This window comes from Actinoallomurus oryzae (assembly GCF_039541955.1).
Lineage (GTDB): Bacteria > Actinomycetota > Actinomycetes > Streptosporangiales > Streptosporangiaceae > Actinoallomurus > Actinoallomurus oryzae.
Map to the genome: position 1 here is coordinate 857,740 of NZ_BAABHF010000019.1, position 42,618 is coordinate 900,357.

Consider the following 42,618-nt stretch of genomic DNA (forward strand, 5'->3'; position numbering starts at 1 on the left):
CGGCGCGACCGACCGCGGCGAGACGGCCTTCAAGCGCCTGGGCCTGGCGGTGAGCAAGTACTGGGTGTCCAAGCGCTGGCCCGCGCACAGCGCCGAGGCCCTGGAGTGCCTGGGCGGCAACGGTTACGTCGAGGAGTCGGGCATGCCCCGGCTGTTCCGCGAGTCTCCGTTGAACTCCATCTGGGAGGGGTCGGGGAACGTCGCCGCCCTGGACGCCCTCAGGGCCATGATGCGTCAGCCGGAGACCGTGGAGGCGTTCTTCGCGGAGGTGGAGGCCGCGACGGGCGCCGACGCCCACCTGGACGCCGCGGTCGCGCAGGTGAAGGACTCACTCACCGACACCGCGACGATCGAGCTGCGCGCCCGCCGGATCGTGGAACGTCTCGCCCTGGTCCTGCAAGGATCTCTGCTGGTCAGGCACGGCCACCCGGCGATCGCCGACGCCTTCTGCGCCTCCCGCCTGGGCCGCGACTGGGGCACCGCGTTCGGCACCCTCCCCGAGGGCCTGGACCTCGACGCCATCATCGCCCGCGCCACCCCGAAGGTCGGATGACACGGCCGCCTGACACGTGCGGACAGCCGCGGTCACACCAGTGCCATCGCGCACCTCCTTCAAGATCATCCGCTAACGAACCGGCTAGTAACCCGGCCTCTCGGAGATCTCGTGGAGTTCGGTGCAGCCCAGGCAGGGCTGGCCCACCGTTGCGCAGTGTAACCGGCGATGGGCCGACGACGACCATCGTCAGCTCTACATGCGGACAACAAGAAAATGAGCGCTGCGGGATTGCATGACGTCCGCCGAAACAGCGAGCTCCTGATGATTGAGACCTCAGACACCGCTCTCTTTCGACCTATCAGCAGCGACCTCCGAATGCCTAGAACCAGCGGTGCCTCACTCGCCACCGTCCGCGCCACCCGCAGGGTTCTATCCTCGATGTGCCAGATGGCGATGGACGAGGGCTACCGCACCGACAACCCGATCCGCACCATCCGCCTTCCCGATCACCCCAAATGAAACGACCTCTTAATCCTTCGCCCCGGCGATGCGCTCACCGCGATCCGCGACCGGCGGCCTCGCGGGCCGGAGGGGCGACGTGTGGCCGGCGGCCTGGGGCGAGCGCCGCGTGCCGTTGTCCCGGGCCGAGACCGTGACGTGCGGCCAGTGTGTCCGCGACCAGGCCGGTTGTGAACGCGTAGACGCCTTTGTGGAAGAGATCGACGACGAGTTCGCGGCGCGGCCAGGTCCACGGCGGAGCGCCCACCCCGGTGGCGTTCTCCAGAATCTGGTCGTTGGTGAGCCGCACCATCCAGAACATTCCCGATGCCCACGGGCCACGCAGGCCCGCCGTGGCCATCACCCCGCGCACAGCACCCAGCAGCGCACCCTGCCCCAGGTGCATCGCCAGGTTGTCGAGGGTCGCACGCGAGCCCTGCCGCTCCGGGAGGCGGGTCAGACGTTCAAGGGTTCTGGCTGGAACGTAGGAGTCCGGACGGCGCGTCCATCGCTGCTCCAGCTTCTCGGCCGCCGTCATCACCATCGCGCCGGCCAGCCCGGCCACCGCCCCTTCGCACACTGCCCGTGACCACATGAGATGGCCCTACCCCGATCATCACGCTCCCATCAGCCGACCCGATGATCGACTGCTCGACCGGGCGGACCGGTCGCACACGCCGCCGTACGTCGGCGGTGGAGTCGGCGGAAGCCTGACAGCCAGGAGACGGTTCGTTCGACCACCCACCGGTGGCGGCCCAGACGCTGAGAAGTGTCGATGCCTCGGCGGGCGATGCGGGGGATGATCCCGCGCCGGCGCAAGAAAGCGCGCAGATGAGCATGGTCATAGGCCTTGTCGGCGTGGAGCTCGGCAGGTCTGCGGCGCCGGGGCCAGGGCTGATGCTGCGGTTCCTCGCCGAGACAGTCAAGACAGTACTGACGAGTTGCCCGACCGCTAGCCACCCAGGTGGAAAAGTAGCGATAACCAGGTCTCGGGCCGCCTGTTGGCGTGATGTTCTGTTCTGATGTGCTTCGGCAGAGTGTTCGCGCAGGTCAGAACACGCAGAAGATCTGACGTGCAACGGACGTGTCACCGGCCGCAAAACGACCTTCTGAGTTGGGGATCGTCGTGCGACATGTCGGGCGCTGGGCGACAGCAGGTCAGTCCTCAGGCCGGCCGGACTACGGAGAGATCACTTCGGTTCGTTGAATGACCGTTCGCCGTACACTTTGGTCGAGCTGGGCGGCGACGCGGTGTTGCCCCTCTTGGTACGGCCTGGCGGCGTCGGAGTCGGCCGGTTCGATGCCGCTTCTCGGGTAGACCAGGTCGTGGACGGTATCTTCGGTGCGTTCAGGCCCTCGTCGTGGACGGCGTTGAAGAGGTAATCGTCAAGCTGATCGTCCTGGGCGCCGGTGGCCTGCTCCGCATGCACCCATGCGGATGGTGACCTCGGCGGCCCGCCGCCAATCCGCCTGGTGATACCAGCAGCAGTCCCGGGGACGCTGGCGCGGGATGAGTCAGACGCCCGGGTCGGCCGCTTCTTCGGCTGTACGCCCCTGGGCCCCGTCGGCTGGACCCTCGCCCCGGTTCCGCAGCGGCGGCCGCCACGGGCTCGCTCCTCCTCGCGCCGGTCGCCCGCCGGGTCCTGACCACGGTGCAGGCATTAAGCGGCATGGCCGGGTGCGCGTGGCGCGGACGCGGCCGGTCGCCCGGCCCCCGCTCTCAGCCCTTGCCGAAGTGCGCCGCGGGGAAGGCGCCCGCCAGCCTGAGGGTTGTGGTGAGGCCGGCGGCAAGCTCGATGAGGCGCGCGGTGACGGCCGGGCCGAGGTGGCCGTACGGGGCGGCGTCGAGGCGGTCGGCGACCTCAGCGCGCAGGGCCGCGCCCGCCTCGGTGAGATCACCGCCTCCTCCAGCAGACCGCGCTCACGCAACCGGTCCCGGGCGGCGGCCCACTGCTGCGCGGACCGCTCGCGGGTCCGCATGAACAACGCCGACGTCGGCGCGGTGCCGGTGGCACGCGAGATACGGCTTGATCTCCCCGAGCTTGTCCGGCAACCGCTCCTGCTCCGTCCCGGAATCTACATAGCAGAAAGCTGCCGACCCATCTCGGACAAAGACGACTGAATCAGCGGAGAGTCCTTAGCGTGGCAGGCCGGCCCAGGCATAGGCGTCGTCGTACAGCGCGGTGAGTTCGGTGGGCCGGTCGACGCCGTAGCGATCGGCCGGGACGGTGTACCCGAGTTCGGTCATCCACAGGCTCAACATGCGATAGGACGGCCTGGTGCCCTGAAGGTCGTCCGGGGTCAGCGTCAGCGTAGCTGCGGGAATGGCCGGGGTCATCGTGTCGTGGTCGAAGATCGCGACAGACACGGCGAACCGCCAGCCGCCGTCCCTCTTCTCGGCGCGATGCAGCGTCCGCATGTGCGAGGCGACGTCGACCTCGACGCCGCGAAAAGTGCCGCGGAACTCGATGGTCATCGGCACCTCGACGATCGCGCGGGTGCCGTTGACGTCGATGACGGGTAGTCCGAGGCGGTGGCTGGACGGGGTCTGGTCGAACATCCGCTTGGACAACTCGATGTACTCAACCGCGGTGCCGTCGAACCAGCTTGCCTGGATGGTCGCCTCCGGCGTGTAGCACCGCGCGAGGCTGGACCACCAGCCCCGGTCGCGGGCCTGTCGCTCGTGGGTGACCAGCGTCAGCACGCTCACCAGGTCAGAGTCATTTTCGGACATGGGCCGCATCACACATTCCTTTGGTCGGACCGAAGTCTTGTCGTGTCGCCTTGACGCCACCGCGGTGGTATCTATGGGTTAATATATACGAATCCGTATATAGGAGCGTCATGACCCGATATGTCATCGAGGGTGCCCGGGTGTTCGACGGCGAGCAGCTGATCGGCGTGCGGACCGTGGAAGTGGAGGGGGCGCGGATCGTCGCGGTAGGCGCACCCGCGCCCGCGGCGGCCGAGCGAGTCGACGGCAGCGGTGCCACTCTGCTGCCGGGCCTGATCGACGCACACACCCACGCCGACCTGGAAACGCTCGGCCATGCCCTGCGGTTCGGCGTGACCACCGAACTCGACCTGCTCTCATTCCCACAAGCGATGGATGCGGTTCGTCGCGCTGCCGCCGAACGGACCGACATCGCGGATGTCCGTTCCGCCTCGATGGGCCTGACGGCACCCGGCGGGCACCCGACCCAGCTCCGAGGCGACCTGAACGACCCGGAGCTGCCGACGGTCGCCCGGCCCGAGGACGCCGCCCGCTTCGTCGACGAGCGGATCGCGGAAGGCGCCGACTACATCAAGGTGATCATCGAGAGCGGCAAGACACTTGGCAAGGACGTCCCCGTCGTCGAGGAAGGCATCCTCAAGGCGGTGGTGGCCGCCGCACACGACCGCGACCGCATGGTGATCGCCCACGCGCTGACCATCGAGGCGACCCGGCAGGCGCTGGCCGCCGGTGTCGACGGGTTCGCGCACCTGTTCATCGACGGTCCGTGCCCGCCTGATCTGGTCGAGGCGTTCACCGCGGGAGGGGTGTTCCTGACCCCGACGCTGAACCTGCTGGCCTCGCTCACCGGCCGGCACCTCGGCGCCGGCCTGGCACGCGACAGCCGGGTCACCGGTCGCCTGCCGCAGTCTTGGATGAACAATCTCAGCAGTGAGTTCAACACCTTCCCTGCCGGCGACTTCGATGCCGCCCTGGCCGCGGTGAAGGCGATGCACGCCGCCGGCGTGCCGATCCTGGCCGGCTCGGACGCTAACTACCACTTCGGTGCGCGCGGCATGGCACACGGTGTGAGCCTGCACGGCGAACTGCGGCTTCTCGTTCGGGCCGGCCTCACTCCGACCGAGGCGCTGCGGGCCGCCACCAGCGTGCCCGCGACAACGTTCGGCCTCGAGGACCGCGGAAGGATCACCCCGGGTGCGCGCGCCGATCTGCTGCTGGTCGACGGCGATCCCACCAGCAGGATCGCCGACACCCTGTCGATCAGGGACGTGTGGCGGAGCGGGTCCCGGACCGCCCGCTGAGACCATCGGAGGCCGCCCTCCCGGCGTCCGACCTGGTTGACGCCGGGAGGGCGGCCTCCGCGATCGACTGCAACGAGGTCCGCAGTGTCCGAAGGCTCTGATCCGTGAGGTCGGCGAGCAGACCGGTCATCACGTTCTCAACAATGGTGTTGCAGCGTCGCACGAGTTCGTCGCCGTCCGGCGTGATCCTGTGCAGAATCGCCTTACCCGCGCCGGGCCTGCGCTCGAGCAACCCTCGCTGTTCGAGGCGGGCGACCACCGCGCCCGCGGACTGATCGGACTGCCCGACGAACAGTGCCAGCGCGTGGGTCGAGGAATCAGGCTCCATCGCGACGGCGTACAGCATGCCCCACTGCGGCAACGTCAGTCCAACCTGAGCGAGCGCGGCTTCGCAGGCCAGCTGCTTGCGCAACTGCGCCCGCCGCAACAGCATCGCGATATCGACCCCGCTGGGCAGGTTTTGATCAGCTGTCATCTCCACAATATATACCAACAAGTATATACTAATCCGAAGGCGCTCATTCAATCAGTCTGGCGGTTCCTGCTGGACAGGCATCGAGTGAGGCTCGGCTGCAACCGCCATAGGATCTTCCTCCCGCCGCCGACCGGTGAGCACCAGAGGCCGGAGATACACCAAACACGCCAACGACGCCGTGAGGTGCGCCGGCGTGCCGATGATCACACCCAAACGGCCCACGGACCGCAGGCGGCGGGAAAGCACCTGGGTCCGCGACCCGGGCGGGCGAATCGGACGCCCGCCCAAGCCGGACCCCGCCGCAGCACCACATCCACCGGGCGCGGGAACGCCCTTGCGCCCGTTCGATCTTCCCCGCGATTACTCGCGCGAGTCCGCGATGACATCGAGTACGGCCTGGCAGTGCTGCTGGCCGGCCAGGTCAACGGGGAGCCCGTCTTGCACTCGGAGATGTTCCCCTTCCTGCGCAAACGGGTGCGGAGTCGGCCGCACCACCGACGTGCTCAAGCGCATGGGGCATGTTCCGCGACGACCGACGGCCCTCGTTCGAGGACTGGCTCACCGGCAAGCTCGACGGCCTGACCTCCGGGATCAGCCAAGACGTCGAGGCCTGGCTGAGGGCCACAGGTGGAGTTCCCTGCAAGGCGGAAACGTCCCGGCGCTTGTCGCGGACGGTGGCCCGGTGCCGCCCGTCGTGGTCTTGGCGGACGTCGCAGTGATGTTCAGCGGGGCGGGCCGTTGCTGGTGGACCTGGCGGCGATACCCGGGCGCGGTGTCCGGGTGCCGTGGGCCCGGCTCGGCGAGGTCTTGGCCGCCCTGGCTGAGATCGGCCGACCGCTGACCGTTGTCGACCTCTACGACGCTCCGGGGTAGCCCGCCGTCCTTCCCTGCCGAATGGCCGGAACGCTGGCGGCCAACCTGGAGATCGACAACATGGACTTCCACGAGTTCGTCGCTGTGGAGGGCACGGAGCCGTGGTGGGAGGGCTCCTGAAAAGGCATGCGGCCCGCTGCCGTGAGCATCGGAACGATCTCCGCATCCGGAAACTACGTAGCCTGTCTACGTAGATAGCCTTATCAGGTAAGCTACCTACTCGGGTGCACCGGCAGCCGCGAAAGCTGCCGGTCGTTCGAGAAAAGGTGTCGTGATGACGGGTGTATCGACGGGGCGGGCGTCGGATGCCGCGCAGGCGGCGGCCGAGGATCTGGCCACGATGGTCCGCCGCCTGATCCGCCGGTTGAGTGTCGCGCCGACCGGCGGCCTGACCCCGTCGCAGCGGTCGGTGCTGTTGCGACTGGAGAAGGACGGCGCGTCGTCCACGACCTTTCTGGCCATCGCCGAAGGCGTGCGGTCGCAGTCGATGACGGCGACGCTCAAGTCGCTGGACGAGGCCGGGCTGATCGAGCGCCAGCCCGATCCCGACGACGGCCGCCGGCGGATCATCACCCTGAGTGCCGAGGGCCGGGACCGGATCGCGCGTGATCGCCGGGAGCGGCGCTCGTGGCTCGCCGAGGAGATGGACCGACGGTTCAGCCCCGAGCAACTGGCGACCATCAATGAGGCGCTGTCGCTGCTCGGTGAGCTGGCGGAACAGTGACCCCGGGTCACCCGAGCGGCGAGACGTCGGAAGGTCCTCCCCGGCCAGGCCCATGCGATCACCACCGACACCTACGTCCGAACCCTCTGACCCCGTTTACGGCACGGCTGTCGCCGCTCCTTCGAGGATCGACGCCCCCTCGCCGGCCGCCCACGAAAGGCTCTCACCATGACGACAGCGCGGACCACCACGCTCAATCCCGGAAGCGACCTGTCCCAGGTCCTCGAACTCGCGCAGCAGCTGCGCGTGGATTCGGTACGCGCCAGCACCACGGCCGGCTCCGGGCACCCGACCTCAAGCCTGTCCGCGGCCGATCTCATGGCGGTCCTGATGACCCGCCACCTGCGCTACGACTGGGAGGCGCCGGACAACCCTGAGGGCGACCACCTCATCTTCTCCAAGGGGCATGCCTCTCCCCTTCTGTACGCGATGTTCAAAGCGGCCGGCGTCGTCAGCGACGACGAGTTGATGACGACCTACCGCCGCTTCGGCCACCGCCTGCAGGGGCACCCCACGCCCGTGCTGCCCTGGGTGGACGTGGCCACCGGTTCCCTGGGCCAGGGCATCGCCTACGGTGTCGGCATCGCGCTGGCCGGCCGGGATCTGGAAAGGCGGCCCTACCGGGTGTGGGTGCTGTGCGGAGACAGCGAGATGGCCGAAGGATCCGTATGGGAGGCCCTCGACAAGGCCGGCCACCACCGGCTGGCCAACTTCACCGCTCTCATCGACGTCAACCGCCTCGGCCAAAGGGGCCCCACCGAGCTGGAGTGGGACACCGGCGCCTACGCCCGCCGCGTCGAGGCGTTCGGCTGCCGCGCGATCGTGATCGACGGACACGACCTGCAAGCGATCGACCAGGCCCTGGCCACCGCTACCGACGGGCAGGCCCCGACCGTCATCGTCGCCAAGACCGTCAAGGGCCGCGGTGCGGCCGAGGTCGCGGACAAGGAGGGCTGGCACGGCAAGGCCCTGCCCGAGGACATGGCCGACCGTGCCGTCGCCGCACTGGGCGGCATCCGTCACCTGCGCGTACGTGGCCCCCAGCCGCCCGCACCCACGCCCACCCCCGCGCCGGACGTCCGCCCCGTCGAACTGCCTCGCTTCGACGTCGGCGACAAGGTCGCCACCCGCGCCGCCTTCGGAGCAGCGTTGGCCGCCCTCGGCGCCCGCCCGGACGTCGTCGCCCTGGACGCCGAGGTCGGCAACTCCACCTATGCCGAGAACTTCGCCAAGGCCCACCCCGAGCGGTACTTCCAGAACTACATCGCCGAACAGCAGATGATCGCCGAAGCCGTCGGCATGGCCGTCCGCGGCTACCGCCCCTACGCCACGACCTTCGCCGCCTTCCTCACCCGCGCCCACGACTTCATCCGCATGGCGGCCGTCTCCCAGATCACCATGGCGTTGTGCGGCACCCACAGCGGCGTTGAGATCGGGGCCGACGGCCCCTCCCAGATGGGCGTCGAAGACCTCGCCATGATGCGCGCCATCCGCGGCTCCACCGTCCTCTACCCCAGCGACGCCACCTCCGCGGCCGCCCTGACCGCCACCATGGCCGACCTCGACGGAATCTCCTACCTGCGCACCACCCGCGGCGCCTATCCCGTGCTCTACCCCAGCGACGAGACCTTCCCCGTAGGCGGCTCCAAGACCCTCCGCCACAGCGAGCACGACCAGGTCACTCTCATCGGCGCCGGCGTCACCCTCCACGAGTGCCTCACCGCCGCCGAACACCTCGCCGCCGACGGCATCCAGGCCCGCGTCGTCGACCTGTACTCCATCAAGCCGATCGACACCGCCACCCTCGCCCGCGCCGCTCGGGAAACCGGCGCTCTCGTCGTCGTCGAGGACCACCACCCCGAAGGCGGTATGGGAGAAGCCGTCCTGTCGGCACTCAGCGCCACCGGCGCTCAGCCCGCCTTCGCCCACCTCGCGGTCACCGACCTGCCAGGCTCCGGCACCACGAGCGAACTCATCGACGCCGCCGGCATCTCCCACGCCCACATCGCCCAGGCGGCCCGCGCCCTGCTCAGGCATTAGATCAGGGGTTAGGGGATACGGACCGGCAGGTAGACACGTCGTCCGGCTCGTCGTCACCCGATGGGGGCCTGCGTGGTGAAGAACGCCTTCCTTCGACGGTATCGCCGTCAGTGAGTTCTGCTGGGCATTGACCGGCCGGGCGATGTCGACGCCGCCTACGCGGGCCGCTGCCGCGTGGCTGGAGGCAAAGCATGTCCGCGAGTATGTCGCCTGACAGTTCTGCCGACCGATCAGGGACGGTGAGGCGCTGACGATGAGCTGGGCGCCTTGAACCTGATCACGGCCGAGGTCCGTGCGCCTGCGGTCGCTGAGGCGAGGACCGGCCGCACCGTGCCCCTCGCCCGCGCCGTCCGTGCGACTCCGTTGAACGCAGGACCCGCGCGGGCGATGCAACGCTCGCCCGCGGTGTACCAGGCGATGACGTTCACCTGCTTGCCCGCAGTCCCGATGGCCGAGTTGCTGATGATGACACCGCAGCGAACCGACCCACATCGACGCGATGACGCACACCGTGTCCGACGGGCAGGCGCATCCGGAAGTACCGTTGAGTGACGCGCCAACGCCACGGCACGTACCGCGGTTCGTCCGCGATCTCCGCGTCTGAGCGACATCTGCGATGCCCGGCCTGCCCACGACCCCGCGCTGCTCCACCGGATAGGCATCGGCCGGATGGACACGCCATTGGTCGACAGCGCGGCCCGCGACGAGCTGGTGGCGGTGCGCGGTGAGCTTGGGCGCGGCGCCTTCATGTTGGTCGTCACCCCGCAGCGGCTCGAGGGCGCGACCGGCCTCCCGGTCAACCCGCTCGCCATCTTCTGACCCCCGCGACATCACACCGCCACACAGGACGCACCCGATCTCCGGCCGTGGTGCTCCGCTTGGTGCGCGACGCTGATGCTCGGGCGCGCCCGAAGGTCGGTGCCGGTGATCGTAACGGTCGGCCTCGCACCGGCGGCCCATCTGCACCACTTCCTGTCCCGTGATAGGGCACCGCCGGGTGACCTGCCGAAGGCGGGACACCGCGCGGTGGCCCGGCTACGGCGACGACGTGCAAGCGGGGCGGGCCCTGACCGTGGCGCGCGACGACGACGGGTTCGCGATCGAGCTCGAGACCGGCCGCACGGCGTGGGCACGGCGACTGCCGGCCGCTGCGGGAGTAACCGACGAACTGCCCGACGTGCCGGGGCTCGCTCCGTGGTAGGGGCGCGGGGGCGATGCCGAACTCGGCCATACCGTCGCCGATCCATACCAGCGGCCGCTCTTCCGGTGGCCGAGTCGGTGGCCCTCGACCAAGCCCCGGCCTTGTTCCGCGGCAATCCCCTCCCCCGAGCGCTTCCCGGCCGACAGCCGCTCGCGCTCCGGAACGACCCGCCGGTCATAACGCCGCCAGGTAATACCTCTGGTCCGTTGGCTGATCTTCGCGCGGTTGATCGGGCTCATGCTCCCTCCTGGGCGAGAGCGCCCGGTATGGAAGAGCATGATGGCCGACGGCGCCGAGACCGCCGAGGTCATAGCCCGACGGTGTTATCGTTCCGGTTTCTCCGCGAGGTCGGTGGCGGGCTCGGTGGCGTAACGCCTCATCGTTTTGATGCTCGCCTGTGGGGACAACGCCTGGCCGCCGGCAACCATGTCCTGCAGGTCCCGGAAGTACTGCACATACAGATCTGGCGTGAAAGTGCTGAGCATCACGGCCGGCTGGTCGGTCACGTTGGCAAAGGTATGCGGGGCTCCGGGCGGGACCATCACAAGCGTGCCCGCGGTCGCGTCGTAGTCCTTGTCTCCGACGGTGAACCGCACCGTGCCGGAGATGATGTAGAAACCCTCATCGTGCTGGGCATGGCGGTGCTGCGGCGGTCCGGGCGTATGCGGCGCGAGGACGGACTCGGCGAGCCCGAGGCGGTGCCCGGTGTTGCTGCCGTCTTCCAGGACGCGCATTCGCGTGGTGCCCAGAACGATCGTCTCACCGTCGTCCGGACCGACCACTGATACGGCGGGGTCGGCTATCGGCTCAGTGCTTTTGGGTTCGTCAGTCATGCTTCGATTCCACTGCCCGGGCATTACCACTGTCCAAGACACATTCTAAGATCTCGATACCGTACGGGTATCGTTGCACCATGGAGTTGCGCACACTCCGCTATTTCGTGGCGGTCGCCGAGGAACTCCACTTCGGCCGGGCCGCCGCCCGGCTGCACATGAGTCAGCCGCCGCTGAGCCGTGCGATCAAGCAGCTGGAGACCGAGGTCGGCGCCGCGCTGTTCGACCGATCGTCCGCCGGTGTCACGCTGACTCCGGTGGGTGCGGTGCTGCTCGAGGAGGCGCGCGCCCTACTCGAGCAGTCCGACCGGGTACGCGCACGCGTGGCCGCAGCAGCCGGCACCGCAACCATCACCGTCGGCATCCTGGGCGACAGCACCAACCCGAGCGCAACCCGGCTAGCCGTCACCTACCACCAGCGGCACCCACGCGTCGAGGTTCGCATCCGCCAGACCGACCTGACCGATCCCACCTGCGGGCTGCACGCCGGACTGGTCGACGTCGCCCTGACCTGCAGGCCGTTCGACGAGACCGGCCTGACCGTGCACGAGTTGCGCGCAGACCCGGTGGGCGCGCTGCTGCGCGCCGACGATCCGCTCGCCCGCAGCGACAGCCTGAAGCTGGCAGACCTGGCCGACCGCCGCTGGTTCCGGTTCCCCGACGGCACCGACCCCATCTGGCAGTCGTACTGGAACGGCGGGGAACCTCGCGAAGGTCCGGTGGTGCGCACCGTCCAGGAATGCCAGCAAGCCGTTCTCTGGAACGGCACGGTCGGCATGACTCTCCTGGACCACAAGCCGGCAGGGGGGCTCACGGTGGTGCCGCTGATCGACATGCCGCCGATCCGCACGGCGGCGGCATGGAACCAGGACGACACCAATCCACTGATCCGCTCGTTCGTCCAGATCGCGACCGCCGCCTACCACAACTGAGCGCCTCACCAGCGGCACCAAGTATGCCCAGACTCATGGCAGTCCTTAACGGCGCGGGATCCATGCTCGACCTCCAAGATCCCGCCGCCTGCCAGACCCAGCCTGAGGCCACCCGCGAGGCCAGCGACACCATCCCCGCGAACTACCTCCAGCTGTACCGCAAAAACGGACAAGAATCCGGGATCGCCTGAACCTGCTCGCCGCCATCGGCAAGATCGAATCCGACCACGGCCGCGGTCCCCACACCGGCGTCGCCTCCGGCGCGAACTACGCCGGAGCCGTCGGCCCCATGCAGACCGGTATCCGCGGCGCCGCCGGTAACACCTGGGGCGGCGCACCACGCCACCCCACGAACGCCCACACCGGCGGATACGGCACCGACGCGGACGGCGACGGCTGGGACGACGTCTACGACCCCGCCGACGCCCACTACCTCCGAGCCCACGGCGCACCCGGAAACATCCGTGCTGCCCTCTTCGCCTGCAATCCCTCCAACGACTAGGTCGACACCGTGCTCGCCCTGGCCAGCCGATACGCACACCGCGGGGACCAAGCGGTCATCGCCGCCGACAATCCGACCTGCGATCAGGCCACACTCGGCTCACCGCCCGCCAGCGGCGTCGCCGCCCGGGTGACCTCGGGATCCTCGAAGACCGGTTCGCCGTTCGGCCGGCGAGCGTAAGCGACCCTGCCGTGGTCCACACAGTCCGTGCGGTCGAATGCCATCCACGTGAGGGCTTCTTGCTCACCTGACCGCAGAGGATCGGGAGACACCGGCTGTGTCGCCACGTGGCGTTCGTTGATCACCTATACCTGCGGCACCACTAGTACCCAGCGTTCCGCATCGATGCGGCGGGCGTGCGCTGCGGCTCGGTGCTCGAGAGCCGCTGCGCCTGGCGGTCGAGCCGTTGTTGCGGTGATGGGGGCATGCCAGGTCTCCGTAGTGATCGGAGCGAGGATAGCCAGTTACTCTCCGGCCTGGATGTGTTGCTCCGCCCGGACACGGCCGTGGCGCAGGTGAAGGACGCCCTGACGGACGCGGCCACGATCGAGCTGCGCGCCCGCCGGATCGTCGAACGCCTCGCGCTGGTCCTGCAAGGATCCCTGCTGGTCAGGCACGGCCACCCGGCGTACGCGGCCGAGTCCGCCGGTCGGCGTACGGGCGTGTCAGCTCCGGGTCCGAGGACGGCGTTCCCCCTCGGCATGGCCGCTCCCCGCGCTCGTCAGGACCGCGCTCGCGACGACCTCGAAGAGGCGATCGGCGCGTGGTTCGAGCGCGGGTTGATCGCCGAGCCAGGCGAGCATGGCTATCAGCGCGAAGAAATCGGCGCCATCGATATCGCTCCGCGCCAGGCCGGCGGCCTGGGCACGGGTGAGGAGCCGCGCACCGGCTTCGCGCAGGGTGACGCACGAAGCGTGGAGTGCGGACTCGGTGTCCTCGATGGCGGCCGCCATCAGCACGGTCACGCCGCGGTACTCGGTGGTCCACGCGACGCAGTCGCGCAGCCACGAAACGAGAGCGTCGTCGGGTGAGCCCGACGTCTCGAGCTCGCCCGCCTTCGCCGTCAGTTCGGCGAAGCTCGTGTGGAGCAGGGCCTCGAGCAGCGCCTCGCGCGTCGGGAAGTGCCGCAGCAGCGTCGCGAGCCCGACATCGGCTCTGCGCGCGATGTCGCGCAGCGACACGTCCACGCCTTGCTCGGTGATGGCGGTGCCCGCTACTGCGAGCAGGTGGTCGCGGTTCTTCCTGGCGTCGGCCCGCATCTGTCCCTTTGACTAACGGATCAGTGGTCCATATATTCGGATCAGTGGTTCACTTACGTGGATCGCTGATCCGAATAAGGGTATCCCGCAGCGGGGGCAGGAGAGAACGATGCCGACACACACGATGAGGGCGGTCCGGCTCCATGAGCACGGCGGCCCTGAAGTGCTGCGTTACGACGAGGTGCCGATCCCCGAGCCGGGGCCGGGCGAGGTGCTCGTTCGCGTTCACGCGGCCGGCGTCAATCCTCCGGACTGGTATCTGCGCGGCGGGCTGACCCGGATGCCCGGGGAGACGGAATCGACGGTCCGCCTGCCGGTGATTCCGGGGACGGACGTGTCGGGCGTCGTCGAGGCCGCCGCCGCGGACGTGGACGGCTTCGCCGTGGGCGATGAGGTCTTCGGTCTCCTGCGGTTTCCCAGCTTCGACGGCCGCGCCTACGCCGAATACGTGGCCGCGCCCGCGTCGGACCTCGCACGCAAGCCGGCCGGCATCGACCACGTGCACGCCGCCGGGGCGCCCATGGCCGGGCTCACCGCGTGGCAGTTCCTGATCGAACTCGGACACGATCACCCCTCGCCCTTCCAGGCGGCACGGCATCGCCCGACGGCACTCGACGCCGACACGACGGTGCTCATCAACGGCGCCGCGGGCGGTGTGGGGCACCTCGCGCTGCAACTGGCGAAGTGGAAGGGCGCACGTGTCATCGCGGTGGCATCGGGCGCGCATGAGTCGTTCCTGCGCGAACTCGGCGCCGACCAGTTCCTCGACTACACCAAGTGCAGTCCCGAGGAGCTGGTGCACGACGTCGACCTCGTTCTCGACACCGTCGGCGGTCCCGACAGCAGGCGCTTCCTGCGCACGCTCAGGCCCGGCGGCTCCCAGTTCCCCGTGTTTCCCGGAGACTTCGACGAAGAAGAGCTCACGAAGCTGGGCGTCACGGTCTCGATCACCCAGGTCCGCTCGAACGGCGCGCAGCTCGCTGAGCTGGGACGCCTGCTCGACGCGGGCACGGTCCGCGTCGCGATCGACGGCACGTTCACGCTCGCGGATGCCCGAGCAGCGCACGAACGCGCCGCCCGAGGACACCTCCAGGGCAAGATCGTGCTCACGGTCACCTAGGGCGTGTCCCAGCCACCTCCCCGCAGGTGCCGGGCCGGGAGCATACTGAACGTTCTATCGGTTAAACTCCCCCCGATGGCGCACAACGCTCGAGGTCAGGTTTCCGAAGCGCGATCGCGGCTGCTCGGAACCGCCACGCGGCTCTTCTACACCGAGGGGATCCACTCCGTCGGGATCGATCGGATCGTCGCGGAGGCGAAAGTGACCCGTGCGACGCTGTACCGGCACTTCCCCGGCAAGGAAGACCTCGTCGTCGCGTACCTTCAGGCGGTCGACCAGATGGAGCGCGATCAGGTCGGCAAGGCCCTGGGCAGCGGCCGACCGGCCGTCGACACCGTACGAGCCATCGCCGAGTCGATCGCCGACGGTATCCGGTCGGCCGGCTTCCGCGGGTGCGCCTTCCTCAACGCCGTCGCGGAGTATCCGGATCCCGAGCATCCCGTTCACAAGACCGTCCTCGCTCACCGCGAGTGGTTTCTGCGCACCATCACCGATCTGCTCGCGCAGGTCGGGGAGACGCCACCTGAGCTCGCCGCCCGGCACTTCGTCATGTTGCGGGACGGCGCGATGGCCGAGGGCTGCCTCGCCGACCCGGTCGAGGTCTGCGACACGTTCCTCCAGGGAGTCGACGGACTCCTGCAGCACCGCACCGGCTCCACGTCTCGCGGCTCCGGGGCGAAGACCGCCTGAGGGCCGAGGCTTCGACGATCACGCCCTCCTCGGTCAGGGCCTCCTGTCCGAACTCGCGGCCTCAGACATGCCCAGGTGCGTCAGCAGGCCTTCGACCCCGCGGAGGAACGTGCGGCAGATCGGCTCCGGGTCGGCGAGGCAGCCGGCCACCATCGCACCGTCCCGCAACATGACGAAGTGCCTCGCGGCCGGATCGGGGGCCGTGGCCCCGGCGTGTGTCAGCAGGTCGGTGATGGTGCGCAGGAACCACTCGCGGTGGCCGAGTACGGCACGGTGCACGGGGTGCGTGGGATCGGGGTACTCGGCCGCGGCGTTGAGAAAGGCGCATCCGCGGAACCCGGGGCCCCGGATATCGGCGGCGATCGACTCACCGACGGCTCGTACGACGCCGGCCGGGGACTCTCCCCGGGCGGCGGCCTCGGCCACCTGGGCGCGAACGGCCTTGTCCACCTCGCTCAGATACGCGACGACAAGCTGGTCCTTGCCCGGGAAGTGCCGGTAGAGAGTCGCGCGCGTCACCTGCGCCTCGGCCACGATGCGGTCGATGCCGACGGAGTGAAGCCCCTCGGCGTAGAACAGCCGGGTCGCCGTGCCGAGCAGCCGCGATCGCGCCGGGGGCCGGTCACCCACGGCCGTCGCCGCCGGTCGCGCCACAGTGCCGTGCCGGCCCGGCGGCACTGCCGTTGAACTTCGCGAGGAGCTCGGCGAAGGTGCGGACGTCGTGTTCCGGCCACGACGCGAGAAGCGCCTCCAGCCGCCTGCCGCGGACGTCTTGGACCTCGGCGACGCGGCGGCGGCCCTCATCGGTGAGGCCCACCAGATACGCCCGGGCGTCGTTCGGCACGGGAAACCGTTCTATGAGACCGAGCGTTTCCAGCAGCTGGAGCCGTCGCGAGACAACGGGAGACGCTATGCCCATGTGCTCGGCGATCTCGGTGGGCCGGTGTCGGCCGCGGTCGGCCAGGTGGGCCAGCAGGCCGTAGGCGGCGGCCGTGAGATCCGGATACGTCTCACGGCCGAGCCGTCCTGACGCGGCGTGCTCATGGCGCACGAAAACGGCGACCTCGCGTTCGAGGTCCGCGATCGTTTCGCCGGGGATCATCATGACCTCAGCGGCCGTAGGCTTCGAGCAGCCGGAGCCACACTTCGCTGACGGTGGGGAAGGCCGGAACCGCGTGCCAGAGCCGGTCCAGCGGAACCTCCCCGACGACCGCGATCGTCGCCGCGTGCAGCAGTTCCGCGACGTCGGGACCCGCGAGCGTGAAACCGACGATCACCTTCCGGTCCTCGTCGACGACCATGCGCGCGTGCCCCCGGTACCCGTCGGCGTGCAGGGCGGATCCGGCGACGGCGCCCAGGTCGTGGTCGACGACCCGGATCCGCAGTCCGGCGGCCGCGGCGGCGGCCGCGGTCAGCCCCACCGAGGCGATCTCCGGTTCGGTGAAGACCACCTGTGGCACCGCACGTTCGTCGGCCGTCGCCGCGTGCCGGCCCCATCGGCCGTCCTCGACCGCTTCGCCCTTAGCGCGCGCCACGATGACGTCGCCCGCGGCCCGGGCCTGGTACTTGCCCTGGTGCGTCAGCAGCACGCGCCGGTTGACGTCACCGGCGGCGTACAGCCATCCGTCACCGATCGGCGTCCCGTCGTCCCCGAGGACGCGCATCGTGTCGTCGACCGTGAGCCAGGCGCCCGGCGTCAGGCCGACACGGTCCAGGCCGATGTCCCCGGTGTTCGGCGTACGGCCGATCGCGACGAGGAGTTCGTCGGCTTCGACCTGCTCACCGTCGGTGAGAGTGACGGACACGGTTCCGCCGTCGTCGCGCTTGACGGATCCGGCCTCGGCGCCGAGGCGCACCGACACACCGGCGTCCCGCAACGACTCGACGACCCGCTCGCCGGCGAACGGCTCCGCGTGCGGCAGCACACCGTCGCGGGCCAGCATCGTCACCGAAGACCCGAGACCGGCGAACGCGGTCGCCATCTCCGACGCGACCACGCCACCGCCGATGATGGCGAGCCGCCCGGGGACCGCGCTCGCGGCCGCCGCCTCCCGGCTGGTCCACGGTGCCGCCTCGCGCAGACCGGCGATGCCCGGGACCAGCGCGCCGCTTCCCGTCGCGATCACGACCGCGTGCCGTGCGGTCAGCGCGGTGGTCGCGCCGTCCTCGCCGGTCACCTCGACGACCCGGGCGGAGCCGATCCTGCCCTGTCCGCGGTACAGCGAGATCCGCGCCTGGCCGAGCCAGGCCACCTGCCCGTCGTCTTTCCAGTTCGAGGCGAAGGAGTCGCGGCGACGGAGCACGGCCTCCGCGTCCAGCTCGCCCGTCACCGCCTCACGGGCGCCGGGCACCCGCCGGGCCGCCCGGAGCGCGGTCGCGCTCCGCAGCAGCGCCTTGGTCGGCATGCAGGCCCAGTAGGAGCATTCACCGCCGACCAGTTCCCGCTCGACGATCGCGGCGCTCAGACCGCCCTGCGCCACCCGGTCGGCGATGTTCTCCCCGACCGGACCCGCACCGATGACGACGACGTCGTACGTCGCGGTGTCCATGTCAGCGCTCCTTGGCGGCGCGGCCGAGGCGCAGCGCCGAGACGAGGAAGAAGATGCCACCCAGCACCGCGTAGCCGGCGATGTTGGCCAGCGAGGGGTTCGCCGCGGAGGCCGACGTGACGAACGAAGCGCCGGCGAGCACGGAGATGCCGCCGCTGAGGATCATCGGCCACTGTCCGCCCATCCCGCGGCGCACGGCGCCCACGACCAGTTGCACGAGCCCGGAGACGATCGCCCACAGGCCCCACACGCGCAGGACGTCCGGCACACCGGACCCGCAGGCGACGGCCATGCCGATGGCGGCGAGCAGGCTGATCGCGATGTTCACCTGCAGACCGCGCGCCGGCCCCGTGGCGCCGGAGGAACGCGTGTCCACGATCGCCGCGGTGGCGTCGAACAGCGGATACAGCACGAGCAGGGTGATACTGACCGGGCCGAGGGCCGACCTGGTGGCGAACAGCAGGAGGGCCCAGACGATGGCGAACCCGAACCGGACGAAGTACAACCGGCGCAGAGCCGGCGCGATTCTGGGGACGATGGATGAGGCAACGGTGGTCACGGCGGTCCTTTCGACCAATCAGCGGACGCTGCGGCCGGCCTCCTCGATCAGGTGCGCGAACCGCGGGAGCGCGACCTAAGAGACCGAACGTTCTATCGTTCTCAACACTGACATGGCTCCCCCAAGGCGTCAAGACCGAACGTTCTACCTCTTTATAACGCCGGGTTCAGATCGAGACCGGTCCCGTCAGCGGCCGGCGGCGAGTGATCGGAGTTCCGCGACCGCGTCCGCGCCGGCCGGGGCGTGTTCCGGGTCGAGCAGCCACTGCATCATCAGGCCGTCAGCAGGGCGTCCTTGGATCCGAAGTGGTAGCCGATGGCGGCATGGCTCCCCCGGCGGCCGAGGCGATGTCCCGGACGATCGTGCGCGCCCAGCCGCGTTCGACCAGGCACCGCTTGGCCCCGGCCGGCAGATCCTCTGTGTAGCTGGCTACGCGGTGGACTTCCGCGGCGAGGCGTTCGACGTGCTGGACGAGCTGGGCGTCCTCGCCGAGATGCGCGGGCACGACACGAAGATGCGCGGCACCACCTTGCTGGACGACAAGGGCGTGGAGACCGGACGGCTGCCCGCCGAGGCGTTCGCCGGCGAATTGGAAATGCCGAAGCAGGAGCTGACCCGGATCCTTCACCGCATCACCGCCGACGACGTGACCTACGTGTTCGACGATTCGATCAGCGCGCTCACCCAGCACGAGTCGGGCGTCGCGGTCGAGTTCTACTGCGCCGTCCCGACCAGCGGCATGGGCACCTCACAAGCCCTGGTCGGCGCCCGAGCACTCGCCCGGAACCTGGCCTCGGCGGCCGGAGACCACACGAGCGCCTTCACCGCCTACGAGGAAGAGCTACGGCCCTACGTCACCCGGAACCAGGACGCGGGCCGCCGGGCCGCGGCGATGTTCGCCGGCCAGGCCGACCTGACCGGCGCATAAGGGGGTCCGGTAACCGCGGGTCCCTGGTGCCACCGGCCCGTCGTCGTCCGCGCCGCTCCGACCCACCGACGATGTTCCGCAGGTCAGTGTGCGTGGTCCGCGTGGGGCGTACGGGCGCGTTCGTACGGGATCTTCTCGCCGGCCGTGATCGCGATCGGCAAGCGGTTCTCCGACGGCGGCAGCGGGCAGGTGGCGAAGTCGGTGTAGGCGCAGGGCAGGTTGACCGCGCGGTTGAAGTCGAGGGTCACCGCGCCGTCGGCGCCGGGGGCCGCGACGTTGAGTTCCCGGCACGCGGCGTACGTGGTGACGCCGGACGTCGCGTCGGTGAACAGGACGAGCAGGCCGCCGGGCGGGCTGCCGGGGAACGCGGTGAGGCTCAGCTCGCGGCCCTCCAGCTCGAAGTCGATCCGGCCCGGCGCCTCGTAGACGTGCCGCAGTCCCTCGACCACGGAGCCGACCGTGGTCGAACGCGGTTCGTCGAACGCGGCGTAGCGGCCCGCCACGACCCAGCGCGGGTCGGGTTCGTAGGCCGGGACGCCGTGAAAGCCGGTGCGGAGCGGGTGGTCCGGGTGGTGCGGCCGTAGGAGGTCGTGCCCGCCGCGCCTGGCCACCTCGATCACCGCGTCGCCCCACGTCGCGGTGGCGCCGTCGCGCTCGTCCAGCATGCCGAAGCGGTGCTCGCCGCGCACCGGCGAGCCGTCCACGACGATCTCTTCCCCGTCGTCCAGAGACACGACCACCCCGTCGGGCCCGGTCGACCAGGCGCCCGGCGCGTCGTCGAAGCGCTCCGGCTCCCCGGTCAGCCAGTGCACGCCGGTGATCGCGAGGAACCCGTGGCGATGGGCCAGAGCCGACTCGTGCCCGCGGTGCCAGTCGCGCCACTCGCGAGCAAAACGGTCCGTGCCGGTTCCGGTGTCCTGAAAGGCCATGGGACCCCCTTCGTGGTGCGTACTTCGGCCGGAGATGGCCGTTAATAACACGACGACGTGGACGCCCTTTAGGTGTACATCGTTCTCGGCCGGCCAAGGAAGATCGCCGGCCGTACCAGGCGCGTGTGCGGCGCGCCCCCGTGGGACGCGCCGCACCGCTCATCCAGGGCTCAGCCGGCCGCGTTGAACTCCACGTGGCCGGAGCCGGTCTCGTACACCGTGTGGCCGTCCTTCTGGCCGGCGTACCGTGCGTCACCGGAGACCTTCACCTTGCCGGTGGTGGGCAGGTCGATCTCGGCGTTGACGTTGACCGGGACGTCGGCGGTCAGGGTGAGGTGGCCATTCTTGTTCTGCCAGGAGACCCTGACGTCGCCGCGCTGGGTCGGGACGGTGCCCGAGGCCGAGGTCAGGCCGGACGCCGGCGGGCGGATGCGGACCTGCGCGGCACCGGGCGCGGTGACGGCGACGCCGAGCAGGGTCTGCTGCACGTCGATCACCGGGGACGCGCCCCAGCCGTGCGAGAGGCTGTCGCCGGTCTGGTCCGCCTCCCACGACTCCCACGTGAAGGTCCCGCCGGAGGCCAGGATCTTGGCGTAGCCGATGCCGTTCGGGTCGGTGAGGCGGGTGACGAACGCGTCCGGGCGACCGGCCAGGGCGGCCATCAGCCAGTGGACGGTCATCGGGGACATCTGCAGGCCGAGGCCGGCCACGTAGTCGGTCACCTTGGCGTCGGAGGTGAGGCCGAACGCGACCGCGTAGGCGTTGGCGATCTGGGAGGCGTGCGTGCTCTGCGAGCCGTCCGCCTCCAGGCCGTCGATGTAGATGCCGTCCGAGCGACGCAACTTGCCGTTGATCGCGGTGGTGAGGGTCGCGGCGTCGCGCTGGTACGCCGCGGCGTCCTTGCCGAGCGCCTGAGCCGCCTTGGCGGTGGAGTTCAGCAGGTCGACCGCGAGTTCGTTGACGGTCGTACGTGCGGTGGCGTCCGTGTCGTAGCCGTAGCGGTTCGGCCAGTCGATGATGCCGTTCAGGTACGAGCCGGAGCCGCCGGCCAGCTTGGTGACGAGGCCGGTGGACGGGTCGATGTAGCGGCGGACGTAGTCGGCGACGGCGCTCATGACCGGATAGGCGGCGCCGAGCGTGGCCGTGTCACCGGACTGCAGGTAGTACTCCCACACCCAGCTCGGGAACATCTCGGTGTAGTCCGGGATGTCGCGCTTGCCGTCGCCGTTCGGGTAGACGGCGTTCAGCCGCCCGTCCGGCCAGTAGCGCGCCTGCGAGGCGATGAACTCGCGGATCGCCTTGCGGGTCAGGCGGCGTTCGCCCCAGCCGGACATGGTGGCGAGGGAGACGTCGACCGAATCGCCGAGGAACTGCCCCTTCTCCCGGGTCGGGGTGTCGAGGAACTGCTCCTGCGAGTCGTACAGCGCCGACCGCCGCATCAGGTCGTACGCCGCGTCCACTCCGCTGTTCGAGGTGTGCAGCCGGGTCTGGGACGGGACGTCGGTGTGCTGGACGATCGCGCTGATGTCCTGGGCGGGCACGTCCGCGTCGATCTGCAGGTAGCGGAAGCCCTCGTAGGTGTAGTACCGCACCGTCTGGTCGCCGTCCCGCTCGGTGTAGCGGTACGTCAGGTCGGTGCTCTGGTTGTCCTTCTTGGAGTTGGACACCGTGCCGTCGCCGTTCAGCAGGTAGCCGGCGGTCATCGTGACGGCCGTGCCCTTGGCGCCGTCGCGGAAGCGGACGACCGGCACGGCCGGGATGATCTTGCCGAAGTCGGCGACGACCGCGCCGGACGACAACTTCGTGACCTTGACCGGCCGCGCGGTCTCGTGGGCGAGGGCGGACTCCTGACCCTGCAGGTGGGTGAAGACGCCCGCCGGGTGCGCGCCGACGACCTGCGGCGCGGCCCAGGAGGAGTCGTCGAAGCCGGGCCGGTCCCAGCCGATCGGCTCGGCGGTGCCGTCGATGTCCTCGATGTAGTCGCGGCCGTCGCCGTTGCGGTAGGACGTGGTCTTCCAGTTGGCGCGGGTGACCTTCCAGGAGCCGTCGGTGACGACGACCTGGCGGGTGCCGTCCGCGTGGTCGACGACGATCCGCATGAGCAGGCCGGGTTCGCCGGACGGGCGTCCCTGGCCGGGGCCGTACCAGTGGTAGAGGGCGCCGACGGCCGCGGGCCGGCCGGCCTTCAGCAGCCCGGTGACGTCGACGGCCTTGTAGTAGCCCTCGCCGGGGTAGGAGTACGCCGCGCCGCGGTCGACCAGCCGGCCGTTGACGTGCAGGTCGTACTGCTGGCTCGCGGCGACGTAGACGCGGGCGCGGGTGACCGCGCTGGACCCGACCGTGAACTCCTTGCGGGCGTAGGTGTAGTCGTCCTTCTCCCCCGTCGTGCGGCGGATCCAGCTCGCCTGCCAGTCGGCGTCCGCGATGCCCGTGTCGAACGCGGCGGACCGCGCCCAGGGCGACGCCTTGCCGGCGCGGTCCCAGGTGCGGACGGTCCAGGTGAAGCCGCTCCCGTGGGCCAGGTCGTTCGGCCCGGCGACGTACGACTCCTGGGAGGAGGCGACCTTGCCGCTGTCCCAGACGGTCCTGTGCCCGTCGGAGACCTTGATCTCGTATGCGGTCTGGACCTCGCCGGGGTCGACGTCGCGGGGCAGCCAGCCGAAGGCCGGGCTGCCCTCGACGTCGAGGGGCCGGGCCTGGTCGCCGACGGTCAGGCCGGTGGGCGCCAGCGGGGCGTGGTCCGTTCCGGCCAACGCGGGTGCGGGCATCAGCGCGGCCACCGCGGTGGTCACGGCGCCGGCGGCCGTCAGGGCCGCGAGGAAGCGATTCCTCATCGTGTTCTCCTCAGGAGTGGAAGGTCCAGGTGCCGGATCCGACGTTGTGCACCTGATCGGTACCGGGGACGTGCACCTCGGCGGTGCTGCCCGGCGGCACGGTGACGGTCAGGTCGACGTGGTCTCCCTTCTTGGTCCAGTCCGTACGGACCTCGCCGTACGGGGTGCGGTAGGCGCCCGCCGCGTGGGTGAGGTCGCCGACGGCGGCCGGGGCGATCCGGAGGTGGCGGTAGCCGACGGAACCGGCGGTCTGCTGGATGCCGGCGAGGTGTCCGGTGAACCAGGCGTCGATCGCGCCGAGCATGAAGTGGTTCTGCGAGGAGTTGCCGGCCATGCCGTCCCACGCCTCGCCGAGCGAGGTGGAGCCGCTGAGGACCTGGGCGCCGTAGCTCGGCGCGGTCGTCTGGGAGGCGAGGTCGTAGACGACGTCGTCGCGGCCGGCGGCGGACAGCACGTCGATGACGGCGGGCAGGCCGATCTCACCGACGGTGAGGTGGTTGTCCTTGGCGCGGATGCTCGCGATGAGGTGGGCGAGCACCGCGGCGCGCTGGTCCTGCGGGACGATGCCGATCTGCAGGGCGAGCGCGTCGGCCGCCTGGCTGCCGGTGGCGTAGGTGTGGGCCGCGGCGTCCAGATACTTGGCGTTGATCGCCGCGCCGATCTTCCCGGCGAGGGCGCGGTAGCGCCGGGCGTCGGACCTCTCCCCGAGCGCGGTGGCGATGTCGGCGAGGTTGCCGGCGAGCTGCGCGTAGGCGACGGAGCCGACGTACTCGCGCGGGGTGGTGGTGTCGAGGGCGATCCAGTCGCCGAGGCCGGTGGGCAGCAGCCCGCCGTCGGCCTTGGAGGTGAGGTAGTCCAGGTAGCGGCGCATGTTCGGGTAGTACGTGCGCATCGTCTGGGTGTCGCCGTAGGCGCGGTACATCAGCCAGGGCGCGCGGATGAGCGTGCCGCCCCAGTTGGCGTCGTCGCGGTAGCCGGTGTCCCATTCGGAGTACTCGGCGTACTCGGGGGCGACGTCGGGCACCATGCCGTCCGGCAGCTGCGCGTCGGCGACGTCCTGGAGGATCTTCCGGTAGTAGGCCTCGACGTCGTAGCCGGCCGCGACGGAGCCGAACACGAGGTTGTCCTGTTCGAGCCAGCCGAGCTTCTCGCGGTGCGGGCAGTCGGTGAGGACCGAGTACATGTTGCTCTGGATCGCCCGGTCGATGATGCCGTGGATCTTGTTGATCAGGTCGTTGGAGGAGGAGAACGAGCCGACCGCGTCGTTGACGGTGCGCAGCACGATCGAGCGGGCGTCGTCCGTGGCCGGCTTCGAGGTCAGGCCGGTGACCTGCAGGTAGCGGAACCCGTGGTACATGAACCGCGGGTGCCAGACCTGCGGGCCCTTCCCGTCGAGGGTGAGGGTGTCGTGGACCGGGCCGATGAACGTCGACTGCGTGATGGTGCCGTCGGACTTGAGCTTCTCGGCCGGCCACATCTGGACCTTGGTCCCGGCCGGGCCGTCGGCGCGCAGCTGCGGCCAGCCGGCGGCGTTGACGCCGAAGTCGAAGACGTACGTGCCGGACTGCGGTTCGGTGATCGCGACGGGTTCGAGCGTCTGGACCGGCTCGATCGGCGGCGCGGTGCGGCCCTCGATCCGGGCGCCCGGCACGGGCGAACCGGTCACCCGCACGGCGTTCCAGCCGGTGAGGGCGGTTCCGGGGGTGTCCCAGCCGGCCTGGGCGCGGCGGGCGTCGTAGTCCTCGCCGCCGTACCAGTTGCTGAAGGTGGTGGGGCCGAGCGTGGTGCGCCAGGACCCGTCGGTGGCGACGGTCTGGCGGCTCCCGTCCGCGTACCGGATCTCCAGCTGGGCCATGAGGCGCGGCGCGCCGTTCTGGGCGTCGAACTTCTGGTAGCGCTTCGTGTCGTCCGGGGTCTTGTTGACGTCGAAGGTGCCGGTGCCGAGGGCGGCGCCGATCCGGTTGCCGCCCTGGCGCAGCAGGCTCGTCACGTCGTAGGTGGAGGCGACGAGCCGGTGGCGGACGTCGGTGTTCGGCGGTTCGAGGACGGCGTCGCTCACCGGCTTGCCGTTCAGCGTGGCGTCGTACACGCCGGCGCCGGTGATGTAGAGCCGGGCGGCGCTGACCCGGCGGTTCACCGTGAAGTCGCGGGCGAAGATCGGGAGCGCGGCCGGCTGGTCGTGCAGGGCGGTCGGCGGGTTCTGGTAGGTCAGCTTCGTGACCTGCGTCAGCGCGTCCGCGCTGGTGCCGGTGTCGACGGCGAGGTCGCGCGGCCAGTTCACGGTCGAGGCGAACTGCGTCGTGGTGTCGTCGCGGGGGTAGAGCAGGATCTGGTCGAAGTGCCGGACCTGCCCGAGGTCGAGCGTCAGCGTGATCGGATGGGCCGACACGTCCCGGGTGGGGTGCTCGGCGCTGCGGTAGCCGTACGGGGCGCGGCGTGAGGAGGCCGACCCGTCGGTCAGGTACTCCGGCTTCCACTCCCCCGCCGCGTCGTCGGACTCCGAGGCGGTGACGGCCGCGCCGCGGGCGAGGTCCGTGCCGGGCGCGCTGCCGTCGACGACGGCCAGCTCGGCGAGTTCGAGGCGCAGTTCGAGGTCGGCCGAGGAGGGGTCGACCGTGGGCCCTTCGAGATGGGTGACGTCGAGCCGCACGTAGCGGGCGTCCTGCGCCTTGCTCAGCTTGACCGTCATGGGGTGCGGGGTGTTCTGGGAGGTCTCCCAGTCGGGGTTGCCGACCCACTTGGCCGACCAGTCGCCGGCCGACAGGAGCCCGGTGGACCAGGTGGCGGGCGCGCTCCACGCGGAGGCCCCGCCGTGCGTCCAGACGCGGACGCGCCAGTACACCTGCGTACGGCTGCCGACGCGGCGCCCCTCGTAGTCGACGCGCTGGTCGGCGGAGGCGACGCGGCCGGTGTCCCACAGGTCGGGATGCCTGAGCCCGTCCGCGCTGGTCGCGGCCTGGATCTCGTACGCGGACTGCGTCACGTCGGTGCCGGTGGCGGTGATGCGCCAGCTCAGCGGCGGGGTGGTGTCATCGATGCCGAGCGGGTCGGTGAGGTCGGCGGCGCGCAGGCCGGTCACCCCGACCGACTCGCTCGCGGTGGCAGGACGCGCGGCCACCGCGCCGAGGGCGAGGAGGACCGCGAGCGCCGGGGCGCCACGGCTGATACGTCTCATCACGACTTTTCTCCGATGGGAGGGACGGGGACCCCGCCCGTACGAGCGGGGTCCCGTTCGGATCACTTGGAGGAGCGGAAGACCCAGACGCCGGACCCGACGTTGTGCACCTGGCCGGAGCCGGGGACGTGGACCTCGGCGGTGCTGCCCGGCGGCACCGTGACGGTCAGCCGGATGTCGCCGCCGGTCTTGGTCCACTCCGAGCGGGCCTCGCCGTACGGCGTCCGGTAGCGGCCCTCGGCGTGGGTCAGGTCGCCGACCACGGCCGGGGCGATGAGCAGCTTGCGGTAGCCGGTCGAGCCCGGGGCCTGCTGGATGCCGGCGAGCCGCCCGGTGAACCAGGAGTCGATCGCGCCGAGCATGAAGTGGTCCTGCGACTGGCCGGAGCCGCCGTCCCAGCTCTCACCGAGCGTGGTGTTGCCGTGCACGACCTGGTAGCCGTAGCTGGGGCTGTCCGTCTGCGTCGCGATCTTGTAGATCACGTCGTCGGGCAGCACGCGGAACGCGCTGGGCAGCGAGATCTCACCGAGTTGCAGATGCCACCCGGCCGACTCGATGCTGGAGACCAGGTGGGCCTGCAGCCGCTCCCGCTGGCCGGCCGGGACGGCGCCCATGTCGAGGGCGATCGCCTCGGCGCCCTGGCCGCCGCCCGCGAACGTGCCGGTGTCCGCGTCGTAGTACTTGCCGGCCAGCGCCTTCGCGCTGGCGTCCGCCTTCGCCCGGTACGCCGCCGCGTCGTCCGTCATCCCGAGCGTGCCGGCGATCTTGGACATGGTGTCCAGGACCCGCCAGTAGCCGTACGTCCCGGAGACGAACTTGGGGAACGTCCTGTCCGGGGTGTACCAGTCGCCGAGGCTGTAGTCGGTCAGCCCGTCCACCGCACGGGCCTCCAGGTAGGCGGCGTACTTCTTCATCGCCGGGTAGTAGGCGCGCATCGTGTCGGTGTCGCCGTAGGTCAGGTACAGGTCCCACGGCACGACGACGAACGCGCCGCCCCAGTTCGGGTCGTCGCGGTACGCCCCGGCCAGCACCGTGTAGTCCGGCACCGTGGACGGGATCAGGCCGGTGTCGGTCTGGGCCTCGGCCATGTCCCGTACGACCTTGCGGAGCTGGGCCGCCATGTCGTAGTTGGCGGCCAGGCCCCCGAAGACGAGCTGGTCCTGCTCCAGCCAGCCGAGCTTCTCCCGGCTCGGGCAGTCGGTGAGGATGCTCTGCATGTTGTTCTCGATCGCCCGGCGGATGATCGTGTGGATCCCGTCGATCAGGTCGTTGGACGAGGAGAACGACCCGGCCGAGGCGTTGTCGGCGTGCAGCGCGAGGCCGCGGACGGAGACGGTCGCACCGTCGGGCACGCCGCGCAGTTCGACGTAGCGGAGCGCGTGGTAGGAGAAGTGCGGGTGCCAGGTCTCCGTGCCGCCGGTCCGGGTCGTGTACTCGTCCCAGATCGGGGCGCCGACGTTGCTGGTCGACTGGTTCGCGCGGCCGTTGCTGAGGCTCTCGGACGGGTACATCCGCACGGTCGTCCCGGCGGGCGCCTTGATGGTCAGCTCGGGCCAGCCGGCGATGTTCCGGCCGAGGTCGAAGACCTGGTAGCCGTCGCCGGACCCGACCTTGGTGCCCTGGAGGGTGTCCTGGACGCGGACGGGCTCCTGGAGGCGCCCGGTCAACCCCCCGCCGGGGCCCGGCACGGCGATGGGCTGCTGCCAGCCCTGGCGCTTCGCGCCGGCGCGGTCCCAGCCGGGCGGTTCGCGGCGAGCGTCGAAGTCCTCGCCGCCGTACCAGTTGGAGAAGGTGGTGCCGCCGAGCGTGGTCTGCCAGTCGGTGCCGCTGACGACGCGCCGCACGCTGCCGTCGGCGAGCGTGACCTCGAGCTGGGCGATCAGCTCGGGGTCGCTCTGCGTGCCGCTGAACTTGCGGTACCGGTCGGCGGTGGAGATCACGTTCGCGGTGCCGTTGCCGAGCCGGACGCTGATGGCGTTGCCGCCCCGGCGCAGCAGCTTCGTGACGTCGTACGTCGCGTACGGCACCTGGTCGGCCACGTCGGTGTTGCCCGGTTCGAGCACGGCGTCGCCGACCTTCTGGCCGTTCAGCCCGGCCTCGTAGACGCCCTCCCCGGCGACGTACAGGCGGGCGGAGCGGACGCCGGAGGGCAGCGAGAAGTCCTTCGCGAAGATCGGCATGGCCTCCGGGACCGGCGACCGCGGCGGCTCCTGGCCGGTGACGGTCTGCCGGGTCGTGAACGGCCCGGCGGAGTCGTCGGCCGTGGCGACCGAGTAGTCGACCGGCGCGTACGGCACCTTGTCGCCGGCGGCCGGGACGTCGGTGCGCGGGAACAGCAGCACCTGGTCGAACGTCTTGGCCGACTTCAGATCGACGGTCAGCGTGATCGGCTTGGCGGAGGCGTCGTCGGAGGTGTACGCCGAGCTGGACCAGCCCGCGAGCTCCTGATTGGTCGTCTCGGTGCCGTCCGTCAGGTACCTCGGCAGGTACTTGTGGTTGACCTGGTTGCCGGTGTCGTTGCTCGTGACCGTCATGTTGGCGGCCAGGTTCGTCCCGGAGGAGTCGCGGACCTCCAGCTCGGCGAGCTGCAACCGGTAGGTCTTGTCCGGCAGGTTCTCCACCAACGGGAGGCCCAGCTTGGTCACGTCGAGCCGTACGTAGCGCGCGGTCGTCTCGGGCAGCTTCACCGTGATCGGGGTGGGCCGCTTCTCCTTGAACCGCCAGTCCGGATGGGTGATCCACTGGCCGGACCAGTCCTTGGCCGAGGTCAGGCCGGTCTCGAACCAGGCCGGGTCGCTCCAGTCCGACGCACCGCCGTGCGTGCTCCACACGCGGACCCGCCAGTAGACGCGGGTGCGGCCGCCGAGCGCCTTCCCCGCGTAGTCGACGCGCTGGGCGGCGGAGCCCACGCGCCCGGTGTCCCACAGGTCGGGACGCCTGAGCCGGTCCGCGCTGGTCGCGGCCTGGATCTGGTACGCCGCCTGGGTGACGTTCCGGCCGGTGTCGCCCAGCCGCCAGGTCAGCGGCGGGGTGGTGTCCTCGATGCCGAGCGGCTCGGTGAGGTCGTCGGCGCGCAGTCCGGTGACGGCGGGGCGGCCGGCGGCGACGGCGGGTACGGCCGTCGCCGCGCCGACCGCGGCGATGATCGCGGTCACGGCGGCGAACCGCCGCAGGGGTGTGCCGGTCACGTGGTCCTTCCTTCGGCGTGCAGCGCCGCGACGTCGGCGGCGCTGAGGGCGTGGTTGTAGACGCGGAAGTCGTCGACCCGGCCGTGCAGGTAGGGGTGACTGCTGTTCTGCGAGCGGCCGAGGTAGTTCAGCTGGGTGGCGCCGAGCAGCAGCGGGCTCATCACGAGCGCGTCGTTGCGGCCGGTCTCCGCGCCGTCGAAGTAGAGCACCGCGGAGCCGCCGGCGACGGTGACGGCCACGTGGGTCCAGGTGCCGGCCGGGATCGGGCCGGCGGCGTCGACGTAGTCCTCGCCGTCCATCCCGGCGATCTTCATGGCGAAGCGGGCCTTGCCCAGGCCGGTACGGACGGTGAGGAACATGTAGGTGTTCTTGTGGAAGCCCAGGTCGAAGACGCGGGCGGAGTTGGCGAGCTCGTCCGGATTCACCCAGGCGGTGACGGTGAGGGCGTCCAGGCCGCTGATCAGACCGGGCGGCAGGACGACGTGGCCGCTCTGGCCGTCGAGGGCGACCGCGCCGTCACCCGTCCAGGTCGCGTCGCCGGCGAGGGTGGCGTCCGGCCAGGTCCTCGTGGCGTCCCTGGACGTCGTGCCGCCGTCCTCTCCGAAGGGGTACGAGGCGATCAGGCGGGGCCGCGGCGAGGCGGGCGGCACCGCCCAGTACACGGTGTAGCGCTGGTGCTGGACCTCCGGGAACGGGATGAGGGTCACGCCCGCGCCGTCCGCCGTCGCGGTGAACGTCAGGCCGGCGCCCTTCTTCACCGAGTCCGGGTCGATGGCCGGGATCGTGTCGAGCCGCGTCGTGCCGTACCCGCCCGCGAGGACCACCGGGCCGTACGTGGCCGCCCGGACCCGCGGGTTGTCGGGCGCCTTGCGCCAGGTCAGGGCCATGGGCAGGGTCACCTCGACGGTGTCGCCGTCGCGCCAGCGCCGCTCGATGGTGTGGTACGTGCCGGGCCGGGCCGCGCCGGTGTCCCGGCCGTTGATCCGGACCCGGGCGTGACGGGTCCAGCCGGGGATGCGGATCTTCATGGCGAACCGCCCCTCGCCGCCGACGGTGAGCCGGGTGCTGTCCTCGCGCGGGTGGTCCGTCTCCTGCCGGATCCGGACGCCGCGCTCGGACCAGGTCAGCTCCGACGGGATGAACAGGTTGACGTAGAGGGTGTCGCCGGTGCGGAAGTAGATGGAGTCGGCGAACTTGGTGTGCGTCTCCATGCCCGTGCCGTGGTCGCACGAGAAGTTGGTGTAGTCGCTGCTGTAGCTGCCCGGGTCGGCGCCGAGCCCGCCCTTCACCTGCCGCTGCGTGCCGGCCCACAGGCCGGTGTAGTAGGTGCAGAACCCGTGCGCGGAGTCGGGGTCCTGCTCGCCGAGCATCTGGTTGTACAGGGTCCACTCGTAGTAGTCCATGTACGCCGGGCGCGGGTCGTGGAAGAACAGCAGCCGCGTCAGCTTGAGCATGTTGTAGCTGTTGCAGTTCTCGCAGGTGTTCTCGCCGAGCTGGGAGACGATCTGGTCGGGCGGGCAGAACAGCTCCGCGTTGCTGTTGCCGCCGATGACGTAGCTGTGGTGGTGGACGACCGTGTTCCAGAAGAACCGCGCGATGGCGAGGTAGCGGGCCTCGCCGGTGGCCTCGTACTCGCGCACCGCGCCGATGATCTTCGGGATCTGGGTGTTGGCGTGCAGGCCGGCCAGCCGGTCCTGCCCGGCGGCGAGCGGGTCGAACACCGCCTCGTGGTCGAACCGCCGTGCGACGCGCAGGTGCGCCGGGTCGCGCGTGAGCAGGTAGAGATCGGCCAGGACCTCGTTCATGCCGCCGAACTCCACGCGCAGCACGCTCTGCATCTGGTCGTGGGTGAGCTTGGCGGTACGGGCGTCGGCCCAGGCCGCCATTGCCTTGAGCACGTCGAGGGCCTGCTCGTTGCCGCTCAGCCGGTACTGGTCGAGCAGCCCCGCCATGATCTTGTGCAGGGTGTAGTACGGGGCCCAGGGGCTGCCGCCCGCCTCCAGCTGCTCGAAAACCTTTTCCTCGAAGGCGGACAGATACCCGGTTCCGTAGCCTGCGGCCGGTGCCGCCGCCTGGCACCTGGCCAGCTCGCCGACGATGTAGCGGGCCTTGGCGGCGTACGCGTCGTCACCGGTGTTCGCGTGCGCCTGGGCGAGCGCGGACAGCAGATGCCCGGTGGAGTGGCCGCGCAGCTGCACGTCCGGGGCCTCCCAGCCGCCGCACGCCTCGGCCGTCGAGGGCAGGCCGACGTTCAGCCGGAAGGTGTGCAGCAGCCGGTCCGCGTCGACGAACTTCAGGTACGCGCAGGTCCGGGTCATGTTGTCGTGGAACCGGCTCGCCAGCAGCGCGACACCGCTCAGCGGGAACGGCGCGACGGACGGCGCCGCCGACGCCGCTCCGCCGTCGGCGGCCAGGGCCGCCGGCGACGCCAGACCGACGGCCGCGACCGCTCCGCCGGCGACACCGAGAAACCCGCGCCGCGAGAAGCGCGTGCTCACTTCGCCCCCAGGGGCTTGGTCTTGATCGTGTAGTGACCGGCGTGCAGGCCTTCGAGGTAGACGTAGTCGCCGTCGGCGTGCGCGCCGTACGCCGTGCCCTTGGTGCCGTTCCAGGCGAGGTGCCCGTTGACGAAGACCTCGATCCTCTTGCCGAGGGTCGGGACGCCGACGCGGCCGGTCGTGCCCTTCGGCGCGGCGAGCTTGGCACTGTACGCACCCTTGTGGATGCGCCAGGAGGCGTCGACGGGCCCGTACTCCGTGGTGACCCGGCCCTGGGTGAAGCTCAGGTCGGCGACGTGCGGGACGAAGTGGAACGTGCGCCCGCCGGGAGTGTCGGGGGCGACGCCGAGCACGTAGAAGCTCAGCGCGGGCGTCGGCCCGGTCGCCCAGCCGTGCGCGAGGCTGGTGTACCTGCTGCAGAACAGGCAGGTCTCACCCGCCCGGTAGGCCTCCCAGAAGGTGCTCTGCGTACCGTGCGGGTTGCTCAGCATGTAGCCCCACTCGCGGCGGATCAGGTCGACACCGGCCTGGTCGGCGGCCTGGCCGCCCGCCGCGAAGTGCGCGTTGACCTCCATGGAGCCCGAGAACACGCCCGGATTCCCCTTGTTCTCCGGGGCGGTGGTGCCGACGTCGTTCCAGTCGCCGGTCAGCTGGGCGCTGATCCGCTGGGCCTGGTCCGCGTCGGCGAGGCCGTACCAGACCGCGAGGGAGTTGCCGTCCAGCGGGTGGATCGTCTGGTCCGGGTAGTACTTGTACGCGCCCACACTGTCGTCCCAGAACGTGGCGTTGACGGCGGTGCGCAGCGCGGCGGCCTTGCTCGCGTACGACGCCGCGAGCGTCGTGTCGCCCTCGGCGGTGGCCAGCTCCGACCCGGTCGTCAGCACCCGCCACAGCAGGACGTTGGCGGTGAAGTTCTCACCCTTGGTGAGGATGCGCACCGAGTCGCCGGTGCCGGTGATGGACAGCAGGCCGTTCGCGTCGACCTTGGCGAGGCTGTAGTCGACGCCGCGCTTGTAGTCGTCCCACACGCTCGCCAGCCACGTCCTGTCGCCGGTGTAGCGGTAGTAGTCATAGCTCGCCGACAGGGTCCACAGGTGGTAGGTGTCGGAGCCGTACTTGTTCATCATCGGCCCGGAGTACGGCAGCTCCCCGGTGTCCTTCTGGTGCTGGAAGATCGTGGTGAGCGCGTTGCGCGCCGAGACGGTGTCGTGGAACGCCGCGTACGCCGTGGGGATCTCGATGCCGAGGTCGCCCGGCCAGACGGTGCGGTCGCGCTTCGCCCCGTCGACGAGGATCGTGTTCCCCACGCCGACGTCGCCGGTGTTGTCCCACAGCGCGTCGGGCGCCTCCCAGATGCGGCCGGTCTTCGGGTCGATGGTGTTGAGCTGCATCGTGTACGCGCCCGCGTACCAGATGCGGTTCAGCAGGGAGTCGCTGGAGTAGAAGTAGTTGGCGTAGTCGGCGGGGTGCTTCATCGCCGGCGCGGAGGTGAAGTACACCGAAACGCCGTCGAGATCCACGCTCCCGGCGGAGTCCAGGAGGATCGTCAGGTAGCGGAAACCACCGCGCAGGTACTTGGCCGGCGTGGTGTAGGTGGTCCGGCCGTTCACGTCGGCGTACAGGATGCCGTCGTTGCTGCGCGGCCCGCCGGTGGAGGAGTCGGAGACGACGTCCGCCACGTAGTCGGAGGACTCGTTGAACGCCAGGCCGACCCGCTGCGCGCCGTCGGAGGCGGCGAAGTGCAGGGAGACCAGTCCCCCGACGTCCTTGCCGAAGTCCAGCGTGACGTAGGAGCCGTTGCCGCTGATCCGGGTCCGCCCGCCCTTGAGCACGGCGGACGGGTCGGTCACGGTGCCGTTGGTGTTGTAGACAGCGACGGGCCGTACGGTCCGGGTCTTCGGCGAGAGGTTGTAGGCGTCCCACGGCCGCGCCGCGCTCGCCTTCGCGGGGGTTCCGGCGAGCGCCGGCGGGACGGTGAGGGCGGGCGCCACCAGGGCGGCCAGTCCGGCGACGGTGAGCGGAAGACGGTGACGCCGTTTCCAGGGGCTCATGCGAAATACCTCGCTGTGGCTGGGAGAGGAAGGGAAGAGGTTCGGCCGGTCGCGGGGAGAGGGGGATCCCCGCGACCGCCCGACGAGCGCTTTCTCGGCTCGGCCGGTCGTCAGGCGATAACGGCCTGGGCGTACGGGACGACGCGGACCGGGCCGAGGAGGCCGTACGCCTGGCGGGAGGCGGCGCCGTACACGGCCGGGTCGGAGACCCGCAGCCGGTTGTTCAGGGTCGTCGCGACCTCGACGGTGATGGTGTTGGCCCCGGCCCGCAGGTACGGGCCGACGTCCACGACCGGGTTGATCTGGTCGACCCCCGGCAGCCGCCGGCCGTTGACCGTGACCCGGCAGGTGTCGAAGACCTGGCCGAGTTCCAGGTACGCGCCGTACGCACCGGTCCAGGTGCGGGGCAGCTCGACCGTCGTGGTGTAGCGGCCGATGCCCGAGACGTCCGCCAGTTCGGGGATGTCCGGCCACGGCCGCAGCGTGTCGAGGGTCAGCCGGTGGACGACGGTCTCGGTCTCGGTCGCGGACGCGCCGGGTCGCAGGTCCTCGACCTCCAGCCGCCAGCTCGCCGGCGTGATCGGCGCGGGAACGTCCGGGATCTCCGTCCGTACGGTGCGGCCGGTGGACAGGGTGGTCGCGTAGGTGCCGGCCGCCGTCGCGCGGGCCACGAGCCGGCCGCCGGCGAACAGCACCTCGGGGGCCTCGGTGCTCGTGGCGTGCGCCCGTCCGGGTGCGTCGCCGAGGCTGCCGGGGCTCGCCAGCGCGACGACCATCACCTCGCCCGGCTGGAGGGCGACCCGCACGGTGACCTTGTCGCCGTCCTCGCTGTAGAGGGCGATCCGCCGCACGTCCCCGGTCCAGGGGTCGAGGAGGTGGGGCACCGCGTTCTCGCGGGTCCGCGTGAAGGACACCAGGTGGTCGATCGCGGCGACCGGCGGCTTGACGGTCTCGGCGTGCTTGCCGTTGCACAGGTAGTAGTAGTCGGCGCCGTCGTCGTGGCGGTGGAAGTTGAGCAGCGTGGAGCTCTGCGCGTAGGTCACGTCCGGGGTCAGGCCGAGGGCGGCGAGTGCGGCCGGGACGTCGGTCGCGGCGGCGACGACCTTGACCTTCGGCTGCTGGATCAGGTCGGCCACGACCGACCGCAGCCGGGCGTTCTCGGCGTCGGACCCCAGACCCGGCACCACGGGCGCGGACCAGTCGCCGAGCAGCACGATCGGCAGCCCGGCCCGGGTGAACTTCAGCAGCTTCTCGGCGACGCCGAGCTGCAGTGTGCAGTCCAGGTTGTAGAAGTGGTCGCCCTCGACGAACACGACCTTGTACCGCGGGCCGTCCGGGGCGAGCCGCCCTCCGCGGACCTCGGCGTTCGGCAGGTCGAGCAGTGGCGCGCTGATGAACTGGTGGGTCCAGCCGAGCGGGATGCCGCTCGCGGTGAACCAGGACGCGCCGATGCCGGTCTTGGAGTAGCCGGTCTGCCGGAAGATCGCCACATCGACGCGCGGCGTGCCGGACTGGAGCACCTGGTGGAGGCGGCTCAGGTATCCGGAGATGTCCTGGATGTGACGCCAGGTGGGCTGGCGCGGCCCCCACGACTCTGCGTATCCGATGTTCCCTCCATACGGGGTGAAGGCGGCATAGCCGGGCCACTTCACGCCCGGCGCGGTGGCGTAGGAGAAGCCGTGGATGACGCTGCGGTTCAGCCCGGCCGCGTACGCGCCACCGGCGGTGAGCAGGAACTTCTTCCAGGTCGTGTTGTACGCGCCGCCCGTGTAGGCGCCCATCTCGCCGGACAGGACCTTCCGGCCGGCCATGTCCCGGCCGCCCGCCAGGGTCCGCCAGTCGTCGAGGTTGTGGAACCCGATCGACTCGCCCTCCGGGACGTCGAGGATCGCGGCCGAGGCGATCGCGTCGGTCTGCGCGCCGTACGGCTGGCAGCGCATCTCCAGGCCGATCGAGTGCGCCCACTTCTGCAGCGCGGTGAGGTGGTTCTCGTTGAAGAGCTGGGAGATCACGTCCCAGTAGTCGTAGCGGATCCGCCGGGTCGTCGCGGCCTCGTAGGCGAAGACCTGGTCGCCCTTGTTCTGCGTGATGGCGGGCAGGTACGGCAGCACCGAGTAGCCCTTGCGCTTCTTGAACTCGGCGGGCAGGTCCGGGGTCCACATCAGCGCCTTGGTCTCGATCTCGATCGAGTCCTCGAAGAGCGTGGCGCCCGCCTTCCCGATCAGCCGGCGCACGTCCGAGGTGAGGATGTGGCGTTCCCAGTAGTCGGTCACCGCCCGGGTTCCGGCCGCGCTGAAGTGGTCGACGACGTAGGCCGCCGGGACGGTGTGGGGGCCGGACTCGGGCGTCTGGGCCGACCCCCGCTCCCAGTGGCCGATGATCAGCCAGGAGCCGTCGGACGGCGCGGTCCAGGAGAGCTGCCCGTCGGCGACCTTCGAGGTCAGGTCCTGGACGGACGACAGGTCCAGCCCGGTCTCCTTCCTCGTGGAGTTGGCCGTCTCGACGCGCACCGCCTGCACGAGGATCGGCCGCTGTACGGTCACCGCCGAGGCGGGCGCGACCACGGGAGCCGGGACCGGGCCGGTGTAAGTCGCGCCGGCCGCCACGCTCACCGAGCCGTACGCCAGCTCCTTGACCGCGGCGGTGTCGTCCGGCGTGATCGTCGGTACGGCGGCGGGCCAGGACGGGCCGATGGTGAGGTCGATCGTCACGCCGCGCCTGTGCGCCTGGTCGAGCGCGGCCTCGACCGCGTCGGCCCAGGCCGGGGTGCCCCAGCCGTGACCGGCCGGGTCGAGCACCGATTTGTCGGAGATGCTGTGATGGACCGCGGCGATCTCCGCGCCGGCGAACCCCGCGTCGGCGATCTGGTCGACCTCCCGGCGGATCTCCGCCGGGTCGACGTTGCCGTCAGGCCACCACCAGCGGAACTTCGGTGCCACGGACACGTCGGGCCGGGCGAACCGGCCGGCCGTCCCGGAGGCCGCGGCGCGGGCGTCGGTCTCACCGAGCGGTGAGCCCCAGGCCAGCGCGGCACCCGCCGCCGCGGTCCCGGCCGTCAGGAGGAAGCCGCGGCGGCTGAACCCGCCCGCGAGCGACGAAGGGGTCTTCATCGAAGAGTTTTCCTTAGGTCTGGTGGCGGCGGGCCCGCGGCGGCCAGGGCCGCGAACCCACCGCCGGTCTCATGCGCCGCGGCGCACCGGCTCGTGAATCCGGGTGCTCAGCGCGCGATCACCTGGACGGTGTGCGATCCGCCGGCCACGCCGTGCAGGGTGACGTAGCCGCCGGCGTCGGTCGCCTGATGGGTACTCGGGGCGTCGCCGTCCCAGGCGACCTTGCCGTCGACGCGGACGGTGACCCGCTTTCCGCCGGTCGGCACCGCGACGTCGCCGGAGGTTCCGGACGGGGCGTCGACCCTGAGGGTGAAGGCGGCTCCACGGCCCTGCACCCAGGTCACCCGGAACGCACCGTGCGGGGTGGGCAGCTGCCCCCGGGCCCAGGTCACCGAGCCCGGGTGCGGCCGTACCGTCCAGGTGGCGAAGCCCGGTCCGGTCGGCGCGGCGCCGAGAAGGTCGTTGCTGAGCGCGGGCACGACGCCGGTCGACCAGCCGTGCGCCATGGAGGTGTAGGCACCCTCGTACAGGGAGCCGCCCGAGCCGATGCCCTCCCAGTCGGTGATGCCGGGGTCGTGGTTCGTCATCCAGCCGTAGAGACGCTTGATCTCCTCGATGGCGGAGTCCGCCTGGCCGGTGAGGAAACGCGCCTGGATCTCGGGGTAGGAGGTGAAGGCGTAGACCCGCTCGCTCCCGTCGGACACGAGCGTGTCGTTGTCCATGAAGGCGTTGCCGTACGGCTGGGCGGTGGTCTTCGCCAGGTGGTCCAGTGCGGCGGCGGCCCGGTCGGAGGAGGCGACGCCCGCCAGGATCGCCAGGCCGTTGCCGTCCTGTCCGTGGCGCACCGCGCCGGTACCCGAGTCCAGGTACGCGCCGGTCCGGGCGTCCCAAAGGTAGGTGTTGATCGCGTTCGCGACGGTCCCCGCTCGCTGCTCCCAGCGGTCGGCGTCCGCCGCGTGGCCGAGGGCTCGCGCCAGGCCGGCGGCGTCCTTGAGGGCCTGCACGTACAGGGCGTTGTAGTAGGTGACCTCGCCGGTGCGCGGCAGGAACGCGTAGTCGCCGTAGCCGCTCGTGCCGTTCAGGCCCTTGGAGAGCAGGCCGCGGGAGTCGGTGACCGAGGGGTACCAGGCGTCGAGTGTCTTGACGAGGTTCGGGTAGTACGTCCTGGCGTAGCCGGTGTCGCCGGTGTAGAGCACGTAGTCCGAGCTGGAGGTCACCCACCACAGCGGATAGTCGAACAGCGGGAGGGTGTAGCCGTTGATGGACGCCGACGGGATCCAGCCGTCGGCGCGCTGGTGGTCGGCCAGGTCGGCGAGGACGTTGCGGGCGGCCTGCGGCACCGCGTGGGTGAGGTAGTCGGTGCGGCCCGACACGGCGACGTCGCCGACGTACGGGTCACGGTCGCGCTTGGCGCCGTCGTGCAGGACGAGCTTGCCGTCCAGGGACGGGCTGTCGGCGTTCCGCGGCTCGACGTCGGTCGGACGGAACGTGTCGGTGACCAACTCGTTGGTGTAGGAGGCGTTGTACCAGTACTGGTTGAGGCTCCGGTCCGACGACTCGAACCAGCCCTTGTACGCACCGGGCCCTCCGTCGAGCGCGGTCGACTCCAGCGCGACATTCTTGATCTTCACGGTGCCGTACGGCTGTGCGGCGGGGGCGTCGCCCACCAGGGCGTCCAGGCTGATCTTCAGGTATCGGAAGCCGTGCAGTCCGTCCGCGCAGACCTTCGTGCCGCTTTGGCAGCCCTTGGTGTCGGTCCAGGTGGTGGGCTTGCCGGGCGGCGCGTACTGGTCGGTGCCCGGACCGCCGGAGAAGTCCGAGCGGGTGAAGTCGGAGCGGTCGGTGAGGTACTGCCGGGTCTCGGAGAACGCCAGCCGAACGCCGGGGTGGTCGTCGGACGCGCCGCCGAAGCCGATCTTCGGGTAGCCGACGACGACCTTGCCGAAGTCGAGGGTGACACTCGCCTGCGGCGGGTCGGCGACGACGCCGGGATAGACCTCGTTGATCCGGGTGTAGTCGCCCTTGGAGCTGGGCTGGTCCTTGGTGACCGTGATCCGTACCCGGCCGGTCTCGACCTCCTGCGGGAACGTCACGGCCCGCTGGACGTCGGTGTTGCCGGTGACCGTCGCCTGGGTCACCCAGTCCGAGCCGTTCCAGGTGGCGACGGTGAAGTCCATCGGCACTCCGTCGGCGTTGGACAGAACGGTGATGCCCGGCAGCTTGACGGGGGTGGGGCTGGTGATCTGCAGCCAGGCCGGATAGGTGTCCGCCGTCGCGTCGTTCCAGAACGTCTTGGTGTCGCCGTCGACGGCGTGGCCGGGCTCGTACGAGGTGGGCGTGCCGTCGTTGCCGCCGTTGGGCTCGTGGTACGAGGACGCGGTCGCCGTGGTTCCGGACGGCCAGGCCGGCTTGGGCTTCGGCGCCTCACGGCGCAGGGTGGTCGTGCCCGCGCCCAGGACGCCGCGGGGATTCGTCACGTCGCCGGTCGTGGAGACGACCCGCACCGGAGAGATCTCCTGGTGGGAGGTGCCCTGGACGTACCGGTGCCAGCCGGGCGAGGGCAGGCCCGCGAGGATCTTCGCGGCGTCCGCCGAGGGCGGCACCCGGCCGTCGGCCCCGGCGGGCGACACGGCCATGACCGTGCTGGTCGCGCCCAACGCAAGGCAGGCGAGAACGTTCCGGGGGCGTGGTCGAAGCTTCGAGACCAGTCGCATCCCTGGCTCCCTTTCTGGATGCGGTCGATGTGAAGAACCCCGATGTGGCCGGCGGGCGGCGCGTGGCGGCGCGGTCGCGCGACGGCGCCGGATGTCGATGAGCGGAGGCGCGGGCGGGTACGGCGCCTGACGATGTCGGCGGAGGACGGTGCGTTGGCGGGATTGGGGGGAACGGCGTGCGGGGCGGCGCGCCGCCCCGCACGCGGCGGTCAGCGGAGGAAGGCGGCCGCCACCCCGGCGTCGACGGGGACGTGCAGGCCCGTGGTGTGGGTCAGGTCTCCGCCGGTGAGGGCGAAGACGGCGTTCGCGACGTGCTCGGGCAGCACCTCGCGCTTGAGCAGGGTGCGTTGGGCGTAGAACTCACCGAGCTTCTCCTCCGGCACTCCGTACACCGCGGCGCGCTTGGCGCCCCAGCCGCCGGCGAAGATGCCCGAGCCGCGGACCACGCCGTCGGGGTTGATGCCGTTGACGCGGATGCCGTGCTCGCCGAGCTCGGCGGCCAGCAGCCGCACCTGGTGCGCCTGGTCGGCCTTTGCCGCGCTGTAGGCGATGTTGTTCGGCCCGGCGAAGATGGAGTTCTTCGAGGCGATGTAGACGATGTCGCCGCCCAGGGCCTGCTCGATCATGACGCGCGCGGCCTCACGGGACACCAGGAAGGAGCCGCGGGCCATGACGTCGTGCTGCAGGTCCCAGTCGGCGACGCTGGTCTCCAGCAGCGGCTTGGACAGCGACAGACCCGCGTTGTTGACCACCAGGTCCACGCCGCCGAAGGCCAGCACGGCCTCGCGCAGCGCCGCGGCGATCTGGGCCTCGTCGGTGACGTCCACCGCCACCGCGACCGCCACGTCCGTGGCGCGCAGCGCCGACGCGCCCAGTTCGGCCGCGATCTTCTCCGCCGCGGCGGCGTCTCGGTCGGCGACGACCACGCAGGCGCCCTCGGCGGCCAGACGGCGCGCGGTGGCGGCGCCGATGCCGGAACCGCCGCCGGTCACGAACGCCACCCGGGTGGCGAGGGCCTTCGGCTTGGGCATGCGGCGGAGCTTGGCCTCCTCCAGCTCCCAGTACTCGATGCGGAACTTCTCCGACTCGGGGATCGGGGCGTAGGAGGACAGTGCCTCCGCACCGCGCATCACGTTGATCGCGTTGACGTAGAACTCCCCCGCCACCCGCGCGGTCTGCTTGTCCTTGCCGAAGCTGAACATGCCGACGCCGGGCACGAGCACGATCGCCGGGTCCGCTCCGCGCATCGCCGGGCTGTTCTCGGTGGCGTACCGCTCGTAGTAGGCGCGGTAGTCCTCCCGGTAGGCGGCGTGGAGCTCACGCAGCCGGTCGCGTACCTGCTCCAGCGGCGCGTCCGGCGGCAGGTCCAGCACCAGCGGACGGACCTTGGTGCGCAGGAAGTGGTCCGGGCAGGACGTGCCGAGTGCGGCCAGGCGGGGGTGCTCGGCCCGCGCCACGAAGTCGAGGACCTCGGGGGTGTCGGTGTAGTGGCCGACCTGCGGCCGGTCGGTCGAGGCCAGGCCCCGGATCAGCGGGAACAGCGCCGCCGCACGCTCGTGCCGCTCGTCCTCCGGCAGCGTCGCGTGGATCTCCTCGCCGAACGGGTCGGTGCGGCCGTGCTCGGCGATGTACGCCTCGGCGGTCCGGATGATGTCCAGGGAGTTGGCCTGGCACTCCTCGCTCGTCTCGCCCCACGCGGTGATGCCGTGGCCGCCGAGGACGCAGCCGATGGCCTGCGGGTTGTCCTTCTTGATCGCCGCGATGTCGAGGCCGAGCTGGAAGCCGGGCCGCCGCCAGGGCACCCACACGACCCGGTCGCCGAAGATCCGCCGGGTCAGCTCCTTCCCGTCGGCGGCGGTCGCGATCGCGATGCCCGAGTCCGGGTGCAGATGGTCGACGTGCGGGGCGTCGACCAGGCCGTGCATGGCCGTGTCGATCGACGGCGCCGCGCCGCCCTTGCCGAACCCGCAGTGGTCGAACGCGGCGACCATCTCGTCCTCGCGCTCGACCCCCGGGTAGACGTTCACCAGGGCGCGCAGCCGGTCCAGCCGCAGCACGGCCAGGCCGGACTCCTTGAGGGTGCCGAGGTCACCGCCGGAGCCCTTCACCCACATCAGCTCGGCGTCACCGCCGGTCACCGGGTCTTCGGCGACGCCCTTGGCGGAGGCGTTGCCGCCCGCGTAGTTGGTGTTGCGCGGGTCGGACCCCAGCTCGTGACAGCGTTTCAGCAGGTCGTCGACGATTCCCACTTCTCAGGCCCCCCAACCGGCCGCCTGGCCGTCTTTGCGTGCGTCGCGGATCTTTTCGAAGTAGCCGGACCGGGCGTAGGCGGCCATCGGGTCCGGGTCCAGCCCCATCTCCTCACGCAACTCCGCGAGGAGAGGACGGACATCGGTGTTGTAGGC

35 protein-coding genes and 2 pseudogenes (1 of these 37 only partly in view) are annotated in these 42,618 nt (G+C 70.6%); 13 read left to right on the forward strand and 24 right to left on the reverse strand.

The features are described from left to right. Together ABEA10_RS18120 and ABEA10_RS18125 are read left to right on the forward strand one after the other, a co-directional pair. Nucleotides 1–553, forward strand: partial view of an acyl-CoA dehydrogenase family protein gene (locus ABEA10_RS18120; protein WP_345465078.1) — the final stretch only. The gene continues 1,055 nt to the left of window position 1, outside the view; only the last 553 of its 1,608 coding nucleotides appear in the window; the start codon falls outside the window, past its left edge; it ends in the stop codon at nucleotides 551–553. A gap of 318 nt (nucleotides 554–871) precedes the next feature. Next, entirely contained in the window at nucleotides 872–1,015 is a 144-nt protein-coding gene (locus ABEA10_RS18125) for a hypothetical protein (RefSeq protein WP_345465080.1), read from the forward strand. A gap of 34 nt (nucleotides 1,016–1,049) precedes the next feature. Here the strand turns inward: ABEA10_RS18125 and ABEA10_RS18130 are convergent, their stop codons facing one another. The 5 genes and pseudogenes from ABEA10_RS18130 to ABEA10_RS18150 all read right to left on the reverse strand — a co-directional run bounded on the left by ABEA10_RS18130 (nucleotide 1,050) and on the right by ABEA10_RS18150 (nucleotide 3,728). Beyond that, nucleotides 1,050–1,589: a hypothetical protein gene (locus ABEA10_RS18130; RefSeq protein ID WP_345465082.1), complete on the reverse strand. Its 540-nt coding sequence runs from the start codon at nucleotides 1,587–1,589 to the stop codon at nucleotides 1,050–1,052. A gap of 32 nt (nucleotides 1,590–1,621) precedes the next feature. Further along, nucleotides 1,622–1,876: pseudogene (locus ABEA10_RS18135) on the reverse strand (hypothetical protein); the annotation flags it as partial. Nucleotides 1,877–2,184: 308 nt separating this feature from the next. After that, the gene (locus ABEA10_RS18140; protein ID WP_345465084.1) at nucleotides 2,185–2,424 is read right to left on the reverse strand and encodes a hypothetical protein; all 240 of its coding nucleotides are present in this window, start codon (nucleotides 2,422–2,424) and stop codon (nucleotides 2,185–2,187) included. Between the two features lie 290 nt (nucleotides 2,425–2,714). Next, nucleotides 2,715–2,867: a hypothetical protein gene (locus tag ABEA10_RS51150; protein WP_425550917.1), complete on the reverse strand. Its 153-nt coding sequence runs from the start codon at nucleotides 2,865–2,867 to the stop codon at nucleotides 2,715–2,717. A 264-nt stretch (nucleotides 2,868–3,131) separates the two neighbouring features. Beyond that, on the reverse strand, nucleotides 3,132–3,728 hold the full coding sequence (locus ABEA10_RS18150) for a nuclear transport factor 2 family protein (protein WP_345465088.1): 597 nt from the start codon (nucleotides 3,726–3,728) through the stop codon (nucleotides 3,132–3,134). A 50-nt stretch (nucleotides 3,729–3,778) separates the two neighbouring features. Between ABEA10_RS18150 and ABEA10_RS18155 the strand changes: the two genes are divergently transcribed. Next, a complete protein-coding gene (locus tag ABEA10_RS18155) occupies nucleotides 3,779–5,029 on the forward strand; it encodes an amidohydrolase family protein (RefSeq protein ID WP_345465090.1) in 1,251 nt (416 codons plus the stop codon). On the opposite strand, the gene ABEA10_RS18160 is transcribed toward ABEA10_RS18155, so the two are convergent. Then, nucleotides 4,989–5,504, reverse strand: a complete 516-nt coding sequence (locus ABEA10_RS18160; RefSeq protein WP_345465170.1) for a MarR family winged helix-turn-helix transcriptional regulator — start codon at nucleotides 5,502–5,504, stop codon at nucleotides 4,989–4,991. The two genes, ABEA10_RS18155 and ABEA10_RS18160, sit on opposite strands and share 41 nt — an antisense overlap. A 1,147-nt stretch (nucleotides 5,505–6,651) precedes the next feature. Here ABEA10_RS18160 and ABEA10_RS18165 point away from each other — a divergent pair. The 4 genes from ABEA10_RS18165 (at nucleotide 6,652) to ABEA10_RS18180 (ending at nucleotide 10,342) form a co-directional block, all read left to right on the forward strand. After that, nucleotides 6,652–7,101, forward strand: a complete 450-nt coding sequence (locus tag ABEA10_RS18165) for a MarR family winged helix-turn-helix transcriptional regulator (protein WP_345465092.1) — start codon at nucleotides 6,652–6,654, stop codon at nucleotides 7,099–7,101. A gap of 168 nt (nucleotides 7,102–7,269) precedes the next feature. Then, complete coding sequence (locus ABEA10_RS18170) at nucleotides 7,270–9,141, forward strand: transketolase (RefSeq protein ID WP_345465094.1); 1,872 nt, start codon at nucleotides 7,270–7,272, stop codon at nucleotides 9,139–9,141. Between the two features lie 669 nt (nucleotides 9,142–9,810). Next, nucleotides 9,811–9,960 carry a hypothetical protein gene (locus ABEA10_RS18175; protein ID WP_345465096.1) on the forward strand — a complete coding sequence of 50 codons (150 nt, stop codon included), beginning with the start codon at nucleotides 9,811–9,813 and terminating at the stop codon, nucleotides 9,958–9,960. A gap of 178 nt (nucleotides 9,961–10,138) precedes the next feature. After that, the gene (locus tag ABEA10_RS18180) at nucleotides 10,139–10,342 is read left to right on the forward strand and encodes a hypothetical protein (protein ID WP_345465098.1); all 204 of its coding nucleotides are present in this window, start codon (nucleotides 10,139–10,141) and stop codon (nucleotides 10,340–10,342) included. Between the two features lie 323 nt (nucleotides 10,343–10,665). Here ABEA10_RS18180 and ABEA10_RS18185 read toward each other — a convergent pair whose 3' ends face one another. After that, nucleotides 10,666–11,175, reverse strand: a complete 510-nt coding sequence (locus ABEA10_RS18185; protein ID WP_345465100.1) for a cupin domain-containing protein — start codon at nucleotides 11,173–11,175, stop codon at nucleotides 10,666–10,668. Between the two features lie 80 nt (nucleotides 11,176–11,255). On the opposite strand from ABEA10_RS18185, the gene ABEA10_RS18190 reads away from it, so the two are divergent. From ABEA10_RS18190 to ABEA10_RS18200, 3 genes are all read left to right on the forward strand, one after another. Next, nucleotides 11,256–12,107 carry a LysR family transcriptional regulator gene (locus tag ABEA10_RS18190; protein WP_345465102.1) on the forward strand — a complete coding sequence of 284 codons (852 nt, stop codon included), beginning with the start codon at nucleotides 11,256–11,258 and terminating at the stop codon, nucleotides 12,105–12,107. 35 nt (nucleotides 12,108–12,142) lie between these two features. After that, nucleotides 12,143–12,298, forward strand: a complete 156-nt coding sequence (locus ABEA10_RS18195; protein WP_345465104.1) for a hypothetical protein — start codon at nucleotides 12,143–12,145, stop codon at nucleotides 12,296–12,298. Nucleotides 12,299–12,396: 98 nt separating this feature from the next. Continuing rightward, a complete protein-coding gene (locus ABEA10_RS18200; protein ID WP_345465106.1) occupies nucleotides 12,397–12,609 on the forward strand; it encodes a lysozyme family protein in 213 nt (70 codons plus the stop codon). Nucleotides 12,610–12,692: 83 nt separating this feature from the next. Here the strand turns inward: ABEA10_RS18200 and ABEA10_RS18205 are convergent, their stop codons facing one another. The 3 genes from ABEA10_RS18205 to ABEA10_RS18215 form a co-directional block, all read right to left on the reverse strand. Then, the gene (locus ABEA10_RS18205; RefSeq protein WP_345465108.1) at nucleotides 12,693–12,833 is read right to left on the reverse strand and encodes a hypothetical protein; all 141 of its coding nucleotides are present in this window, start codon (nucleotides 12,831–12,833) and stop codon (nucleotides 12,693–12,695) included. A 240-nt stretch (nucleotides 12,834–13,073) separates the two neighbouring features. Then, nucleotides 13,074–13,226 carry a hypothetical protein gene (locus ABEA10_RS18210; protein WP_345465110.1) on the reverse strand — a complete coding sequence of 51 codons (153 nt, stop codon included), beginning with the start codon at nucleotides 13,224–13,226 and terminating at the stop codon, nucleotides 13,074–13,076. 48 nt (nucleotides 13,227–13,274) lie between these two features. Continuing rightward, the gene (locus ABEA10_RS18215; RefSeq protein WP_345465112.1) at nucleotides 13,275–13,868 is read right to left on the reverse strand and encodes a TetR/AcrR family transcriptional regulator; all 594 of its coding nucleotides are present in this window, start codon (nucleotides 13,866–13,868) and stop codon (nucleotides 13,275–13,277) included. A gap of 109 nt (nucleotides 13,869–13,977) precedes the next feature. On the opposite strand from ABEA10_RS18215, the gene ABEA10_RS18220 reads away from it, so the two are divergent. Next, a complete protein-coding gene (locus ABEA10_RS18220; RefSeq protein WP_345465114.1) occupies nucleotides 13,978–14,988 on the forward strand; it encodes an NADP-dependent oxidoreductase in 1,011 nt (336 codons plus the stop codon). Between the two features lie 75 nt (nucleotides 14,989–15,063). After that, the gene (locus ABEA10_RS18225; RefSeq protein ID WP_345465116.1) at nucleotides 15,064–15,678 is read left to right on the forward strand and encodes a TetR/AcrR family transcriptional regulator; all 615 of its coding nucleotides are present in this window, start codon (nucleotides 15,064–15,066) and stop codon (nucleotides 15,676–15,678) included. A 33-nt stretch (nucleotides 15,679–15,711) separates the two neighbouring features. Here the strand turns inward: ABEA10_RS18225 and ABEA10_RS18230 are convergent, their stop codons facing one another. From ABEA10_RS18230 to ABEA10_RS18245, 4 genes are read right to left on the reverse strand one after another with little or no spacing between them, the layout of a single operon-like run. Next, complete coding sequence (locus ABEA10_RS18230) at nucleotides 15,712–16,308, reverse strand: TetR/AcrR family transcriptional regulator (protein WP_345465118.1); 597 nt, start codon at nucleotides 16,306–16,308, stop codon at nucleotides 15,712–15,714. Beyond that, nucleotides 16,301–16,780: a MarR family winged helix-turn-helix transcriptional regulator gene (locus tag ABEA10_RS18235; RefSeq protein WP_345465120.1), complete on the reverse strand. Its 480-nt coding sequence runs from the start codon at nucleotides 16,778–16,780 to the stop codon at nucleotides 16,301–16,303. Before ABEA10_RS18235 ends, ABEA10_RS18230 begins: the two co-directional genes overlap by 8 nt. A 7-nt stretch (nucleotides 16,781–16,787) precedes the next feature. Next, complete coding sequence (locus tag ABEA10_RS18240; protein WP_345465122.1) at nucleotides 16,788–18,227, reverse strand: dihydrolipoyl dehydrogenase family protein; 1,440 nt, start codon at nucleotides 18,225–18,227, stop codon at nucleotides 16,788–16,790. Between the two features lies 1 nt (nucleotide 18,228). Beyond that, nucleotides 18,229–18,786: a hypothetical protein gene (locus ABEA10_RS18245; RefSeq protein ID WP_345465124.1), complete on the reverse strand. Its 558-nt coding sequence runs from the start codon at nucleotides 18,784–18,786 to the stop codon at nucleotides 18,229–18,231. A gap of 436 nt (nucleotides 18,787–19,222) precedes the next feature. Here ABEA10_RS18245 and ABEA10_RS18255 point away from each other — a divergent pair, with 436 nt between their 5' ends. Beyond that, entirely contained in the window at nucleotides 19,223–19,714 is a 492-nt protein-coding gene (locus ABEA10_RS18255; protein ID WP_345465172.1) for a Rossmann-fold NAD(P)-binding domain-containing protein, read from the forward strand. A gap of 83 nt (nucleotides 19,715–19,797) precedes the next feature. Here the strand turns inward: ABEA10_RS18255 and ABEA10_RS18260 are convergent, their stop codons facing one another. The 10 genes and pseudogenes from ABEA10_RS18260 to ABEA10_RS18305 all read right to left on the reverse strand — a co-directional run. After that, nucleotides 19,798–20,643, reverse strand: a complete 846-nt coding sequence (locus ABEA10_RS18260) for a DUF1684 domain-containing protein (RefSeq protein ID WP_345465126.1) — start codon at nucleotides 20,641–20,643, stop codon at nucleotides 19,798–19,800. A gap of 170 nt (nucleotides 20,644–20,813) precedes the next feature. Next, on the reverse strand, nucleotides 20,814–23,477 hold the full coding sequence (locus tag ABEA10_RS18265) for a family 78 glycoside hydrolase catalytic domain (protein WP_345465128.1): 2,664 nt from the start codon (nucleotides 23,475–23,477) through the stop codon (nucleotides 20,814–20,816). A 10-nt stretch (nucleotides 23,478–23,487) separates the two neighbouring features. Beyond that, nucleotides 23,488–26,652, reverse strand: coding sequence for a family 78 glycoside hydrolase catalytic domain (locus ABEA10_RS18270; RefSeq protein WP_345465130.1), 3,165 nt, complete (start codon nucleotides 26,650–26,652; stop codon nucleotides 23,488–23,490). A gap of 62 nt (nucleotides 26,653–26,714) precedes the next feature. After that, nucleotides 26,715–29,840, reverse strand: a complete 3,126-nt coding sequence (locus ABEA10_RS18275) for a family 78 glycoside hydrolase catalytic domain (RefSeq protein WP_345465132.1) — start codon at nucleotides 29,838–29,840, stop codon at nucleotides 26,715–26,717. After that, nucleotides 29,837–32,338 (reverse strand): glycoside hydrolase family 127 protein, encoded by a 2,502-nt coding sequence (locus tag ABEA10_RS18280; protein WP_345465135.1) that lies wholly within the window; start codon nucleotides 32,336–32,338, stop codon nucleotides 29,837–29,839. Before ABEA10_RS18280 ends, ABEA10_RS18275 begins: the two co-directional genes overlap by 4 nt. Next, complete coding sequence (locus tag ABEA10_RS18285; RefSeq protein WP_345465137.1) at nucleotides 32,335–34,389, reverse strand: alpha-L-rhamnosidase-related protein; 2,055 nt, start codon at nucleotides 34,387–34,389, stop codon at nucleotides 32,335–32,337. Before ABEA10_RS18285 ends, ABEA10_RS18280 begins: the two co-directional genes overlap by 4 nt. 110 nt (nucleotides 34,390–34,499) lie before the next feature. Then, a complete protein-coding gene (locus tag ABEA10_RS18290; protein ID WP_345465139.1) occupies nucleotides 34,500–37,499 on the reverse strand; it encodes a glycosyl hydrolase in 3,000 nt (999 codons plus the stop codon). A gap of 107 nt (nucleotides 37,500–37,606) precedes the next feature. Next, on the reverse strand, nucleotides 37,607–40,213 hold the full coding sequence (locus ABEA10_RS18295; protein WP_345465141.1) for an alpha-L-rhamnosidase-related protein: 2,607 nt from the start codon (nucleotides 40,211–40,213) through the stop codon (nucleotides 37,607–37,609). Between the two features lie 209 nt (nucleotides 40,214–40,422). Beyond that, nucleotides 40,423–42,462: a bifunctional aldolase/short-chain dehydrogenase gene (locus ABEA10_RS18300; RefSeq protein WP_345465143.1), complete on the reverse strand. Its 2,040-nt coding sequence runs from the start codon at nucleotides 42,460–42,462 to the stop codon at nucleotides 40,423–40,425. A 3-nt stretch (nucleotides 42,463–42,465) separates the two neighbouring features. Continuing rightward, a pseudogene (locus ABEA10_RS18305) lies at nucleotides 42,466–42,618 on the reverse strand (L-rhamnose isomerase); the annotation flags it as partial.

Excerpts from the sequence above, each read along its gene's own strand:
- ABEA10_RS18125 (WP_345465080.1), top strand. The coding sequence starts at position 872 with ATGCCTAGAACCAGCGGTGCCTCACTCGCCACCGTCCGCGCCACCCGC.
- ABEA10_RS18130 (WP_345465082.1), bottom strand. The coding sequence starts at position 1,589 with ATGTGGTCACGGGCAGTGTGCGAAGGGGCGGTGGCCGGGCTGGCCGGC.
- ABEA10_RS18150 (WP_345465088.1), bottom strand. The coding sequence starts at position 3,728 with ATGTCCGAAAATGACTCTGACCTGGTGAGCGTGCTGACGCTGGTCACC.
- ABEA10_RS18160 (WP_345465170.1), bottom strand. The coding sequence starts at position 5,504 with ATGACAGCTGATCAAAACCTGCCCAGCGGGGTCGATATCGCGATGCTG.
- ABEA10_RS18165 (WP_345465092.1), top strand. The coding sequence starts at position 6,652 with ATGACGGGTGTATCGACGGGGCGGGCGTCGGATGCCGCGCAGGCGGCG.
- ABEA10_RS18170 (WP_345465094.1), top strand. The coding sequence starts at position 7,270 with ATGACGACAGCGCGGACCACCACGCTCAATCCCGGAAGCGACCTGTCC.
- ABEA10_RS18175 (WP_345465096.1), top strand. The coding sequence starts at position 9,811 with ATGGACACGCCATTGGTCGACAGCGCGGCCCGCGACGAGCTGGTGGCG.
- ABEA10_RS18185 (WP_345465100.1), bottom strand. The coding sequence starts at position 11,175 with ATGACTGACGAACCCAAAAGCACTGAGCCGATAGCCGACCCCGCCGTA.
- ABEA10_RS18190 (WP_345465102.1), top strand. The coding sequence starts at position 11,256 with ATGGAGTTGCGCACACTCCGCTATTTCGTGGCGGTCGCCGAGGAACTC.
- ABEA10_RS18195 (WP_345465104.1), top strand. The coding sequence starts at position 12,143 with ATGGCAGTCCTTAACGGCGCGGGATCCATGCTCGACCTCCAAGATCCC.
- ABEA10_RS18200 (WP_345465106.1), top strand. The coding sequence starts at position 12,397 with ATGCAGACCGGTATCCGCGGCGCCGCCGGTAACACCTGGGGCGGCGCA.
- ABEA10_RS18205 (WP_345465108.1), bottom strand. The coding sequence starts at position 12,833 with ATGGCATTCGACCGCACGGACTGTGTGGACCACGGCAGGGTCGCTTAC.
- ABEA10_RS18215 (WP_345465112.1), bottom strand. The coding sequence starts at position 13,868 with ATGCGGGCCGACGCCAGGAAGAACCGCGACCACCTGCTCGCAGTAGCG.
- ABEA10_RS18220 (WP_345465114.1), top strand. The coding sequence starts at position 13,978 with ATGCCGACACACACGATGAGGGCGGTCCGGCTCCATGAGCACGGCGGC.
- ABEA10_RS18225 (WP_345465116.1), top strand. The coding sequence starts at position 15,064 with ATGGCGCACAACGCTCGAGGTCAGGTTTCCGAAGCGCGATCGCGGCTG.
- ABEA10_RS18235 (WP_345465120.1), bottom strand. The coding sequence starts at position 16,780 with ATGATCCCCGGCGAAACGATCGCGGACCTCGAACGCGAGGTCGCCGTT.
- ABEA10_RS18240 (WP_345465122.1), bottom strand. The coding sequence starts at position 18,227 with ATGGACACCGCGACGTACGACGTCGTCGTCATCGGTGCGGGTCCGGTC.
- ABEA10_RS18260 (WP_345465126.1), bottom strand. The coding sequence starts at position 20,643 with ATGGCCTTTCAGGACACCGGAACCGGCACGGACCGTTTTGCTCGCGAG.
- ABEA10_RS18265 (WP_345465128.1), bottom strand. The coding sequence starts at position 23,477 with ATGAGGAATCGCTTCCTCGCGGCCCTGACGGCCGCCGGCGCCGTGACC.
- ABEA10_RS18270 (WP_345465130.1), bottom strand. The coding sequence starts at position 26,652 with ATGAGACGTATCAGCCGTGGCGCCCCGGCGCTCGCGGTCCTCCTCGCC.
- ABEA10_RS18285 (WP_345465137.1), bottom strand. The coding sequence starts at position 34,389 with ATGAGCCCCTGGAAACGGCGTCACCGTCTTCCGCTCACCGTCGCCGGA.
- ABEA10_RS18290 (WP_345465139.1), bottom strand. The coding sequence starts at position 37,499 with ATGAAGACCCCTTCGTCGCTCGCGGGCGGGTTCAGCCGCCGCGGCTTC.
- ABEA10_RS18295 (WP_345465141.1), bottom strand. The coding sequence starts at position 40,213 with ATGCGACTGGTCTCGAAGCTTCGACCACGCCCCCGGAACGTTCTCGCC.